The 45,733-nt window shown below is 62.0% G+C and carries 47 protein-coding genes and 1 pseudogene; 20 read left to right on the top strand and 28 right to left on the bottom strand.

Annotation, left to right across the window (positions count from 1 at the left end; all coding sequences use genetic code 11):
- Window positions 1-663: 663 nt before the first annotated feature.
- From VLI63_RS17375 to VLI63_RS17360, 4 genes are all read left to right on the top strand, one after another.
- Complete coding sequence (locus VLI63_RS17375; RefSeq protein WP_409158108.1) at window positions 664-1,113, top strand: hypothetical protein; 450 nt, start codon at window positions 664-666, stop codon at window positions 1,111-1,113.
- A 552-nt stretch (window positions 1,114-1,665) separates the two neighbouring features.
- Window positions 1,666-2,247: a recombinase family protein gene (locus VLI63_RS17370; protein ID WP_409158107.1), complete on the top strand. Its 582-nt coding sequence runs from the start codon at window positions 1,666-1,668 to the stop codon at window positions 2,245-2,247.
- A 241-nt stretch (window positions 2,248-2,488) separates the two neighbouring features.
- Entirely contained in the window at window positions 2,489-3,046 is a 558-nt protein-coding gene (locus tag VLI63_RS17365; protein WP_409158106.1) for an RNA polymerase sigma factor, read from the top strand.
- Window positions 3,043-3,813, top strand: coding sequence for a peptidase M56 family protein (locus VLI63_RS17360; protein WP_409158105.1), 771 nt, complete (start codon window positions 3,043-3,045; stop codon window positions 3,811-3,813). Before VLI63_RS17365 ends, VLI63_RS17360 begins: the two co-directional genes overlap by 4 nt.
- Window positions 3,814-4,205: 392 nt before the next feature.
- Here VLI63_RS17360 and VLI63_RS17355 read toward each other — a convergent pair whose 3' ends face one another.
- Entirely contained in the window at window positions 4,206-4,712 is a 507-nt protein-coding gene (locus tag VLI63_RS17355; RefSeq protein WP_409158104.1) for a hypothetical protein, read from the bottom strand.
- Window positions 4,713-4,757: 45 nt separating this feature from the next.
- Window positions 4,758-4,985, bottom strand: a complete 228-nt coding sequence (locus VLI63_RS17350; RefSeq protein WP_354576176.1) for a DUF2283 domain-containing protein — start codon at window positions 4,983-4,985, stop codon at window positions 4,758-4,760.
- Between the two features lie 135 nt (window positions 4,986-5,120).
- On the opposite strand from VLI63_RS17350, the gene VLI63_RS17345 reads away from it, so the two are divergent.
- The 3 genes from VLI63_RS17345 to VLI63_RS17335 all read left to right on the top strand — a co-directional run bounded on the left by VLI63_RS17345 (window position 5,121) and on the right by VLI63_RS17335 (window position 6,909).
- Entirely contained in the window at window positions 5,121-5,366 is a 246-nt protein-coding gene (locus VLI63_RS17345; RefSeq protein WP_409158103.1) for a CopG family transcriptional regulator, read from the top strand.
- Entirely contained in the window at window positions 5,360-5,704 is a 345-nt protein-coding gene (locus tag VLI63_RS17340) for a type II toxin-antitoxin system PemK/MazF family toxin (protein WP_409158102.1), read from the top strand. The genes VLI63_RS17345 and VLI63_RS17340 overlap by 7 nt, the downstream gene beginning before the upstream one ends.
- Window positions 5,705-5,907: 203 nt before the next feature.
- Window positions 5,908-6,909 carry a hypothetical protein gene (locus VLI63_RS17335; protein WP_409158101.1) on the top strand — a complete coding sequence of 334 codons (1,002 nt, stop codon included), beginning with the start codon at window positions 5,908-5,910 and terminating at the stop codon, window positions 6,907-6,909.
- Between the two features lie 158 nt (window positions 6,910-7,067).
- Here the strand turns inward: VLI63_RS17335 and VLI63_RS17330 are convergent, their stop codons facing one another.
- On the bottom strand, window positions 7,068-7,715 hold the full coding sequence (locus tag VLI63_RS17330; protein ID WP_409158100.1) for a hypothetical protein: 648 nt from the start codon (window positions 7,713-7,715) through the stop codon (window positions 7,068-7,070).
- Window positions 7,716-7,905: 190 nt separating this feature from the next.
- On the opposite strand from VLI63_RS17330, the gene VLI63_RS17325 reads away from it, so the two are divergent.
- Window positions 7,906-8,460 (top strand): phosphoribosyltransferase family protein, encoded by a 555-nt coding sequence (locus VLI63_RS17325; RefSeq protein ID WP_409158099.1) that lies wholly within the window; start codon window positions 7,906-7,908, stop codon window positions 8,458-8,460.
- A 359-nt stretch (window positions 8,461-8,819) separates the two neighbouring features.
- On the opposite strand, the gene VLI63_RS17320 is transcribed toward VLI63_RS17325, so the two are convergent.
- From VLI63_RS17320 to VLI63_RS17310, 3 genes are all read right to left on the bottom strand, one after another.
- Window positions 8,820-9,590: a MerR family transcriptional regulator gene (locus VLI63_RS17320; protein ID WP_409158098.1), complete on the bottom strand. Its 771-nt coding sequence runs from the start codon at window positions 9,588-9,590 to the stop codon at window positions 8,820-8,822.
- A gap of 197 nt (window positions 9,591-9,787) precedes the next feature.
- Window positions 9,788-10,738, bottom strand: a complete 951-nt coding sequence (locus VLI63_RS17315) for an SDR family oxidoreductase (RefSeq protein WP_409158097.1) — start codon at window positions 10,736-10,738, stop codon at window positions 9,788-9,790.
- Between the two features lie 488 nt (window positions 10,739-11,226).
- On the bottom strand, window positions 11,227-11,535 hold the full coding sequence (locus VLI63_RS17310) for a hypothetical protein (RefSeq protein ID WP_409158096.1): 309 nt from the start codon (window positions 11,533-11,535) through the stop codon (window positions 11,227-11,229).
- A 90-nt stretch (window positions 11,536-11,625) separates the two neighbouring features.
- Between VLI63_RS17310 and VLI63_RS17305 the strand changes: the two genes are divergently transcribed.
- Window positions 11,626-12,276, top strand: coding sequence for a TetR/AcrR family transcriptional regulator (locus VLI63_RS17305; protein ID WP_409158095.1), 651 nt, complete (start codon window positions 11,626-11,628; stop codon window positions 12,274-12,276).
- Window positions 12,277-13,029: 753 nt separating this feature from the next.
- On the opposite strand, the gene VLI63_RS17300 is transcribed toward VLI63_RS17305, so the two are convergent.
- A complete protein-coding gene (locus tag VLI63_RS17300) occupies window positions 13,030-13,443 on the bottom strand; it encodes a DUF1003 domain-containing protein (RefSeq protein WP_409158094.1) in 414 nt (137 codons plus the stop codon).
- A 223-nt stretch (window positions 13,444-13,666) separates the two neighbouring features.
- On the opposite strand from VLI63_RS17300, the gene VLI63_RS17295 reads away from it, so the two are divergent.
- Window positions 13,667-13,957 (top strand): antibiotic biosynthesis monooxygenase family protein, encoded by a 291-nt coding sequence (locus tag VLI63_RS17295; protein WP_409158093.1) that lies wholly within the window; start codon window positions 13,667-13,669, stop codon window positions 13,955-13,957.
- Window positions 13,958-14,894: 937 nt separating this feature from the next.
- Here VLI63_RS17295 and VLI63_RS17290 read toward each other — a convergent pair.
- Both VLI63_RS17290 and VLI63_RS17285 read right to left on the bottom strand, forming a co-directional pair.
- On the bottom strand, window positions 14,895-15,146 hold the full coding sequence (locus VLI63_RS17290; protein ID WP_409158092.1) for a hypothetical protein: 252 nt from the start codon (window positions 15,144-15,146) through the stop codon (window positions 14,895-14,897).
- Window positions 15,147-15,200: 54 nt separating this feature from the next.
- Window positions 15,201-15,713, bottom strand: coding sequence for a flavodoxin family protein (locus VLI63_RS17285; RefSeq protein WP_409158091.1), 513 nt, complete (start codon window positions 15,711-15,713; stop codon window positions 15,201-15,203).
- Window positions 15,714-16,017: 304 nt separating this feature from the next.
- Here VLI63_RS17285 and VLI63_RS17280 point away from each other — a divergent pair, with 304 nt between their 5' ends.
- Window positions 16,018-17,976 (top strand): DUF6544 family protein, encoded by a 1,959-nt coding sequence (locus VLI63_RS17280; protein WP_409158090.1) that lies wholly within the window; start codon window positions 16,018-16,020, stop codon window positions 17,974-17,976.
- 86 nt (window positions 17,977-18,062) lie between these two features.
- Here VLI63_RS17280 and VLI63_RS17275 read toward each other — a convergent pair.
- The 9 genes and pseudogenes from VLI63_RS17275 to VLI63_RS17235 form a co-directional block, all read right to left on the bottom strand.
- Window positions 18,063-18,296 (bottom strand): annotated as a pseudogene (locus VLI63_RS17275) (IS3 family transposase); the annotation flags it as partial.
- Window positions 18,297-18,312: 16 nt separating this feature from the next.
- Entirely contained in the window at window positions 18,313-18,855 is a 543-nt protein-coding gene (locus tag VLI63_RS17270) for a transposase (protein ID WP_409158089.1), read from the bottom strand.
- A gap of 392 nt (window positions 18,856-19,247) precedes the next feature.
- Complete coding sequence (locus tag VLI63_RS17265; protein ID WP_409158088.1) at window positions 19,248-19,715, bottom strand: nitroreductase family deazaflavin-dependent oxidoreductase; 468 nt, start codon at window positions 19,713-19,715, stop codon at window positions 19,248-19,250.
- Complete coding sequence (locus tag VLI63_RS17260) at window positions 19,712-20,779, bottom strand: nitroreductase/quinone reductase family protein (protein ID WP_409158087.1); 1,068 nt, start codon at window positions 20,777-20,779, stop codon at window positions 19,712-19,714. The genes VLI63_RS17265 and VLI63_RS17260 overlap by 4 nt, the downstream gene beginning before the upstream one ends.
- Window positions 20,776-21,186: a hypothetical protein gene (locus VLI63_RS17255; protein ID WP_409158086.1), complete on the bottom strand. Its 411-nt coding sequence runs from the start codon at window positions 21,184-21,186 to the stop codon at window positions 20,776-20,778. Before VLI63_RS17255 ends, VLI63_RS17260 begins: the two co-directional genes overlap by 4 nt.
- Window positions 21,183-22,334 (bottom strand): Acg family FMN-binding oxidoreductase, encoded by a 1,152-nt coding sequence (locus VLI63_RS17250; RefSeq protein WP_409158085.1) that lies wholly within the window; start codon window positions 22,332-22,334, stop codon window positions 21,183-21,185. The genes VLI63_RS17255 and VLI63_RS17250 overlap by 4 nt, the downstream gene beginning before the upstream one ends.
- Window positions 22,335-22,396: 62 nt before the next feature.
- Complete coding sequence (locus tag VLI63_RS17245) at window positions 22,397-22,783, bottom strand: DUF805 domain-containing protein (RefSeq protein ID WP_409158084.1); 387 nt, start codon at window positions 22,781-22,783, stop codon at window positions 22,397-22,399.
- A 527-nt stretch (window positions 22,784-23,310) separates the two neighbouring features.
- On the bottom strand, window positions 23,311-23,604 hold the full coding sequence (locus VLI63_RS17240; protein ID WP_409158083.1) for a DUF2316 family protein: 294 nt from the start codon (window positions 23,602-23,604) through the stop codon (window positions 23,311-23,313).
- 56 nt (window positions 23,605-23,660) lie between these two features.
- On the bottom strand, window positions 23,661-25,400 hold the full coding sequence (locus VLI63_RS17235) for a CocE/NonD family hydrolase (RefSeq protein ID WP_409158082.1): 1,740 nt from the start codon (window positions 25,398-25,400) through the stop codon (window positions 23,661-23,663).
- 120 nt (window positions 25,401-25,520) lie between these two features.
- Between VLI63_RS17235 and VLI63_RS17230 the strand changes: the two genes are divergently transcribed.
- Entirely contained in the window at window positions 25,521-26,123 is a 603-nt protein-coding gene (locus tag VLI63_RS17230) for a TetR family transcriptional regulator (protein WP_409158081.1), read from the top strand.
- A 5-nt stretch (window positions 26,124-26,128) separates the two neighbouring features.
- On the opposite strand, the gene VLI63_RS17225 is transcribed toward VLI63_RS17230, so the two are convergent.
- From VLI63_RS17225 to VLI63_RS17215, 3 genes are read right to left on the bottom strand one after another with little or no spacing between them, the layout of a single operon-like run.
- Complete coding sequence (locus VLI63_RS17225; RefSeq protein ID WP_409158080.1) at window positions 26,129-27,367, bottom strand: acyl-CoA dehydrogenase family protein; 1,239 nt, start codon at window positions 27,365-27,367, stop codon at window positions 26,129-26,131.
- A 17-nt stretch (window positions 27,368-27,384) separates the two neighbouring features.
- Entirely contained in the window at window positions 27,385-29,688 is a 2,304-nt protein-coding gene (locus VLI63_RS17220) for a CocE/NonD family hydrolase (protein ID WP_409158109.1), read from the bottom strand.
- A complete protein-coding gene (locus VLI63_RS17215; RefSeq protein ID WP_409158079.1) occupies window positions 29,688-30,749 on the bottom strand; it encodes a zinc-binding alcohol dehydrogenase family protein in 1,062 nt (353 codons plus the stop codon). Before VLI63_RS17215 ends, VLI63_RS17220 begins: the two co-directional genes overlap by 1 nt.
- 113 nt (window positions 30,750-30,862) lie before the next feature.
- Here VLI63_RS17215 and VLI63_RS17210 point away from each other — a divergent pair, with 113 nt between their 5' ends.
- A complete protein-coding gene (locus tag VLI63_RS17210) occupies window positions 30,863-32,020 on the top strand; it encodes a DUF3500 domain-containing protein (RefSeq protein WP_409158078.1) in 1,158 nt (385 codons plus the stop codon).
- Between the two features lie 38 nt (window positions 32,021-32,058).
- A complete protein-coding gene (locus VLI63_RS17205; RefSeq protein WP_409158077.1) occupies window positions 32,059-32,757 on the top strand; it encodes a FadR/GntR family transcriptional regulator in 699 nt (232 codons plus the stop codon).
- Between the two features lie 3 nt (window positions 32,758-32,760).
- Here the strand turns inward: VLI63_RS17205 and VLI63_RS17200 are convergent, their stop codons facing one another.
- Genes VLI63_RS17200 through VLI63_RS17185 form a run of 4 tightly spaced genes read right to left on the bottom strand, consistent with a single transcriptional unit; the run spans window position 32,761 to window position 36,003 of the window.
- The gene (locus VLI63_RS17200) at window positions 32,761-33,597 is read right to left on the bottom strand and encodes a fumarylacetoacetate hydrolase family protein (RefSeq protein ID WP_409158076.1); all 837 of its coding nucleotides are present in this window, start codon (window positions 33,595-33,597) and stop codon (window positions 32,761-32,763) included.
- 17 nt (window positions 33,598-33,614) lie between these two features.
- A complete protein-coding gene (locus VLI63_RS17195; protein ID WP_409158075.1) occupies window positions 33,615-33,956 on the bottom strand; it encodes a cupin domain-containing protein in 342 nt (113 codons plus the stop codon).
- Window positions 33,953-35,488 (bottom strand): bifunctional 3-(3-hydroxy-phenyl)propionate/3-hydroxycinnamic acid hydroxylase, encoded by a 1,536-nt coding sequence (locus VLI63_RS17190; protein ID WP_409158074.1) that lies wholly within the window; start codon window positions 35,486-35,488, stop codon window positions 33,953-33,955. The genes VLI63_RS17195 and VLI63_RS17190 overlap by 4 nt, the downstream gene beginning before the upstream one ends.
- On the bottom strand, window positions 35,485-36,003 hold the full coding sequence (locus VLI63_RS17185) for a nuclear transport factor 2 family protein (protein ID WP_409158073.1): 519 nt from the start codon (window positions 36,001-36,003) through the stop codon (window positions 35,485-35,487). Before VLI63_RS17185 ends, VLI63_RS17190 begins: the two co-directional genes overlap by 4 nt.
- A gap of 88 nt (window positions 36,004-36,091) precedes the next feature.
- Here VLI63_RS17185 and VLI63_RS17180 point away from each other — a divergent pair, with 88 nt between their 5' ends.
- From VLI63_RS17180 to VLI63_RS17170, 3 genes are read left to right on the top strand one after another with little or no spacing between them, the layout of a single operon-like run.
- A complete protein-coding gene (locus VLI63_RS17180; RefSeq protein ID WP_409158072.1) occupies window positions 36,092-37,240 on the top strand; it encodes a flavin reductase family protein in 1,149 nt (382 codons plus the stop codon).
- A complete protein-coding gene (locus VLI63_RS17175; RefSeq protein ID WP_409158071.1) occupies window positions 37,237-38,430 on the top strand; it encodes a CaiB/BaiF CoA transferase family protein in 1,194 nt (397 codons plus the stop codon). The genes VLI63_RS17180 and VLI63_RS17175 overlap by 4 nt, the downstream gene beginning before the upstream one ends.
- A complete protein-coding gene (locus VLI63_RS17170) occupies window positions 38,427-39,218 on the top strand; it encodes an enoyl-CoA hydratase/isomerase family protein (protein ID WP_409158070.1) in 792 nt (263 codons plus the stop codon). Before VLI63_RS17175 ends, VLI63_RS17170 begins: the two co-directional genes overlap by 4 nt.
- Window positions 39,219-39,503: 285 nt before the next feature.
- Here the strand turns inward: VLI63_RS17170 and VLI63_RS17165 are convergent, their stop codons facing one another.
- Window positions 39,504-40,031 (bottom strand): RDD family protein, encoded by a 528-nt coding sequence (locus VLI63_RS17165; RefSeq protein WP_354576619.1) that lies wholly within the window; start codon window positions 40,029-40,031, stop codon window positions 39,504-39,506.
- Between the two features lie 253 nt (window positions 40,032-40,284).
- Here VLI63_RS17165 and VLI63_RS17160 point away from each other — a divergent pair, with 253 nt between their 5' ends.
- Together VLI63_RS17160 and VLI63_RS17155 are read left to right on the top strand one after the other, a co-directional pair.
- Window positions 40,285-40,635, top strand: coding sequence for a hypothetical protein (locus tag VLI63_RS17160; RefSeq protein WP_409158069.1), 351 nt, complete (start codon window positions 40,285-40,287; stop codon window positions 40,633-40,635).
- Window positions 40,636-40,860: 225 nt separating this feature from the next.
- A complete protein-coding gene (locus VLI63_RS17155) occupies window positions 40,861-41,046 on the top strand; it encodes a hypothetical protein (protein WP_409158068.1) in 186 nt (61 codons plus the stop codon).
- A 47-nt stretch (window positions 41,047-41,093) separates the two neighbouring features.
- Here the strand turns inward: VLI63_RS17155 and VLI63_RS17150 are convergent, their stop codons facing one another.
- The gene (locus tag VLI63_RS17150; protein ID WP_409158067.1) at window positions 41,094-41,441 is read right to left on the bottom strand and encodes a hypothetical protein; all 348 of its coding nucleotides are present in this window, start codon (window positions 41,439-41,441) and stop codon (window positions 41,094-41,096) included.
- A 580-nt stretch (window positions 41,442-42,021) separates the two neighbouring features.
- On the bottom strand, window positions 42,022-42,573 hold the full coding sequence (locus VLI63_RS17145; RefSeq protein WP_409158066.1) for a hypothetical protein: 552 nt from the start codon (window positions 42,571-42,573) through the stop codon (window positions 42,022-42,024).
- A gap of 349 nt (window positions 42,574-42,922) precedes the next feature.
- Here VLI63_RS17145 and VLI63_RS17140 point away from each other — a divergent pair, with 349 nt between their 5' ends.
- Window positions 42,923-45,403: an RHS repeat domain-containing protein gene (locus tag VLI63_RS17140; RefSeq protein ID WP_409158065.1), complete on the top strand. Its 2,481-nt coding sequence runs from the start codon at window positions 42,923-42,925 to the stop codon at window positions 45,401-45,403.
- Window positions 45,404-45,733: the final 330 nt, after the last annotated feature.

Below are 45,733 nucleotides of genomic sequence, written 5' to 3'. Positions count from 1 at the left end.
CACTCCGAGCTCGATTACCGGACCCCGATCGAAGCCGAAACCGAGTATTACGCTGAAACCGAATCACTCTTGAAAGCGACCGCTTCCCAAGAGAACACCTAGGAACGAAACCCAGGGCTATTCACCTGGCATTTATTTCTGCGGCGGTAAAGCAGTAGGAAAGGGCGTCGCGCTAGCTTGCGGTTCACGGTCTCTCACAACTCGGCAAAAACAGAGGAACTTGCGAGCGTCATTCGGCACAGCCGCTGCAGTGGCGGGCGCCTCCCTAGCTGTGTGGACAGTGCTCAAATCAGACAGGTTTTCTGCCCAGGAGTTGGCAAGCGTCGCCTCCGATTACGGAGGGCAAGTTCTCGCTCTATTGCTGGCAGCAAAGGGGCTCGTATTCTTCATCGGACGAATACTCCTAAGTTTTGCGGACGTATTCCCACTCTTTATCGCCGGATCAACCATCAACAACTGGCGCCCTACTCCGTGCCCGAGGCAGTCCTGTTTTGCATGAACTATGAACTATGAACTATGAGTTTCAACGCTTCCAACTAAATTTGGAGACCAGCAAGTCACGTTTTGAGAAAGGGAGCGCCCGGGTGGTATCTACTGTGGAAGTCGGACTAGGGACTTCAAATGGGGCGAACGTTCACGATTCGCAGCTGATCGGATTGGATAATGGCTGAGCCGAGTAGGACAACTGGGAAGTCGACTCAGCCTCGGGTGGAGGCCCGGCTGGTTGCTCAATGGGCGCCTGTCATCGGCTCGAAATACTCTCAAGCCCTCGCTGAGGGAAAAGATGCGGAGAGCCTGAGGTTCCTTCTAACACTCCCATTCGCACTTGCGGGGGTACTTGAGATAAAGAGCAATATTGCGATCTCATATCTAATACTCGCGATGGGATTTATTCTTCTCGGGGTCCTCGAGTATTTTGCAGCAAAGCGATTGCGGAAGGTTGGCAAAGCGATCGTCATTGACCTGAAGCGCCTTGGCTTGAATCCTTCATCGGTTCCAAAATTGAAGCGGATCCCGACATTTGAACGGTGGATGGTGCGTGAAGGACTGACTTTCAGTTCAGTGCAAGCAGCATGCATGTTAGAGGACGATCCAAATAGGATTTCGAAATGATCATGGTGGTTCTGACCTGAAGCGACCCTCAAGCGCGGCGCGCCAAGCCGAAAACGACGTCAAATCCAGGGTCCCCATTACGCCAGCACGGTGGGGCACGTCACAGAGTCAATCAAACCGACAGCAGTCCCGTGTCGATACCGATCACGCTGACTTCATCTGACCTAAAAGGTGCCGCGCGTCAACAGGACGGCACCGTAATTTTTGCAGTTTCGTACGGGTGCAAGCAATGAGCGCACCCCGCCGGCCTCACACTGAGACTTCTTGTTGCCGAGGTGGGAGCTGCTGCACTGACAGGTGGCAGTCTCTGGACAGGCATCCGGGGCGACTGACGTTTTCATGACGGCCTCGAACTCGACCAGCGCAACCTATGATGGCCAGCGATCTCAGCTCGCTCTGACGTCCGCAAGCCGGACGGTTATCGGACGGGAATTTATGTCCTCCAGGAGCAGCCAATTGTCGGGTCCTGCAGCTTAGGAAGGGTGCCCGGGTGGGGGCCGCTTGCGGGATTGTTCTTGACCCCTCGACCGGGCGAAGTGCACCGTTCGAACCATGAATGAATTTCTGATCGGATACGCACGCGTGTCCACAAACGAGCAAGATCTCACCGCCCAACAAAACGCCCTGGAAGCTCTCGGCGTCAGACCGAACCTGATCTACACCGACCATGGTCTCACCGGCACCAACCGAGCACGCCCCGGCCTCCGAGAAGCCCTCGCCGCCTGCCGAAACGGCGACACCCTTGTCGTTGCCAAACTCGACCGACTGGCTCGTTCGCTTCGGGATGCGAAAGACATCATCGACGAACTCACCCTCAAGGGCGTCAAGCTCAGCATCGGAGGATCCGTCCACGATCCGACCGACCCGGTCGGACGACTGCTGTTCAACGTCCTCGCGATGGTGGCCGAATTCGAATCCGACCTCATCCGCGCCCGAACACGCGAAGGGATGCAAGTGGCAAAAGCGAAAGGCCACCTCCGCGGCAAGCAACCGAAGCTATCGACAGCTCAGCAACGCCATCTGATGGAAGTGCACCGGGCGGGCACCCATTCCACAAGCGAGCTTGCTGAACTGTTCAACGTCGCCCGCTCCACCGTCTACCGCACCGTCCAACGACAGTCGGTCGACCGCTGAAACATACCGGCCGGCTCCCGTTGCCGAGCCAAACAACTCAGCAACGGGACAACCGACACCAGGGGGCCATAGCAGCCTTTTCAAACGTCGAGCCATGTCACAAGGGAAGATCCGCCATGCGCGAATGTGTGGTCTTCAGGGTGGCGCTTATTTGACGGAACCGGGCTGGTGTCGATGAAATCTCAGCCCGCTGTAACGTTTGCACCAGTGCCGGACATTACAGAGTATGGGGACACGCATCGTGAACGAGGTCGAGCTATGGACGCGCGCCCGCGCCAACGACGGACGCGCGTTCGCATCCCTCTTTGATCAACATCGTGATCGTGTCTTCCGCCACTGCTTGCGCCTGGTGGAGAACCCGCAAGACGCGGAGGAGGTCACCGCGACATCCTTTCTCGAACTCTGGCGGCGGCGTACCAGCATCATCCTGGTCAACGATTCCGTTCTTCCCTGGCTGTTGGTGACGGCGAGCAATGTCGCACGCAATGTCAGTCGAGGCACTCGGCGGTATCGCGCGCTACTTGACGCTTTTCCCAGAACCACTGATTCGCGTGACTACGCCCAACGCGCAATGGCTTACGTAGAGGACCGGGATGTTGATGACACTTTGATTCTGGAGCTTAGGTCACTAGGGCAGAGGGATGCCGCTTTGATTGTGCTGGTCTCCCTTGAGGGCTACACGATCACCGATGCGGCTCAACTACTCGGCCTCTCACCCGGTGCGGCTCGTACACGCTTGCACCGGGCAAAGAACAAACTTCGAGAACAATTTCCCCAAATCGTGAAGGAGCTGCCATGAACGAGGTTGAGTTTGATCCGTTGTTCTCCTCGGCGCTGCGCGGAGAATTAGAATCCCGGGCGTCAGGGGTGAATTACCGTCCACCGTTTTGGCGCACCCACATCCGCCTCGGCGCCGGCATCTTCGTCGGTGCCACGGTTCTTATCGGTGGTGGTGCTTTCGCCTCGGGAATCCTGCCGATCCCCGGCGGAACTCAAGCCACTGACCTTGCCACCACCGTTATCGAAACCCATACCGGGACGGCCACCGTCGAGCTCGGACGCGCGCCGAATGGTGCAACCAACATCTTCGTATCCCTGACCTGCCTCACCGCGGGCACGTTCACCTTTGCCGACGGAGCCAGCATGGGATGCGGTGCTGATGAAGCGGCGGGACTGAAGGGCATCGCCACTTACAGCCTCCTCATCAAACCCGGACAGCATTCCACGAAGATATCTACCGAGCCCGGTAACCGGTGGCGAATTGAAGCGACCTGGGTCAGCGAACGGGTCACTGAATGGGCCGTGAACAAGAACGGAGACACCTACGGTGCAATGAACGAGCACGGTCAACCCGATCTCATCTCAGTGGTCGCAACTAACAACGAGCCCGGGTACGTTTACGCGGGAGAACTCGCCGAAGCAGACGGCAGTGCTCAAGCGACAAAGTTCAAATCACCCGAGGAAGCACTCGCGTGGCAGAAACAGCGTGAAGGCAAGACGTTCACCGTGCCGGTCTACAAGAGTGACGGCAAAACCAAAGTAGGTGAGTTCGTCATCAACGGGTGAGACCTGATGCTCGCGAATGCGAATGCGAGTGTCGAGAATCGACGTAGACCGCCGCGGAATCGACTTCTGTCAAAATCTCTGTCTTGGGCGAAGCGGCCCGTAAGTGGAACGTCAAGTGGCGCTGTGACCGTAGAGTTGAAGGCCATCTCAGCGATTTACCGAGTCACTCGCTTCCCGGGACTTGCTGGTGAGAAATTCGTTTCGCTTGATTTGAGAGCCGCAATCCATCGTCACCGAATTTGGCCAGAGCAGATGTTGGCGACGCGTGAAGCGCAAGAACTTGCTCGATCTGTTTTGCGTACCGCCCACCTTCGTATCATTCCGATCCGTGGAGACCGATCTTTACGAATAGGCGGTGAGTCAGCCCACTCGACGGCGAATTGGGAAGCGCGTCAGCGGAAGGCCTCCCTGGAGGTCAGCCCACGTGGCCTGAGTTCGACAAACGCATCTAGCCAGGGCTCAATACCCGCGCTGGCCCGGAGCGCTCGCTCCAATCGCGCGGGTCCGACGATCTTTCGGTTGGGCAGTCGGGCAACCTCATCCTTGTTTGCTCGCCGTCGCTGAGAGCCCGAGTAATTCACCACATCGAAATGGTCGGCCGACGCCACCGCCTCTTTAAACGCGGGAAGCGGTAGATCGTCACGAACGGGAATCCAGTCCACCACCTTCCAATGGCCTGCGTGGATCTTGGCGTCCAAGGATAAGGCGAGGAATTCTACGGGACCGGCCAAGGCCTCGATAAGCCGGTTTGGCAAGTCGGCGGCGGACAGTAAGGGTCCGAAGACAGCGAAAAAGTAGGCGTCCTTCCCGTAGGTCGCGACGACTTGGCCGACGCCGAACCGACCATCTCCTGTCGGGATCGTGAAAACGTCACCGATGCTAGGGCGCTTTATCACCACGGGTCCGCTCCTGCTCCGAGGTATCTGGGACAAGTTCGTGTCGGCTCAACCTTGTTGCCGTGCCTGTTTGAGAACTTCGGGTCTCAGGTTTCGGCGAGCAGTGAGGAACTCCAGCCCGATCAAGTGACCATCATCATCGAAGTCCAGGACTATATCTTCACGCACGTTGGTATCAAGGAGGGTTTCGGATCGTACGGCCCGACTCCATCGACTCTCCTTTGTGAGGAAGGAGATATACGCCGAATCGTTATTAGCGTCAAAGGTGAAATCCATTCGCGAAGGCTACCAATGGGTCGCACTAGAGGTACATACGGATCACACCAACCCGCGTTCCCCTCACATCAGAGCTGTGTCCGGATGCGGAACCTTCAACGCACTCATTCGGTCATACCCGGTTATACTTTGACTATGAAGACCGCGATTTCGCTTCCAGATGACATATTCGAACGGGCCTCACGCCGCGCTAATGACCTCGGCATGAGTCGTTCAGAGTTCTTTGCCCGCGCGGCAGGAAGCTATCTGGATGAGCTGGATGCCACCTCCGTCACGAAACAGATCGACGCAGCACTCGCCGGGATCGGTGACGACGAATCCAACGACTGGGCCGTCGAAGCCGGGCGCCGCGTACTGGCACACGGTACAGACGAGTGGTGATCGAGCGAGGCGGGGTTTACTGGGCAGACCTTGGCCAACCTGTTGGTAGCCGACCGGCGAACCGAAGGCCCGTCCTGGTCATCCAGTCCGACTCGTACAACGAGTCTCGACTGTCCACGGTCTTGGTTGCGGTGGTGACGTCGAATACTGCATTGGCGACCATGCCTGGAAACGTATTCTTACCAACTGCCGTCACGGGCCTGCCTCGCGATTCTGTGGTGAACGTCACGGCTCTGGTCACGCTTAACAAGTCCGACCTGAGCGAGCAAGTTGGACAGGTCCCCAGCCGACTTCTCGACGACGTCGACCGCGGATTGCGCCGAGTTCTCAGCCTGTAAGACAATCACAAGGGGAACCGGCTACGCGCTATTTCGCAGCTCGACCCGAATGCTGAGTGTTTGGTTGACGTGCTCGATGCGGGGTCCTCCCGTGTGGGCGTGGGCCCACGCGTGACTGGTTGGGAAAACCCAGGCATGCTATCCATGCGCCCGGTGTTCGTGTGAAGATGAGCTCCCATCATCGGCTACCCGAAAGCCCGCACATGCGCATCTTGGCGTTCGTTTCATCTATCATCGTCGCGACCGCCCTCTTGATGGGAGGGGTCGTTCTTCTGGTGGTGAATACGAGCCAGAAGAACTCTTTGTGGATCCTAGCCGCGGTCCTGGCGATGAGCATCTTCATCTATGGCCCGATAATACTGGGGTCGTTTCGGGCTTATTGGGATGTCACCAGTTCGACCGACTCCGCACGGTACTACCGCCGCTTACTCCTCATAGTCCTCGGCTTGGAAGTGCTCGCAGCTATCATCATCGTTGCTTTCGCAGTGCTTACGTCGACTGGCCCTCTCATCCCCGTTGTGTTCATCGGCGTCGGAATTGTCCTCACTGTCGCGGCTCTGCTCATCGGGCCCGCGTTCTACCGATATGACCTCGCACACCCCGCCGCGACCTCCGACTGGGTAGCCATCGAAAAGGCTCAGATCAGAAAAAGGATCCTGGCAATAGCGATCACATTCATCGGCGTCCTTGTTCTAGCGATGGTCGCCCTAACAACCCTGAACGCGTTGACCCCACATACACTGAACGTTCTCCAAACACTTCTCTTTGCTCTTTCCTTCGCCTGCATCTTCGCCGGCGGTGTTTCCGTGTTCTCAACAATCGGTTGGAACCGTCGACTTCGTGATGTGACAGACCGAGATCCATCACGCCTCCGCCGGGTTGCTCGCGTTGTCATCAAACGAAAACCCCTCGACCTTGACGAGAAGGATCTGGTAGCTGCGGCGAGATTCGCGGCAGTGATCTCGGTCACCATGTCATTCCAACTCGCCTATATTGTGCTTCTCTACGTCGGGATCCTTCTACAGCAGATCAACGCACTGGCAACCGGGAAAGCGGGCGATTTCATCGTCGTGATTGTGACCCTCCTACTCGCGACGCTCGCCATTCTTTTACCCCTCCAGACCGTCCGCATCCAACGAGCCCGACGATATGCTCGCGACCACCTCGCTGACCTCGACCGACAACTCGATGGACCAGCAGGCTGACGACCGTACATCGAATGTCCGCAAGCCGGACGATCAACGGGCGGTATTTCTCGGCGGCGCGAGAGGACGCTCAAGACCTCTTTTCGTCAGGATCGGCCGCCCGTAAGCGGAAGGGTCAGCGTCACAGATGAGGACGCTAAACCCTCATTGGTCCTGGATCAGATCGCTTTGGGATTTCCGCCCCCGAAAAACAATGCGTTTGATCCGATTCCAATGTCTTGTTGCACCATGGCCGTTACCTCAAGCCCGACCGCGCGGGCCTCCAAGTGCGCGAGCCCGCCGATCTCTTCCGGCATCGTCGCGTGAAGCATTTGGCTCCGCCATTCCGAAAGCTTCTTGGCCGTCGATGGACGCAGGTGTACTTGTTCAGCAGTAACACGAGACTTCGCCCGAGGAGCCCAGTCGAACAAATCAGTTCCTGTCTCAACCGTTCGGACCAGGATTCGCGGATTCCAGCCGCGTGGCATCGGGTGTCGACCACCGGTACCGAAGAAATTGTCACCCGTGCCAGCGGCACACCAGATCTCGGTGTTCGAGCCCAGCTCTCGCTGCACACGAGACGAGAGAAGAAAGGCATCAATTCGATGCTGAAGTTCTACCTCGTCGTTCGGAAACTCGAACCCGGTAGCACTGATCATCTCGAAGACTAGGTTCCAGTTCTTCAGATCATTTCGAAGGCCCGGGGACAGGAGCTGAACAACTTCGCTGTTGTCGTCATCCGTTCTCCCCAGTCGTTGCCAGAGGACACGGTCGCCTACTGTGTACTCGGCCATAAGAAGATATGCGCGAGGGTTCCAACTCATCATCACAACCTAGCGGTGGCCGAGATATCTGGGCCCAGCTCGCCGGGCACAATTGTGACGGGGCTGACAGTTCGCAACCGGGAGGTTCAACGCGAGAGGTCGAGAGTCCATTGACCAAGTCGCCGAGAGCTCCAGAATCATGTCACGAAGGAACCTCCGACGGAGTCTATGAGGGTCTGGCTATGGTTACTGAATGAAGAGCGATGAGTTCATCCAACGACTTGTCGGTGAATTCCGCTGGGTCAGCGACGAGGGAACGCGTTCCTCTGGTGCAGATAGAACTCGGTGGGCACACAATCCGTTGATCTTGGCCCAAATCGGTAGCAAGCTGGCCGGACTATTCGAATTAGAAACCCCGACCGTTGTCGTCGGACCACAGAGCAGTGGTTATCTGTACGGTGCTCTGGCAGCGGCGAGCGTTGGTGCAGGATTCGTGGGCGCAGAGAAAGAGCGCGGGATGCTCGCTGACTCTGACCCCTGGCTTACTGCCGTAACGCCTCTCGACTACCAAGGTCGAAACATGAAACTGAGCTTTCGGAATGTGCTCCTGTCACCGTCTGACCGTGTGCTTCTCGTCGACGATTGGGCCGATACTGGCGGTCAGTTGCTCGCCCTGAAATCGTTAGTCGAACAGGCCGGCGCGACGCTTATCGGGTCCGCAGTAATCGTTGATGCACTTTCTGAACATTCCGTTCGTCGAACCCTCAATCTTCGCGGTCTGCTCAACCTTCGAGCACTCAGAGACTAGCCACGACCCGTAAGCCGGACCATCACCGGGGGGCATTTCCCGCCCTCGCGAGAGCCCGCCCTGGAACACTTTTCGCCCGGATCGGCGGCCCGTAAGGGGAACCTCTAGTGCGGCACTTTCGGAGATCACAGTCCCTTCGCCGGGTCTACCGCAATTTAAACCAGTGCCTCGGGTCACGATCGGGGCAAAGTTTTAGGGGCGTCATTTGACGGTTCGAAGAACCGTTGACTCGAGCGCCGCCGCGCGACGCTGGCGACCGATTTTAACGGCGAAGTAGGTCGCTATTCCGACGATGAATACCTGGAAATCGCCTTCGTCACAGTCCTGCGAAGTCCGAGACTACCCACGGTGTGGTTCGTTTAGAGATTCCGCTCGGCGTAGATGGCCATCGAATCACGCACGAAGGTCGCTCCCTTTTTCCCACCATAGTTTTTCGCCAGGCGCTCGTCAGTGACGTAAGTAGCGCCTATCCATGTGAAGTATTCCTTCGTCGGGTTTCCGTCCAGCGTCCGCGGTGTGCCGGGGATACTTCCCAGCCAGTCGTAGTGCCGCTGAGCCAGTTCCTGGGCCTCGTTGGAGTCGACCGGGACGGCGCTTTTGCAGGCGGCGGTCCAGTCGGCGCCGAGTTCAGCTGCCGCGATGACGAAGTCATCTTTCTGATCTTGCGACAGGGACTCGTACCAGGCGTCGCTTTGCGCATAGGCGTCCGCTCCCCACAGCTGCTCAACCTCCTCCTTGTAGGTGGTGTGATCGAAGCCGTCGAACATTTTCTCTGCCATTGGGGTATTTCCTCTTTCCAGTTCCTTGATGGTGCGCTCGATGCTGACCTTCTGCCGGCCGAGTCGCTCTTGTTCTTGAGACAGCCACTCCAGGTGCGAACGCAGCGCCGCGATATCGTCGCGTTGTCCGGCCAGCACGTCGCCGATGGCGGCGAGCCCGAGGCCGAGTTCACGCAACAGCAGTACTCGTTGTAGTCGCACCAACGCTTCGGCGTCGTAGTAGCGGTACCCGTTGTCGCCGATCCGGCGCGGCGCAACCAGCCCAATCGCGTCGTAGTGGCGCAGCGTTCGACGTGTGGTTCCTGCGAGGCGAGCGATTTCCTGGATACTCCAGTCGCTTCCAGTGCTCATGCTGTCTCCTTCGAGATAGACGGTAAGGGGTGACGTTACGTCCACGTCAAGTCGACATGAGAAAAGTACGCAGAATTTTCTCGTTCACTTTTTCGCATAACTGTTCACGCCGATCCGAGTAATCAAAGGGGATTCAGTGACCGTGAGGCAAATCCAGCTACCATCTGGCAGGGGCAGGGGCCCGCCCTGTCCGAGGGTTACCGTGTCGGTTGCGTGGGGAAGGCCGCGTTCGTAAGTTGCTCAGAGACCCTCCATAGTCGCGCGGAATCCGCCTCGTTGAGTGCCCGTCGCGGCGGAGCCGTCACTTTCGGGGCTCCAGTAAACCCGAGGAATCCGTCGGGGCCATAATACGAACCTGGCAGTGCATCCGGACTGGTGGCTCCGAACAGCGCAGGCAGAACGCCCTGAGGGACCTGTTGCCACATCCACTTCCAGCCTCGTGTTGAGTCGACCAGGCGAGTGCTGGATGTATCCCCGTCTTGCCGCGGACCGGTGATCTGCAGATTGGTGGCGACAATCCCGGGGCGGGCGGCAGTGCTCAGGATTCCCCACCTGTTCGCATCGCTCTGGCGCTGAAGTTCGCGGGCGAACATCAGCATCGCGAGTTTCGACTGCGCATACGCCGCAGCCGGCGAATATCGTCGGGCTCCCTGAAGGTCGTCCCACAGCAGCTGGCCCCGGCGCGCCAGTCCGCTCGAATACGAGACCACACGCGGTGCGCCTGAAGCCCTCAGCAGCGGCAACACGCCCGCGGTAAGCGCGAAGTGCCCAAGATAGTTACTGGCGAACTGGACTTCGAATCCATCCGTGGTGAGTTGCCGGGAGGGCGTATGCATGATTCCCGCATTGTTGACCAATATGTCGACAGGGCGCCCTTCGGCAATGAGGGCTTCCGACAGCCCCGCAACACTACTCAGCGAGGCGAGATCGAGAGAGCGAATGCTGAGCCTCGCGGAAGGTGTTTCTGCGAGAATCTCAGCGATAGCGTCCTCGCCCTTCGCCCGATTGCGCACCGCGAGAATCACCTCAGCACCAGCCGCAGCGAGACGGCGAGTGAGCCCCAACCCCAAGCCGCTGTTCGCGCCCGTCACGACGGCAAGACGACCAGAGAGGTCGGGAACAGAAATATCGGAAAGTAACTTGGTCACAGGATCTCCTAAACGATCACTCCTACACACAGGACACGAGAGAAGAGTCGGCATCCTCACCGTGTTTCCCTCAAAACCCGAAACTAGAGGCTGACGTAGCGTCCGAGTCAAACCCATATTCAAAAATCCGCGATCACCTCTCTAGACGAGGATCCCTAAGACGCGTGAATAGCTCCGAGTATCCAGAAGCGGATTCGTTGGAGCGCATATCCGTTTCTCATCCCTCCAAATACCCCCCCGTCCTCATCCGCGACGCAGAGCGACCGAACATGAAAATGTCCATCGGGCCTGGGGAAATGTCGAAAGGATGCACCGTAAACGGAACCTCATACGGGAATGATCCAATGGCGGACGAGGACATCGTGGCCGGGCGCCTAACGGTTCCCACGCTCTGACATGCTGGAGGCTTTGCGCGCGGTCCGCTCATCCGCTGAGCAACGCAGACGCCAGCCACGCTGCCCCGAGCACTGCCCATTCGCGCGAATGCATCAGCCGAGCGCGATCCCGCTGGCGAGCGGGCCGGTCGCATCGATGATGTCGAGGTGATTCACCGTGGGCTCGGTTCCGGGGCGAGCACCGCCGAAGGCGGCATCGACCGCGTCATGAATGCGGTTGTCGAACGCGTAAGTACAGGCCTCCTCAGACTCCCACAGGTCGATGTAGCGCAATCCGCCGTCTTCGCGGCGCACGCAGAGGTGCAGAAGTAGCCCCTCGAGCGGGACCGATCCGAGGGTCGACATGACGCGGCGGTAACCGGCCTCGTCAAGTGGAACATCCTGAGTAAATGCGTAAACCATGTCGCTAGCTCCCTGTGTTTGGATTCGGTGATATCGGTGTTTTGATTCATCCGAATTGCGTTCGGATGAATAGGCACTACTGTGAACCCCATGCCCGACAGTGTCAAGAGCCCGCGCACATACAGCTCACCGCTGCGGGCAGGGCATGCGGCGGCAACCCGTCAGCAGATATTGGATGCTGCCTGGCTGCTCTTCACCACACGCGGCTATGCCGCCACCACCGTCACCGACGTGGCGGAGGCAGCAGGGGTCTCTGTTGACACGCTTTACGCCGCCGTGGGTCGCAAAAGCGTGCTGCTACGTGAGGTTGCGGAGTCATCAATCTCGGGCACCCCTTCAGCGGTGTCGGCCGAAGACCGCGAGTACGTCCAGCAATTCCGGGCCGCGACCGACCCGGCAATCGCGCTGCGGATCTATGCCCAGGCGATCGTGGCGATAAGTCCCCGCACCGCTCCGCTCTTCGCCGCGCTACGGGATGCTGCGCGCACCGACCCAGACTGCTCGGCGCTTGCCAACGAGATCTCGTCGAGACGAGCATCCAACATGCTGCTGCTCGCTACAGACCTGCGGAGCAAAGGGGGCGTTCGCACAGAACTCACTGACCAGTTCATCGCCGACTTCATCTGGGCAACAGCCGGTTTCGAGCACTACCTGCAGCTTGAACAGGGCCGCGGCTGGACAGCACAGCAGTTCGGCGACTATTTGGCTGAGATCTGGATTCGCACCCTTCTTGCGCCTTAGCCGAACATGAACGCGCGCGGAGGAGGACGGCCCCGAGAATCGCGGTTCGCGCGTCTTCCCTTCGATCACTCGCCGCTAAACGCCACCGCTCATCAGGACTGAACCTGATCTGAGCCGTGGAGGTGTAGCGCGCCTCGTCGATCAGGTGAGTAGGCGAGCTCAAGCAGCAGACCCAACGAGACTTTTATGGGTGCCCGTAAGGGAACCTGCACGGACGCTGCAACCGCGACCTCGCGATTTTGCCGCGCGTACGATCGGAGTCTCACGAACTGGTCTCGGTCAGAGGATTATGAACAGGTGGGAAAAGGTGACGTGGTGTTCCCGCCTTTACCTCTTCTGTTTCGTTGCGTTGGCTAGGGAAGTTGTTTCTCCGGGCGGTCCCAGACGAGGGTGATTGTGGCACCGTTCGCTAGGGGTTCGATGCGTAATGTCAGGTTGGCGGCGAACAATTCTGAAGTTTCCAGATCGGTCTGAGCGCCCTGCGACTGCGCCACTAAGCTCTCGAGGGCGATGGCGACAGAGCGTCCCCAGTCATGCGGGTGTCGGCTGGATGAAGAACTACGCGCAGTGATCAGGGCCATAGCTCATCGTGAACCGTTATACGCAGCGTGACAAGTCGTTTTAATACGAAATGGGCCAGCTGACGATTTGGGTGACTTGCGGACCTGCCCTGGAGTTCGGTTAACCGTTGCTGTGGATCGAGTCGGGGCCACTCCGGCGGATCTCATTCGCCTCGATATTCCGTATTGCCAGTCAAGTCTGCGGGGTGGCTCCCATAGCCTTCAGCTCGGCAAGGATCTCAAGCTGTCGCCGGTTGATCGTCATGAGTGCCTGAATTTCTTTCTCGGCCCTCAGATTCGTTTCGTAATCATGCTGCGCCATCACACCGGCGATGGCATCCTGCCGTTTCGCGGCGATAAGCAAAATGGCACCCTGCAGCCCGGCCAGCATCGAGAGGAACAGGTTGAGCAAAATGTAGGGGTAAGGATCCCACGCCTTCGATGCCAGAACCAAAGTATTGATAGCAGCCCAGACGATCATGAAGCCGATGAAACCTCCGACGAAGGGCCAACTTCCCATCCCGTTCCGCATCAGGTCGGCGGCCCGTTGGCCTTTGGTTAGCGAGTCCTTGTGCTTCTGGTGCCATGTCTTGTTTTCATCAGTCATGGTTCAAACTAACCGACAACAGCCCCACCGGAAGGATGATCAACGGACGGCCTCTCAACGCGATCTCTGAGACAGTAGTGAAAGTGGTTGTCGACTTCGAAGGGTGCCCGCAAGCCGGACGCTCACCGGTCGGTATTTCCCGCCATCGCGAGAGCCCGCTCTGGAACACTTTTCGCCAGGATCGGCGGCCCGTAAGCGGAACCGCGAATGGGACACTGTTCACGTGATTACCGAACATGCACTGTTGCCCGTGATGCCCGGCAGGGAAGACGAGTTCGAGATCGCTTTTACCGAAGCACGAGCGATCATCACCTCAATGCCTGGGTGCCGGGGACTGTCGCTGTCGCGTTCGATCGAATCGCCAAGCACATACCTGTTGCTCGTCGAGTGGGAGACGTTAGAAGACCACACGATCGGATTCAGGCAATCGGAGCAATACCAGGCGTGGCGTGCTCTGTTGCACCATTTCTATGAGCCATTCCCCTTGGTCGAACACTACCGATCCGTCCCGTAACCGGAACCTCCAGCGATACGGCTGCAGGCCCTAGGCTTGCGGCCGCTAAGTTCAGCAAGGCGTGGCTCGGGACGTATTCCAGACTGACTAGCTCTCATACCGAGTGCCCGCTTCCGTAAAGTGATCGCATGCGCAATCTCAAACCGCTAATGAATCGACTGGCTGCTTCCGCCGTCGGCATTGCGCAGTCAATCGGCATGAGTTTCGGGGGTGGGAATGGAGACCCGACCATCCTGCAGGAGCCAGTCGAATCCTCGGACACCTCGCAACGGAAGCGCAACCGAACTCGAAGGCGCAAGCGCAGATAGTGGAAATCAACGCGACAGGATTTTCGGCGTCTTGACAACCGACGGTACTGCACGTCCGACGCCAATCTCCTGAATTCACGGCACCGACCGCCCGGCAGGGGAACGGCGAACGCGACTCTTCGTGGGCCGCTCAGCCGAATGGCACAGCACCCTTTGAAGATCGAAATTCCTCATGTCTCGGCTAATGTTTGTGCGAAGGTAGCTGCATGAGATCAGGAGCCCGAGTTCACGGTGGCTGGCTCGCCGCCGCCTTAGTCGCCGCATTGCTCAGTGTGCTGATCGTTGTCGGGTTCCAGACAGGTTCGTGCCAAGATTCACGGGATCCCGCCGCGAGCGTCTGTGGGCAAGGTCCTGAGCCCTTCGCTATCCTGCTTGGCCTAGCTGGAGCTGTCTTCGTCATCTTTGCGCTGATCCGCGCATTCCGTCGACAGTGACGGGGCCATCCGCAAGCCGGACGACCACCGGGCGGAATTTGCGAGCGTTCTGGAGACCGCGCTGGAGACCACTTTTGGCCTCAATGGCCGCCCGTAAGTGGAACAATTATCGGGCGCGGGTCTGTCTGACTTCTTGTGTATCTGGCATCGGCTAGTTGAGTCCTAGGCGGTCGCCGTAGGTCATTGCGAGTGTACTCAGGATAGCTTTCCAGCCGGCGATTTCGCCCGCAGCGCCCACGCCAGAGCGAACCTGCCGTACTGGGCGGCGAACGTTTCCGCTTGGGAGCCGCCGACGACCACGCCGAGGATGATGCTGGGCCAGAAGTACGAAGTGAAGCCACATCCTCCGATCCACGCCATCGGGAATCCGAGCCCGCCGCCCAGGGTCAGCCCCGCCGTTCCTCCCAGAGCCGAGACAAGGTTGAACCATGCCACCACGGATAACACGATTCGGATTGTAGGCGACGGGACCGGCCACGTTCTTGTTGCGCTCATGATGCTTCAGAGTGGTGGTGCGGCGGGACCGTTCAGAAGGTTCCTGGCCCAAGTCGCCGCACGCTCGAGTTCCCCGTCCACTAGCGGACCCTGATAGCCCACAACCCGGAACGTCACTGGCTTGCTATCTACGTCGAACCCTCGCGATCGCAACTCGTGCCTTGCCGCCTTCGCGGCGGATCCTGGCATGCGAGGCGAGTCCACTCTCGTATCGAATGTGGCAGCCGGAATCGGCGTCTCGACGGGGGTGAGGTCATCCAGCCACTCACGGATGCCGCGCTGCGGCACGTGTACAGCGGCGTCCTGCTGTTTGGCAGCGTCCCGAGTCGACTTTCTGCTCATCGAGAACGCGTGTGTCGGTCCACCCACGATCACCAGGTCGTAGCCCTCGACCACATTGGGCGCGGAATCCGTGTCGACGAAGTTCACGGTCGCGGTCGACTCCAGTGCCTGACTCACCGTCTCGGCGACTTTCTTCGTATTGCCCCATAGCGATTCGTAAACGATAAGTATTCGCATGATTCCCCCTCGCGGTGATGCTTCCAATCTCATCGCGTCTCTGTGGCCGACAACAGTGCCATTGGTCCTGCGGGGCGAAAGATAAGCCAGATCCGGAAGGCGACTCGCATTGCGTCTCCGGGGTTCCAGACTGGCAGCCGGGTGGGTGGCTGGCTTCATGTCGTGGATTGGGGAGCCGGGTAGGCAGGTTCGATCAGATGTCGACCGCTAGCACCGGGACCTTTGGCTCTGTCGAGCGCGCCCCTGCCACGAGAGCCTGAAGACGAGACGCACCCCGCCTACCGGTGGAAGGAAAATCAAGACCATGTTCCGTATCGCTATCGCTGTGCTGTTTGTGTTGCACGGACTGATCCACTTTTTTGGCTTCGTCAAGGCCTATCGCCTCGCCGATATCCCGCAGCTCGTGCAGCCCATCTCACAACCTGTGGGGCTACTCTGGCTGGCAGCTGGCCTTCTGTGCTGGGTCGCCGCCGGGGCGTTGTTCTTCGCACCGCGTTGGTGGTGGGTCGTCGGCGCTGGCGCGGTGGTGGTCTCGCAGGCCGTCATCTTCTCGTCGTGGGGGGATGCCAGCATGGGAACAGTCGCAAACGTAGTGCTGCTCGGTGCTGCCGCATACGGCTTCGCCTCACGTGGACCGTTAAGCCTTCGTTCCGAGTTCGAACACAATCTGAAACGCGCTAGGCCAGCGGTTTCTTCGGCCGCCGGCAAGCTGATCGTCGAGAGCGACCTGGCTTCCGTGCCTGATCCGGTGCGGCGGTACATCCGTCGATCCGGCGCGGTCGGCCAGCCGCCGGTGACCGACTTCCGTGCTACTTTGACCGGTCGGATGCGAAGCGCCCCCGACAGCGCCTGGATGACGTTCACTGCGGACCAGCTGGACCTCGTAGACACCCCACAACGCTTCTTCATGATGAACGCGAGGATGAAGGGCCTCCCGGTGGACGTTCTGCATGCGTTCGACGACGATGGCGCGACGATGCGGGTGCGGTTGCTGTCGATGCGTTCTATCGTCGACGCGAAGGGTGCGGAACTCACCCAGGCCGAAACTGTGACCCTGTTCAACGACCTGTGCTGCCTGGCACCCGGGGCCCTGCTCTCACCCAACATCAGCTGGGAGCCGATCGACGATCACAGAGCCACAGCGCACTTCACCCTCGGCGCCAACACGATCACGGCCCAGTTGCGCTTCGACGACCTCGGGGATTTGATCGACTTCGTCGCCGACGGGCGTGGAGCCATTTCCGCGGACGGCCATACCGTTACACCCGAGCGGTGGTCGACTCCGCTGTGCGATTATGCGCAGGTCGGACCAGCGAGAGTGGCGACCAGGGCCGACGTGAAGTGGCACCCTGATGCCGGCGCGTGGACATACGGCGAGTTCCAACTCACTTCGCTGGCGTACAACGTCGCCAACCGTGCTCAAGTAGGCGAACCTGAGACGAATGGTTTCCCCCGCGATCACATAGTCGCGCCGCACCGCGGCATTCGAGCATGGATCGCGAATCACCGGCTGGTTTCGTTCTTCATCCTCGCTTACGCAATTTCGTGGACTCTGTGGGGCATCGCTGCCCTCGGCGCGGGCCAGGTAGTTTTTATTCTGGGTGGGCTCGGCCCCCTCGCATCCGCGCTGATCGTCACGCGACTCTCCGGACGGTCGGTGCGCGCCTGGATTCACTCACTGCTCGTGTGGCGAGTCCCACTGGGATACTACGCAATTGCGCTGCTCTTACCCGCGGCGATATACGCGGTCGTCAATCTTGTGCTTGTCGCCCTCGGTCAGGCCCTCGATTTCTCACTGCTCGCTGTCGCAGCGCCCGGCTATCTCGGCACGTTCTTCATGGTCGCCACGGTGGGCGGTGGGCTAGAGGAACCGGGTTGGCGTGGCTTTGCTCTCACTGGACTGCAAAAACGCAAGACACCACTCGTCGCCACACTTCTGGTGGGCCTCGCCTGGGGTATTTGGCATATCCCGCTGTATGGGCCCTTGGGATTCGTCGTTCCCCTCATTCTTGCCTTCTTCTATACCTGGCTCTACAACCGCACAGGGAGCATTCTGATTTGCCTGCTCCTCCACGCGAGTTTCACCCCCGCGCAAAACTTCCTGACGATCGCCGTCGATCCCGCCAGTGCAAGACCAGCTGCCAGACCCGTCGGCAACGCTGCCGACTTGGTGGTGCTCGGTGTGTACGTAGCAGCCGCGCTAGCGCTCACCCTCGCCACCCGCGGGCGACTTGGCTACAAGGGCACACCAGCCGACGGCTGACCAGCCGGGAACTCGAACCTGCTCCCATCTGCAGATTGCGGCCCACTGGACGTCAGATCAGCCCTGAATCGGCCTGACTTTCGTTCCTATGGGGAGGCTTGTCCGGCGGGTGCCGGCTGGCCTGATTCTTGGTCAGCGTAGTACGCGTTCTCGACCTCGGTCGGGGTTCGCATGTCGAGCTCTCCGTGGAGTCGCTGGTTGTTCCACCACCACACGTATTCGAGGGTGGCGAGTTCGACCTGCTCGACCGTCCGCCAGGGGCCGCGCTGACGGATCAGCTCCGTCTTGTAGAGATTGTTGACGGCCTCTGCCATCGCATTGATGCTCCTATAGTTGTCAACTCGTTTTGAGGAGCGCGTTTTCGGCGGGGTGGATGAGGTGGAAGACCTCGCGGATGACGTATCTCTTGAGACAGCGGATGATGTCGCGTTTGCTGAGCCCTTCGGCGGTGCGACGGTTGACGTAGTCGATCGTCGGTTGGTGGAATCGCATCCGGACGATCACCGTGCGATAGATCGCGGCGTTCAGTTGCCGGTGACCGCCGTGATTGATCCGGTGCCGCCCCGAGGTCATCCCGGAGGATGCCGGAATGGGGCTGATCCCAGCAAGTTTCGCCAGGGCCGCTTCGGAGCGGATCCGTTCGGGGTTGTCGCCGACGACAATAAGGATTTCCGCTGCGGTATCAGATCCGATGCCGAACGACTCGATGAGCTGCGGGGCGGTCCGGAGAACGAGCTTCTCGATCATCGTCTCCAGTTCGGTTGCCTCCGCGTCGAGAGCGAGCCAGCGGCGGGCAAGGGAACGCAGGGTGTGGCGGATGCTGTCGTCCGGGGTCTCGAGTCGGGCCGGGCGGAGAGAGGCGAGGTGGCGTGCGAGCATGATTTGTGTCCTGCGGGCGGTGTCCTGACGGAGCTGATCTGAGGCGTGAATCAGCATCGTCTTCATCGTGATCATTGCTGATGCCCGGTCTTTCACTGCACCATCGTGGGCTACTTTCAGTTGTCTGATCATCTCAACAGCACCGTCAGCGGTTTTGGGTTCTGCGGTCGCGAAGCCAGCAAGGACGGCCCGGGCAGCGTTCTCTGCGTCGAGTGTGTCCGACTTTCCGACCAGGCGGCGCATGCGCCGGTCGATCGCAGCGATCAGGTCGGCGGGATCACACCCTGCCCGAGTGTCCAGGATGAGGGCGGCGCCGACCTGCATAGGCACGGTCCCTCGATCGGTCGCCAGCGACATGAGGTCGTCGGAGCTGACCCTATCGACGCGTGCCATCAGCGCAGATACCTGATTTCGAATACCGGATAGTCCGCGGCAATCCGCTCGAATTGCGCGACCGGTTCACGGCGGTCGACCGGAACGTGCGCGCGAGCACCAGGGGCTTGGTCCAGGTAGGCCTTAAGAATTGGGGCGCGATCTTCCGCAGCGACCTCAGTGAGAAGTACCGGTCGTCTGCGGCCCGCGTGGACGATGGCGTGCCCTCCGGCGGCTCGGACATTGCGGACCCACCGTGAGCGTTGGCCGAGCATCGACACCAGAAATTCGCGGTGGTCGAAATTGGCAATCACCAGCGGAAGAATAAGAGCCGTAGCGGATGTGGGGTTGACGGTTTCGAGAGTCACAGCCCAGTGCGGACTGAGCCCGAGTGAGAACATCTTCGCGCTGAGATCGTTCAAGAATCGTGCGGTTCGATTGGGCCTTCCGCCGGCATACATCCGCCGTCGGGATTCATCGCCGATCATTCCGCCGCCACGGATTCGACTCCTGGCTGGGTGTGCTCGAAGGTGACGAGAACCAGCGGCGTGCCCTCCGCGACTGGTACGTGCCAGCGTTGACGGTATGCGGCGAGGAGGGTGGGGTATCGAGCCTCTGACGTGTCGAGCACTACCGCGGTAGCGAGTTGCCAGGCCCCGTCAACGAGAACTTCGATGGCGCTGGGACGCCTGAGGTTACGCCACCATTTCTTGCGTTCCGGATGCCCCGGGACCACGATCAGGCCGTCCGAAGTCCTCGCGAATTGGACAGGCAGTTCGAACTGATTTCCCGTGACGTGCCCCCGTATTCGCAAAAGCACCAGGGACTTGGATAGAACAGTACGTGCGGGCGAGGAGAGAAGCAGTGCGACAAGGCGGTTGGCTGTTGATTGACCGTCGAGCGACGGAGCGAGTAGCCCGCTGACCAGTCCCAGGACGGCCCCGGCCACGGCACCGGTTGCGGTTCCCGACATGATGACCAAGGGGTAGTTCCAATCGGGTCCGGGTGTTGTCGCGCCGAGGATGATGATCGTCATCGTCGGCGCCCAGGCGAGGGCGCTTATCCCGATCCAGCGCCACGGATGACTGACCAGTGGTACGAAGCCACCGGCTTGCACCGCCCCGAGGACGGCTCCCATGACGGCCCCCAATGCGGCCGCGCCGACGACGATCAGTACGATCGGCGGAGTCGAGTCGTCGGTGACGGAAGACAGCTGACTTGGTACCGATGCGGCAGCCCATCCCAGCCCGGCAACGAGGACGGTCAGGACAATCCACCGAGGCCGGCTCAGCCTGGGTAGCCATCGCTTCAGCGCAATGGACTGCAGCCCTCCCAGGGCCACCCCCTCGATCAGTCCGCCGCAGACGACGAGAAGCATGCCGAGGATACCGCTCGCGCTGCCAGCGACCCCTACAACGAAGTCCGGAGTGCGCGCGGCGGCGGCCGCTGCGGACATCCCGATTGCTTCGGCCACCGCGCAGACGGCGATCCATCGCCCCAACGGAAAAACACCGGGATGTTTCGCCGGGCTGACCTTCGTCAGGCGGGTCATCGTGACGGGAATCTTCGCGTCGCAGGGCTCAGAACACCCAGTATCACCAGAACGAGCAGCAGTTCTATGATTCCGAGTGCGAGGTACACGGCCTGCAACCAGGAGTACCCGGTGATCGCCAGTTCGACGAAGATCCAGAGGATCATGCCGAAACCCGCGACCGCAGTTGCGACGTGGCCATAACGGTTCTGTCGCTGGGTCGTGATCGCAGCAAACCCCTGGGTGCCGCCGACCAGGACGCCGAGGATCAAACCGGGGACCACATAAGAGGTGAACGGAGTGCCCTGCAGGTACTCGAGCGGAACTCCGGCACCATTAGCAACGACCCCCAAAAACCCGCCCGCCACGGCTGAGATCGTGCCAAAATAAAGCACCACGACAAGGACGGGTCGAGCCCACAGGATCATGGTGCGTGAACCAGGTCTTTCGCATCTCGTCTCATCGAAACCGGATAGTCGACGGTTGCAGTACCCATGCGCACGAGCATCTGGATGGTTTGCCCCTCGGGGGCGTACTCGGAATGGATTGCGGCGTATGGCCCCGCCATCGTGGGGTACTCCTGAAGCACCTGGCTGAGGGGTTGCATCACCAGCCCGAGCGTGCGCGCGTGGAGACAGAACTGGGCATACAGGATGCCTGCCTGGACTTGCTCTGCACGGCTGTTTCCCGGAGTGCTGATCAGCGCATAGGCAGCAGTGTGAGCCACCCCGGCTGCGGTGAGGGCTATGGCGTTCTTCGCACCGGTCGCGTCATCGTTCAACGCGGGATCGATCGTGATCAGCCCCTGGAGGAAGTACTTCATAAACCCGCTGGTTCCTTGACCCTCAACGGCAAATCCGGAGCGCGCAGTGTTCTTAGCCTGCTCAGTGCCGTGGAAGACAGCATCGCTTTCCGAGGTGGCGGCGATGTTCTTAGTTTCGATCAGAGTGCCCTGGATTCCGAACTCGCCGAGGGTCTTCATATCCGACTTGTCACTGAGTATCGACAGGCGTGCAGTCGATGCGTCACCGACTGAGGTCAGCGCACTCGTCTGAGCCGAGGTGAGAGGCGCGTCGGAGTATGGGGAGCGATTGGTGTCAGACAAGAACAACGATGCGTAGTCGTCGGTCTTCGTGGACGGGTCCTTCGCCAAGGTGATGCGCGCAACCGGATGTTCGCTCATCGATGTCTTCAGATTGGTTTCGTCGTAGGTCCCGTTCGGAAAGAGATCAAACGACGCCGAATACCCGAGGTGCTCCGCTGCCACCTGAAGGTAGGCGAGGAAAGTGCCCTGCGAGACCATCGTCTGCCGCGCCAACGGATCGACTGCCGAAGTCAGCCGGGTCGGATCGGTGTAGAGGTAGAGGACATCCGGGTCTGTCGTGTCGAGCTGAACGGTCCACGGCTGCATATTGTGTCCGCTCGGGGCCAGCACAGCGTGAGCCACGACTCTCATTCTCACGTCCTTGAACTGCTGGTAGTAGCCAGCACTCCACGGTTTGAGGTAGGTCGCCGGTACGAAAATACCCCCGACCGTCAAGATCGCACCGAGACCCAAGGCGAGCACCCCGACCACCGACCCGACAGTGATCCACGCGATTCGCCGGCCACGGTGCTTGTTCATGACGACGTCGCTCCTCAGGTGCTCGGGACGGGCGTCGGCGAGACGACCTGCGCCGAACCCGGCACAGGCTGCCGAGTCGGTTCCGCCAGATGGACGATCAGCACGATTACACCCGCGATAGGCAGCAGCAGCCAGAACAGCTCGGCCCAGGTGCGGCCAACATCGCGCAGGCGACGCACCGTCACGGCCAGCGTCGGAACAAGAACCACCAACCCGAATGCGCCAGAAAGACTCGCGCCAAGGTACACGGTCCCCTGATCGGTGAATATATTCAGCGCATTCAACGCAAGATGCGCGATCACACTAAACAAAGAGAACCACCAAAATTCCGGCCTGCCCGCAGCACCAGTAAAGTCGGCATACTTGCGAAGAACCGCGCGGACGGCCTGAAGCATGTTCATGGGGGGCTTCCTTCTCGAGGGGATGACGATCTTCCCAGAGTGCGTCCGGTCGGCCCACGTTCCCAGTGCCAAAGGTCCCGAGCAACCTGCTCAACAACTGAGTCGAGTGAATTAGGCCGAGTTCAGGCCCGAGTGGTGTCCTTGCCCGGCGGTTACCATCTGTGTCGACTCGAGATAGGTCGAATATTTCGGGCCGTTCTCACTCGGGCAGCGTCCGTTGGATCCGCCGCGATAATATTTGACATTCATCCACCGCAGGTGATTCAAGGCGTGTGGCACAAAGACATCGGTGAGCACGTCCGTGCTGAGTCCCAGTACTGCGAAAACGATACGAGCACGAGATGCCCCGCGCGGTGCGGGACAAGATACGCGTCTACAAGTAGTACCGCCCGTTAGCGCCATCCGTTGGACAATCGCCGGATACCCCCAGCCCGCCCGGGGCCGAACTTTCTGGCGGTGCCCGTAAGCCGGACGGTCAGCGGGCGCAATATGAAGGGGCTCGCAAAGGCGCGTTCTCGGTCAAACGCTTATCGAGCGGGGTGCCCGCAGGGAAACCACCGCTGCGCGGACGATCGCATCTGCGGCGTCAGCGACGTGTAAGGCGCCGGAGTGCGGCCTCGTCTAGTGATGATCTTATCGAGGTAATCCCGCAGCGCCCAAACGCGCGCTGGCGGGGCACCATCGACGGCGAAGGTTTGCGTCAGCTCTCCGTCCGTTACTCCGAGTGCCGCCAGCAGTTCTTCCTGGGTCGCTTCGGAAATGACGAGGTTGGCGCGCAGCTCGGCACTCGTTGCTTCACGCTGTGCGCGACTTAGTGACATATTTCCCTTTAGGCAGAGTTCTCGACGGCTCTATCGGGGAGCCGCCGAGACAACCCCTATTCGGATCTGATCGGTAGCTGCAGGTACGACGCCCGCTCGCCACCGGTATGAATCACATGCTGGCCGGCATTCGCGCCGACGTACTCGCGAATGCCGGGCATGAGGGTTCCGAGGAGGTTCGCCGAGCTGATGATGAAGCGCAGCTGCTCCCCCGGGTGGAACGCGAGGCCGACCGGCATCAGGTCGATCTCGATGTCGACGACCTCATCGGGCGTGAGCTTCTCAACCCGGTCGAAGGTGTGCGCCGGGATGTCATCCGTCGCCAGCGCACCGTCGAGGTGACGCGCCGAGACCCGAAGCCGCCCATCGGACCCCTTGTACCGAAGGATCGTGGCGCCGTGGTCCGTGAGGTCGTGCGCCATCGGGCTCTGGTTCGGCACGGTGAACGCCTGCAGCGGGGTTCCGAACTTGTCGAGTTTCTGGATGAGTACGAACAAGTCCATGTCATCGGCATCCTTGGCCTCGACCCACAGGTGCGCCTTCGGGTAGCCGACAATCACGGTCTCCTTCTCGAAACGCGTGATGAATGACACGGCGTTCGGGTTCAGTGCGACCGAGTACGCGGCGGATGCCTCCGCGGCGGGGACCTCGGTGCTCAGGCTGCGCCGGGCACCGTCGAGGTAGAACTTAGTGGAAGAGACGCCGGCGGGCGGGAACGACTCGGCGGGCACTGCCACAGCATCGCCGCCCTCGAGGTCGAGCACCGAGTAGCGCACCCGAGGGGTTTGCTCCCAGCCGTTCTCGATTCCTTTGAGGAAGTGGTCGAAGAACCGGCGCAGGTCTTCGACGTTCTCCGGGTCGTAGTAGTCGGGCCATTCCTGACCGTTGTGGATGCGCAGCCACTTGTCCTCGGAGGCGATGCGGCGCCAGCCCCGGAACGTACCCGCGGTGTGCAGCGTGTTGGAGTAGCTCGCCACCACGTACGCGGGCACGGTGATCTTGTCGAACTCGGGGATCTTGTTCGCCCACAACTCGTTGACCAGCGGGTACTTGTCGACCTCCGCCAGGATGTCCTCCTTCTGGCCCTTGCCGAAGAAGCTGCCGTCCTGGAGCTGCTGGGCGAAGCCGGTGTCGGGCATTCCGCCGCGCAGCACCAGGTCACGGTAGACGTCGCTGATGCCCTCCCACGGGTTGATGGCGACCAGATGCGGCGGCTGCTCCGCGGCGGTGAACCACTGGGTCGCCGCGAGGTACGAGGTGCCGCTCATGCCGACCTTACCGTCGCACCACTCTTGCTCGGCCAGCCACTCGACGATGTCGTAGCAGTCTCGGCCGTCCTGCCGATCCCACAGCACGCTGTCGCCCTCGGAGTCGACCACGCCTCGGATATCGGGGTTGCAAATCGCGTAGCCCCGCGCGACCCAATAGGCCGGGTCGGGTGCTTCGAACTTCTCGAGCCCCGACACGATGCTGTTGGGCAGGCCCACGAGCCCGAAGACGCCCATGACGCTGATCGACGTTCCCTGGCCCTTGCCATAGGGGCTGTACGCCACAACCACGGGGACCTTCTCCGTGCCCGCGGGGCGGAATACGTCCACGTAGACGGTCACGCCATCACGCAGCGTCACGGCGACATCCTTCTCAAACACCACGTCAACGGGCAAGGGCATGAACTGCGGCGCAACCTGGTAGCCGGCCTCGAGCGTGCGCGTGCCCGGCTCGAACGGAGTCAGCAGCCCCGTTCGCATCGGAGGGAGCGGCTGGGATGCCGTGTAGATCTTCAGGTCTTCGCTCATGGTGAGCTCCTTCTCTTTTCCGTGGCTCCATCGCCGAAAGGTGGAACGCAGCGAGCGTACGCTCTCTGCGCGCAAAACTCAACGCTTGTTGATATATTTGGTGCTCGGTAGAATTTCCTCATGACGGATGCGAGCACGCCCAAGCGGCAGGGACGTCGACCCGGCTCCAACCAAACACGTCAGCTCGTACTCGATGCGGCACGGGCGCGATTCGCCGAAGATGGCTACGCGGGCACCACGATCCGAGCGATCGCTGCCGACGCCGGGGTCGATTCGTCCCTCGTCATGCAGTACTTCGGGTCGAAGGAAGACTTGTTCGGCGCCGTCATGTCGATCACCCCGCACGCCCTGTCGCGTTTCGCCGAAGCCTTCGACGGCCCCGAGGACGGCCTCGGCGAACGGGTGGCACGCGCGTTCCTGGAGATCTGGGAGGGCGACCCCGCGGATTCGGAGCCGTTGCTCGCCATGCTGCGCGCGGCGATGAGCAACGAGCAGGCGACCGTCCAGCTCCGCGACTTCCTCCAGGCGCGCATCACCGAGCTGCCCGGCCATGGCGCGAAGGAGGCCGCACTTCGCATCGGGCTCGCGTCGTCGATGCTCGTCGGCCTCACCGTCGGGCGCCGCATCGTTCGCGTGCCGGCTCTCGCCGACGCGAGCACCGAGTCGCTCATCCATGTTCTGGCACCTGCGCTCCAGTCGATCCTCGTTGATCCGGAAGGCTGATCGGGCTACTTGGCCGGGGCCGGTGCGAACCGGTCCAGCGTCGTGATGCCGCCGACCAAGTGCGGCTGAACACCCGCCATCAGCCGTCCGTAGTTCTCGGAGAGCGCCTCGAGGTTCAGCGCACCGTGCAGTGTGACGATGCGGGCATCCCGCCACGACCGCTGGATCGGTTCGAAGTCCATGATCGCCGTCGAGCCCGAGTTGCGCTGGATGAGCTCGATCGCCTCGGCGCACCACTTCGCCGCGTAGGCGGTCTCCATGAGCACGCGCGCGCTGAAGTGCTGCATGTACTCGCCGTCCGCAGGAGTGCCCGTGGCGGCGAGCTGCCCGAGACGATCGGTCTCCTCGGCGTTGGCGCGCGTCATGAGCACGGCCGACTGGATCTTGGAGTGCACCTCGGCGAGCATGAGGTGTGTGAGGGGCGCCTCGAGCTGGTTCTTGTAGGTGGTGCCACGGATCGGCCTGCCCGCCGACCGCTCGAGGAATCGCTCGAGCGCGCCCTGGGCGATGCCGATCGACATTCCGGCCATGGTGCTGAACGCCCAGCCGAGAGTCGGAGCCTTCCACAGCGAACCCGACAGACCACTGTCGATGGAAGCCCGGGCGATCTGCCCGAAATCGACGCCGCGATAGTCGGGAACGAATAGCTCGCCGCCCGCGAGGGTTGCCGAGACACTCCCGGTCGCGCGCATTCCGGCGACGTGCCAGTCGTCGAGGAATCGCAGCTCGTCGCGCGGTACCTGAAGAGCGACGAGGAAGGGCCCGTCCGGACCCTCGGCGATGCATCCGAGGTTCGTGAATGGCGACCACAGGGAGTCGCTCGCGAAGGTCCAGGGGCCCCCCGAGACGATCCAGCCGCCGTCGACCTCCTTCGCGCGGCCGCGGGATGCCGGGAAGTGGCTCGAGCCCGCGACGCGCGGGCCGACCCAGGCCGGGCCGTAGACCTCCTCTATGACCTGCGGGCCCATCCCCGCCGGAATCCAGTTCGTGGAGGCCCCCGCCCACACCGTCCATCCGGCGGAGCCGTCCCACTTCGACACTTCGGAGACGACGTCGAGCTGCTCGCGAACGCTCAGTTCGAGCCCGCCGAACTCGGCGGGGCTGCCGATGTCGAAGGCTCCCGTCGCGTGCAAGTTTGCGATCGTCTCATCCGAGTGTCGTCCCGCACGCTCTGCGTCGACCGCGCGTTCGCGAAGGGTTGGGCCAAGGGCGCGGACGTTGTCGAGAACTGTGGTGACGGTCATGGTCATCTCCTGGTTGGTCATCGCGCGGGCACCAAGGGCAACTGGATGTAGCTGGGGTGCTCGGGTCCGGTGAACACCGTGTTGGTGGCACCGCCGTGGTAGCTCTCGTCGTAGGCGCGGGAGGGAAGCCCGGCCGGCGAGTAGGGCTGGATGTCGACGCGTAGTCGCGAACGCTTGCGGATCGCGGCGCTGCTGGGGTTGATACCCACCTCGACCTCAACGACCTGGCCGTCGGTCAAGGGCTGGTAGTCGGACTCGAGGTGGGTGTGCACGGGCCAGTACTCGGTCGAGCGGCCTGCGTCGATCGTGCGATGCGAGACCTTGAGCAGTCCGTGGCCGGCGGGGTGGATGTTGGCGGGGTCGATGGGCGGCACGAGCGACTCGTACCGGATCTCGCGGTTGTTCTCGTCGATCACACGGATCGATACGTAGACGTCCATGTCGGCGCTCGTCGACGCGACGAAGAGGCCCGCCTTCATGTAGCCCGCGAGCACCATGTCCTCCTCCAGCGGCTCAGTGATGAAAGTCACGCCGGTCGACCACCGCGGGGTGCCGCCGACGAAGCCGGTGGGTGCGGGAATCGGATGCCCCTTGTCGAGTTCAGCGGAGTAGCTCGCCGACGACTCCGTCGTCGGCACGGTGTCGGTGACCCGCAGGAAGTCATCGCGGCGGCCATCGCCCGGCCAGGCGGACGGCGTCGCATCCAGGTACCAGCGGCGGTACTCGGTGCGGGCGAGCGGCCACTCCTGCTCCTCGAGCACGTAGTGGCCGCCGTTTCCGGTGCGCACCTGCACGCGCACGGGAGCGCCGTCCATGATCCCGTTGTAGTCGCCCTTGAGCCAATGGTCGAAGAACTGCACGTGCTCGTCGATCGTCGAGTTCTTGTAGCTGTGCGGAAACCACGCGTCAACGAAGTCGAACCGCTTCGAGGCGACGCCGGTCGAGCGCAGGAATGTCTCACTGCTGCCGAGCTGGTGGATCACGACGCCGGTCTGCGGCCCGACGATCCAGACCGGAGCTGTAGCCTTCTCGAGCTCGGGGCGCACGAAAATCGAGCCTTGATTGCCGTACGCCTCGGGCTCGTTGAACGGGGTGGCGAGCATCCGTGCCATCCAGTCGGTCTCGCGACGCTCGCCGATGTAGTTGTGACCCGCCATCGCCGCTCGCCACCACATCCAGAAGCCCTCGCCGAAGAGGCCGCCTCCGTAGATCGCCTCGTTGTAGAGGTCGGCATCGGTGCCGAGCGCGATCATCGCCTTGAGGTGCGGCGGCTGCAGAGCCGCGACCGTGTGCTGCGTGAGCGCGAGGTACGACATCCCCCACAGGCCGACGTTGCCGTTCGACCAGGGCTGCGTCCCGGCCCACTCGATCGCGTCGTAGTAGTCCTCGGCCTGCTGCACGCTGAACGGATGCTGCAGCCCCGGGCTGTTGCCGACACCGCGCGCATCGACGCGGATGCAGATGTAGCCCTTGCGCACCCAGACGGACGACTCGACGCTCTCGTGGTTCTCGTACTGGAGTCCGTCGGGGTTGCCCGTGAAGTAACGGTCTTCGACCTCTTCCTTGTGCGCGGCTTCGGCGGCGCTGCCGATGACGCCGTGGTCGAAGGCCTTGCCGTAGAAGCCCTGGTTCATGATGACCGGGTACTGACCGTCATCCGCCGGCCGGAAGATGTCGGCGCACACGTACGAGCCGTCGCGCAGCGGGATGCGTACGTCGGTCAGCTTGATGATGCCGCGGATGTTGCGGCGCAGCTCGTTACGCGCGGCCGCGCCGTTTCGAAGCTTGCGCGGGGTGTTGTCGGTGAATACGCCAGGGGTCGAGTTGAGCTTCTCGAGGAGTCCAGTCACCACCGGATCGCTCGCGAACGTGATCGCCTGGTTGGTGGAAAAGGCGACCATGGCCTCCGCGCCCGACTCTGCGGCCACGGTGTCGCCGATGTCTTGGGCGTCGGTCGCCGCCTGGTTGAAGTTGAGGACCATCGGGCCGATCGCCTCGTGCACCGCGGGTGCGATCGTGATGCCGCCCTCGGGATCGCCCGACTCGTCGAGCGTCTGCACGAAGCGAGCGAGGTTGGTGACGATGGGGTCGCTGAGCCGGTCGATCTTGCCGTCGGAGCGGTTCACGAGTTGGGCCAGGTTGATGCGCGGCGCGCCGGGAACGGCACCAAGCACGATGCCACCGGCCAGGAACGCGATGGCCTCCCCCGCGCGGTACTGGAATTCGCCGCGCTCGTTGGTGATGCCCGACAGCGTCGGGGTCTCGTACTTCAGGCCGGAGATCGGTCCGGCGAAAACACCGGTGGAGACATCCATTGTCATCACACGCTCACTCTCTGTTGAATTTGCTGCCGGGCCTCGTCGCCGGGCAGGATCACGCACTTGGCGTGGGGGGAAGAGGCTTGGTCATTCCACGCGGCGGGCAGCTCGCGGAGCGGGTAGGTGTTCACGTCGACAGCAATGTTGTCGCGCGCGCTGGCGGTCCACAGCCAGCTCAGGGCTGCTGCCTTCTCGCTCAGGGGCGTGTGCAGTCCGGCGAATCCGGACAGGGAGATCTGCTTTCCGCGCAGGAGGCCCGCGGGAACGCGCGCAGTAGAACCGGCGAGGTTGCCGATGTTCACAACGCGCGCGCGCATGCCGCACACCTGGAGCGCGGCTTCGAGTGGCACCCCGTAGAGGCCGTCGAGCACTACATCGACAGGGCCACTCACCGCGGCGATGCGCTGTGCGAGCTCGGCGGCGGACTCGTCGGGGCGCAGATCGACGACGGCGTCAGCGACGGTTCGGTCGAGGGCAGCGCGGTCCCGGGCAACTCCAATGACCTTCGAGGCGCCGTGCTGTTTCGCGATCTGGATCGCAAGCTGCCCAACGGCCCCGGTGGCACCGAGCACGAGGACGACCTCGCCCGCCGTGAGGGCAGCGCGCTCGACGAGCGGCACGTACGCGGCAACGCCGGAGTTGCCGATGGCGGCGGCCGACACGGCGTCGACGTCTTCTGGCAGCGCGATGACATCGCCGTCGGGCACGATCACGTAAGTGGCAAGGGCGCCGGGCAGTGACGGCGACGCGTGGCATTCGGCGTACACCCGGATGCCCGCCGCGAAGGTATCGGATTCAAGCACAGTTCCAACGCACTCGCTGCCGGGAACATAGGGCTCTTCGTGCCGCGCGGAGTGGAAATTGCCCGAGGCGATGAGCAGGTCCAGCGGGTTCACCGGGGCGGCGATGACCTCGAGCAGCGTGAAGCCAGGGGCTCGGCGCGGGAGAGTGACTGAACCGATGTGGGGGGTCTCACCGGGGGCGTCGACGATTCCCGCAGCGACCACGAGGGCGTCGGACTCGACGCTCTCGGTGCCCCGCCATTGGGGATCGGTCCCGCTCACGGGCGCTCCTTTACCATTGATATGGTTAGTGTGGTTTTGAGTATGGGCTTGTGCAATGATCGCTGTCAAGAGAAATATAAACAAGCGTGTAGTTCTGTTCCCAAGGAGATTCAATGCCGAATACCCATGACACTGCGCCCCTCGGCCACGAGGACCCGGAGACCATCCAAAAACTGCTGGTCGGACTTATCGGCCTGCTCGACACCTTCACGGCGGAGCAGCGCGCCGCAGCGCTCTACGACTTCGACGACCCCCGGCGCCTCGATTGGGACATCATCCCCAAGCCCGACCGCATCGGCGTCTCGATGCACAACCTCGATCGCTACCAGAAGGTCGTGCTCCTCGACCTGGTGCGCCTGACCGTCTCGCACGAGGTATTCACCAAGGTTCTGGCGATCATGCAACTCGAGCACGTGCTGCGGGAGAAGGAGATTCCGTTCCTTGGAGTCGCCGCTCCCTTGTGGCGTACGTCCGACTCCTACTTCCTCAGCATCTTCGGCCGGCCGGGGTTCGAAGACACCTGGTCGATGCGCTTTCTGGGCCACCACGTCTGTCTCAACGTCACGGTCGTCGGCCAGCGCTGGATCTCGACAACCCCCAGCGCGCTCGGCCAGCAGCCCGCTGTCGACATCGGCGTTCTCAACCCCCTCGCCGATGACGAAGGCCTCGGCTTCGACCTGCTCGGCTCGCTGACTGACGAGCAGCGAGCGATGGCCGTCATCCACGACGTCGCGCCGGCCGACTTCGTCTCCCGCCAGGTGCCTCTCATCGGCTCCGTCGAATATCCCGACCACTACGACCTCGGCATGCCGCAGTACCAGATCACCACCGATGACCGACGAGCGCTCGGCCTCACCCGAGCGACTCCCTCGGGCATCGCCGGCGCCGATCTCGATGAGACGCAGCTCCACACGCTGCAGCTGATCCTCGACACCTACCTCGCGCGCTTCCCCGCTGCCCTCGCGGCCGCCTACCGCGCGCAGCTCGACGCCGACGGGCCGTCGAGGATCCACTTCGCCTGGGCCGGCGGATCGAAGCGCGGCACGGCGCACTACTACCGCGTGCAGACGCCGGAGCTGCTCATCGAGATGGTCAACGCGGTAGACAGCGGCAACCACATCCATTCGGTCATCCGCGACTTCGAGAACGACTTCGCCCACCGGGCAGTCGCGGCGCGCGCCTCGGAGGTCGAGGAGCACGGCACGCACCTCTCGAGCCGCACTGTGTCGAGCGAAGTGACGGGGCTGACGGAGAACACTTGGAACGGCTAATCGCCACAACCATTACGGTCTTTCTATAGTCTGGGCGCATGAGCTCATACGTGACGCAGACGCGCGCCCAGCTGCTCGCGAGTGAGATAGAACAGCAGATCCTGAACCGGGAGATCCAGCCCGGTGACCTCATCGGCACTATCGACGCACTCAAGGCGCGCACCGGAATGGCGCGTGCGACTGTGGGTGAGGCGGTGCGCATCCTCACCGATCGCGGCCTCGCCGAGATCCGTCCCGGTCGGAGCGGCGGGCTCTACGCCACCGCTGCAGGCCCCATGGTGCGCATCCGCCACACGCTGCTGGCGGTGACCGACTCCGCGTCGTCGGTGGTCGAGGCCGTCGCCGTTCGCGAGGCCCTCGAAGTACTCGTCGACGTCGATGCGGGCCTGCACCGCACTCAAGCCGACATCGCCGACATCAAGAAGCTCCTCGCCAAGCTCAAGGCCGCGGCCGGTAAAGGGCGTACCGAGTTCCTCCTCGCCAACTGGGATCTCCACGAGAGGATCGCCGAGATCTCGCCGAACCAGACCGGATCAGCGCTCTACCTCTCGATGATGCGCTTCGTGCGCGAGCACGCCGTCGCCGCGACCACAGACGAGGATCCGGCGGCGGCCAAGGCGTGGCTCGACCTTCGACTCAAGACTCATGAGGAGTTGGCAGCCGCCATCATCAAGGGCGACATCCCCCGCGTGAAAGTCGCCATCGACAGCCACGCAGGCCTGCTCACTACCGACTGAGAACTACCGACTAACCGCTGCGAGTCGGTGCGAGTTGTCGACTATGCGATTCGTCAGGATGCCCAGCCCCTCGACCTCGACCTCTACGACGTCGCCCGGCTGCAGCAGCCACGGTGGCGTGCGCGCGTAGCCGACGCCGGACGGCGTGCCGGTAGCGAGTAGATCGCCGGGGTTGATGGTGAACGTCCTCGAGATGTGCGCGAGGGTTTCGCCCACGCCGTAGATCATTTGCGCGGTGCTCCCGTGCTGCACGACCTCGCCGTTGACGCGGGTCTCGACGGTCAGCCCCTCTGCAAGGGAGCCCACCTCGGCGGCGGGAACCATCGGCCCCAGCGGGCCGGAGCGATCGCCGTTCTTGCCGATAATCCACTGCGACGTGCGCTTCTGCGCGCGACGCGAGGTGATGTCGTTGAACGTCGAGTAGCCGATGACTGCTGCGAGGGCCTCCTCGGGCGTCGCGTCGACGAGGGTCGATCCGACCCAGGCGACGACCTCGCCCTCCCAATCCAGGCCGTCCTCGTCGGAGGGCACCGGCACCTCCGCACCATCCGTCGTGAGCGACGCGGGCCAGCGCGCGAACAGGGTAGGGAACTCGGGCAGCGCCTCGTCCTTGAACGACCCCTCGCTCACGTGGTCGCGGTAGTTCAGCCCTACGCACAGCACACGCGCGCCCGCAGGGACGGGCGGCACGAGGTCCTCCGGCGTGACCGACAGGGTGCGGCCGGTCGCCTCGAGCGTGCCGGATGCCCGCCAGAACGTCTCGACATCGCCGAAGACCGACACCTCCAAGCCGTCGTCGCTCAACGCGCCAACGAGTACCGGACCGTCAGCCTGTCGCACCCCTACGATCCGCACGGCTACGCCTTCGCCCGGATGACGAGCATCGTGGCTGGCAGGTGCGTGCGGTTCTCGACGGTGCGCATAGTGCCCACGGTGTAGTGCACCGAGTCGTTCGGGCCCAGAACGGCGATCTCGCCCTCGCTCTCCATCGTCAGCTCACCGGAGAGCACGACGTACACGGTCTCGGCATCCTGCGGTGCAAGCTCTGCGGCGCCACCGGGCAGGTAGTGGGATAGCGCGACGGTGAAGTCGGTGGTCGGCGTGGATGCTCCGCCCTGCAAACGCACCGGGCCGACTCCGGTGTGCCCGACGGGAGCGAACGGCTCGGCGTCGTCGATCTTCGTGACTCGCATTGTCATAGCAGTGCACCTTCTCTTGTGTGGGAGTTCGTCAGGGCGGCCCGCAAGTCGGCGAGCAGCCGCGGCACGTCGGCGGGCTCGCCGGTGCCGTAGATGTAGAAGTCGGGGCGCGCCAGGACTGCGGAGCATTCATTGCTCTCGAACCAGCGGCGGTAGTCGCCGTCGACGTCGATCGAGGCGATGTCGGTAGATGTCCCTCCAATCGACAGGAACCAGTCGCGCAGGTCAGCGGGCGTTGATGCCAATGGGTCGCAGTTGCCGATGAGCTGCCAGGTGCCGCCGACGAGATCGTCGAACAGCCCTACGAAGTCGCCCACAGCGACACGGGCTTGAATCGACAGGGTGCCGGCCCGGTCATCATCCGAAGTGATCGAGGGCGTGCCGAGTCGGGGATGCGGCGGCTCGACCGTCGCGCGCTCGGACTCAAGCTCGGCGCGCATCCGTGCATCTCGCTCGCCCGCGCGGTCGGGATCGAGCTCGCAGATGACCTTGCCGAGCTCTACTGCCTCGTCGATGATCTCGCGCACGTGCATGCCGCGCTCGGAGCCGTAGGTGTCGAGGATCGACTCGTTCGCCAGCTCGTCGGCGACCATCGAGAGGCGCCAGGTCAGGGCGCGTGCATCGCGCAGGCCTGCGCAGAGACCCTGGCCAAGGAACGGTGGCATGAGGTGTGCGGCGTCGCCGGCGAGGAAGACACGCCCCTTGCGCCACTGCGTCGTCCAGCGGCCGCGGAAGGTGTAAACGGCATGTCTTTCGAGTTCGGTGTTGGCGGGAGTGATGCCCCACGGTTGCATGAGTCGCCATGCGGTGTCGGCCCGACCTAGCTCTTCCGCCGTGACATCCGCGCGTCGCATGAATTCGAATCGGCGGCGGCCCGGGCCGCTGCGAACTGCGGTGGCCGGTTGCTCCGGGTCGCAGTACTGGGTAACGAATGCGTCCCAGTCGCGGTCGACTATCGGCTTGTAGTCGACGACGAGCCAGTCGGCCTCGAATCCGGAGTCGACGCTCTCGATGCCGAGTGACTCGCGGATCACGCTGTTCGCGCCGTCTGATGCGATGAGCCAGCTCGCTCGCAGCCGCTCCCCCTCGGCCATGGTGAGCGTCACGCTCGAGTCGTCTTGCTCGACCGAGACCCCCGCGATCCCTCGCCGTATCGTCACTGTCGGGATCGCCTGGGCCATCCGCTCGAGCGCCTCTTCGAGGTCGGGCTGGTAGAAGCCGTTGGTGTTTGCCCAGCCGGATTCGCCCGGTCGGTTCCAGTTGATCGCCCGAAGCAGGGCGCCATCACCGTTTCTGATCTGGTATCCGCCGCGCTCACCGCGAGAGGGCTCGAACAGATCGGAGTGCTGATCCATGACGCCCGCGGCCTGCAGGATGCGCAGCGCCTCGTGGTCGATCGTGCACGCGCGCGGCATTGGGTATCTCGCGGGCCAGCGTTCAACGACGGTCACCCGCCGCCCTTCCCGACCGAGCAGGATGGCGGTGAGCAGGCCCACCGGTCCGGCCCCGACGATCAGGAAGTCGTCATTCACCGCTGGATGGCCCTCACGTAGGCGAGCTTGCCCGCCTCGGCGAACTCGTGCAGCTTGTTGAGGTTCATGTCCGGGTTCTGGTCACCGTTGGGCTCGGGCACGAGGGGGTTACCGCTCCAGCCCTGCAGCATGCAGATGCGGCTCGAGATGCGCCATCCGTCAGCGGTGCGCACGAGCTCGTCGTCGTACCATCCGGTGCCGTTCCAGGTCGAACCGCCCTCGGCGGCGTGGCGGATGAGCAGCCAGTTGCCGTAGCTGAACGCGTACGCCCGGTCGCGGTCGACTCGGATGAGGTGGCCCATCATCGTGTGCTGGTGGCTGTCGAGCGTGGCGTGGAACGACTCGAAGCCCTTCTTGAACGTCTCGATGTCGTTCCAGCCGGTTCCCGCGGGGCCGAACTCGGCGTGCACGTCGGGCGTGAATACGTGGTCGAAGAGATCCCACTGCCGCGCATCCAATGCGAAGGCGTAGAGGTTCATGACCTCGAGAATGTCGGTCTTGTCGTTGTCGCTCATGCGTATGTTCCTCATCGAACAGTGGGTGGATGCTTGGATACTACTATAACCATTGATACTGTTACTTGGTCGAGCCAAAGGAGGCTGCATGTCGACGGACATTGATCCCGGACTATTCCGCGAGGCACTCGGGCACTACCCGACCGGAGTCGCGGTAGTTACCGCCGTGCTCGACGACGGCACCCCCGCGGGGATGGTCGTGGGCACCTTCTCGTCGGTCTCCCTCGACCCGCCGCTGGTCGCCTTCTTCCCGATGAAGGGCTCGAGCAGCTTCGCGATCCTGCGCACGGCCAAGAACTTTTGCATCAACGTGCTGGCCTCCGACCAGGAGCCGCTGTGCCGCAAACTCGCCACGGGCGGGAGCGCGAAGTTCGACGGCGTCGGATGGCGCCCCGCTCCCATGGGCTCCCCGATCCTCGATGGAGCCGTGACGTGGATCGAGTGCACGTTCGAGGAGACCCGCGAGGCGGGCGACCACTACATCGTCCTCGGCCGGGTGCAAGAGTTCGCCCTGGAGCGCTCGACCCTACCCCTGCTGTTCTTCCAGGGCGGCTACGGCCGCTTCTCCCCCGGGTCGTTCGTCGCGGCCGGGCCCGACCCCGAGCTGATCCAGGCTGCACAGTTCGCGCAGACCATCCGCTCCGAGGTCGAGCGGCTCAGCACAGAGTTCGGCGTCAACTGCAGCGTTCTCGCTCGTGTCCGTTGGGATGCCGTGCAGGTTCTCGCCGCCAACAACAGCCCGCACGCCGAGCCGTTCCCGCTCGGACACCGGCAGCCGCTCGTGCCGCCGTTCGGCGCCATCTTCCTTGCCGACGCGGGTGAGAGCGATGTCGACGAGTGGATGCGGCGAGCTCCCGACAACACCCCGGAGCGCCGCGCGCTCAACCAGGCCGTGCTCGATAAGGTCAAGGAGCGCGGCTACTCCCTCCTGACAGTGAGGCCCGAGGTCATGCAGCAGCACGACGCACTCTTGGCCGCATTCGAGGAATCAGAGCGACTGCCCCGCCACGAACGTGCCGTGCGTCAGGCCACGTCCGATCTCACGGAGCACTTCACTCCCGACCTCGAGCCCGGCCAGCTCTACGACATCGCCACTCTCGTGGTGCTGCTTCCCGCGATGCCGGGCCTCCCGCCCATGGCACTCCGGATGACCGGCCTGCCGCAGGATGCACCGGCCGACGAGGTCGAGTCGTGGATCGGCGCACTCAAGAGTGTCGCTGCGACGGTCAGCGCATGATCAAGCCGCTCGAAGGGATCACCGTCGTCGACCTGAGTCGCGCGATCGCCGGTCCGTATTGCACAGCACTCCTCGCCGACCTCGGTGCCACGATCATCAAGGTCGAGAGTCTCAAGGGCGGCGACTCGGCCCGGCAGTGGCCGCCCTTCGAGGGCGAGCACAGCCTCTACTTTGAGTCGCTGAACCGAAACAAGCGGTCGATCTGCATCGACTTCTACTCGGAGGAGGGCCGCGAGATCCTCGACCGGCTGATCGGCGGCGCCGACGTGCTGGTCGAGAACTTCAAGCTCGGAACTCTCGACAAACTCGGCCTCACCGCCGAGCGCCTTGCCGATCTCAACCCCGAACTCGTGGTCGGTTCCGTGACCGGCTTCGGACAAGTGGGCCCGCTGCGCAACGACCCGGGCCTCGACCAGGTGATCCAGGGGATGTCCGGCCTCATGTCGGTGACCGGTCGCCCCGGCGATACCTTCCGCGTCGGGGTATCGATCGCCGACATCTCGACCGGGATGATCTGCGCTCTCGGTATCGTCTCCGCGCTGCTCGGTCGCTCGCGGGGCCACGACGTCAGTCGCGTCTCCACATCCCTGCTCGAGACCGCGTTGAACCTCTCGGTGTTCCAGGGCCAGCGCGCGCTGAGCCTCGGGGATGCGCCGGAGCCGCAGGGCAATAACCATCCGACAATCACGCCCTACGGCACGTTCGTCACCGCCACCGAGCCCATCAATATCGCCGTCGGCAACGAGAAGCAGTGGATCGCGTTTTGCGACCTGCTGGGCATCCCCGACACCGCGCGCGACGCGCGCTTCGTCACCGGTGCGCTACGCACCGCCAACCGAGACCAATTGATCCCGCTCCTCGACGCCGTGCTCTCCACCCGGCCGGCATCCGAATGGGTCGAGTTCATCACCGGCGCCGACATCCCGTGCGGACCGATCTACGACTACAACCAAGCCTTCGCAACCGAGCAGGTCGCGGCGCTCGGCATGGTGCAGCGGGTGCAGCGCCGCGACGGCTCAGCCCTTCCCCTGCTGCGCGGCCCTCTCAGCATGAACGGCGAGCCCAGCGCGGTCTCATCCGCCCCGCCCCTCCTCGGCGAGCACACCAGTGAAGTGCTCGGCGAACTCGGATACTCTCCCGACGACATCGCCCGGCTCGAAGCCGCGGGTCGCCTCAGGAGGATCGGATGACGGGCCGCATCATCGTGCGGATCGACGGTGCCGTGGCATCTGTCGAACTCGACAACCCCGCTCAGCGCAACGCGATCAGCAAGGCGATGTGCGTCGAGCTGGTGGAACTGATGCCGCTCCTCGACGCGGATCCGGCTGTAACTGTCGTCACCCTGTGTGGGACTGGCGACACATTCAGCGCCGGCGCGCAACTGAGCGACCTCTCCTCGATCCTCATGGACGAGCAGGACGGCGAGCGAGTGGACCACCTCAGTCGAGCCGATGATGCGATCACGTCCATGAGCAAAACCACCATCGCGATGGTCGACGGCGCCTGTATGGGCGGCGGCTGGCAGCTCGCGTCAGCCTGCGACTTCATCATCGCCAGCGCACGCTCGACCTTCGCGATCACCCCGGCCAAGCTTGGGATTATCTACCCGCGTCCGGGCATCGAGCGCCTGGTGCGCGAGGTCGGTCCTGCCGCGGCCAAGCTCATCCTCTTCACCGGTCAGACGTTCTCTGCAGCCGAGGCCCGCTCGTTCGGACTCGTGGCACTGACGATCGCCAATGATACGTTCGCGGAAGAGTGCGCGCGACTGGTCGAGACGATTCGGTCTCGCTCCCGGTTCTCCCTCCACCATCTGAAACGACTCGTTGACCAGACCGCGAGCAGCAGCCCCGACCTCGACTCAACTTGGACCGAAGCTTGGGCGGCAATGGGCAACAACCCCGACATGGCGACCGGCGTCGACGCCTTCCTCGCGCGCGAGAGGCCTTCCTTCACCTGGTGCCCGTCAGCGGCTCAGTGACCAGAGCTACCTGTGCCGCCGATCCTGCCAGGATGCGGCGGCACAGGTGCACGAAGACCCAGCAGGGACTCGAATTCGAAGAGGTTTGCTGCACCGATTAGTGACAGCAACCGCTGAATCACGTGATGGAGCTAAAGACTGTTGCATACCCGATGGGTGGTGATTTCAGGTGCTGCGTGAAACACCCTGAGTTCTGTGGGGTGTTGCAGATGCACTGAGGTTACGAGACACCGAAGGGCCCCATTTGAGCCGCGAGAAGTCAGCGGTGGCCCGCAAGTGGAACGTCTACCGGTCGTTCGGAGCCGCAACGACGATCGATCGGCACAATCGGTCATAAGGGGTTCTGCCGGTGCCGATGAACAACGAGACCACGTACACGATGGGAAGAATATACGCGGTCACAGTCAAGGCCCACACCGAAATCGGGACAACTCCAATGCCGCTTGACGTGACGATTTCATAAACGGCGGCATGACCTATCGTCCAAGGAAGCGCAATCTTCAGGGTGTTGCGGGCGATCGCCTGCTGAAAACTCACACGTGCACCGGTACGTGCACTGACAACCTTCAGACGCCGGGTCCGTTTACCCAAAGATCCTTCCTTCGCACCCGACTCAAGTCTCGCCAGCACGAGAGTCACGGGTACGACCAGCACCACTGCCGCCACCAGGTTCAACCCCAGAAGAGGCATCGTCCCGATGATGCCCATCAGGTACAGCGGAATCCCGACTGCCGCCACGATGGCGACCCACACGAGAATTGCCAACCAATCGACAACCCACGCAAGGAGACGATTCCACGGATGCCGCACCATGCCTGCGACCCTACCGAAAAGGAAGGCATAACTGCCCGTAATCGGAACCATCAGCGCTACTCGATTGGGCTCTGGGTCAGTCAGTTCCCTGTCAGACGTCTACGCGACCTCGTGCACCCCTTGGCTCGTCTCTAGATGGCTAGCCCGAACGTTAGATTGTCGCGGCAATAGACAGCGGATGCCGGCATCAACAAGTTGAAGTCCAAAACGAATCGATCGCGAGTCAGGGACTACTCCGTGTCACCATTGCGGAATGACAGACATGGGCGAAGTCGAGGCTGCGCCAGGCATCGTGCTGCAAATACTCAGCGTCAGAGAGGGCTGGACTGCTACCAGCGTTGCCTCTCACGACACCGGGTTGGAAGTCAGGATGAGCATCGTCGGAGATGAGCGCAGATTCGCACTGGTCCTCCCTCGCCCTGCTGTTGGTGAGGACCAACCGTGGCTCTACATGCATCCGCAGGATCTTGAAGACTGGGCCGCAATGCTGGGTACGTGGATAGACGAGGAAGTTCTCACCGGAGCCGCCCAGTGGGCGAAGCTCACCGTCGAGGGCAAATTGCACTATTTCCATCCAGCACCATGGGGCTTCCGCAAGGCGTGAATTGCAGTCGGCGTGATCGACTTGTACTGACCCCGAGGTTGCTCTTCAATGCGATTGGACGACCCCGTCCGTAAGCCGGACGAGCAGCGGGCCGGATCTTACGGTGCTCCTGTGAGTCTGATTTGGAGGCGGTTTTCGACTTCGAAGGGTGCCTGCAGGGGGACCTCCTGGGTCGCAGGTCTCGTCAGCTCGGCATCAAGGGTTTAGCTTCCGTACAGTGAGCAAATGGATAAGACAACTAGGAAAGTCCTTGTTGTCATCGCGGCACTTTTCGGACTTTTCTTTCTCGTTGCCGGGATCATCGTCCTCCTTGAGGGCCGGAGCGTATTACTGGGGTTCATCTACTTCCCGTTGGGCCTCTTGTGGCTCATCGCTGCGGTACTCATTTATCGTCGTGCACCCAAACTCTGAACGAAACTTGAATCCGTAAGCGGAACCTTTACCGGAAATCCCGAAGTTCATATCCGTTGAGTCTCAATGAGCAACAGCGCGAGTTCGTGACGGTGCCCATTCTCCTCAACAAGGTTCATCGTCGGCTCCTTGGCCTCAAGACCCCCTGCGAACACGACCGCAAGTTCACGGTTTAGTGGTCCGCCACCTCCGATTGCGAGCATCCACTCGAATGTTGACTTTCCGACCTCAAGGCTGGGGCGCCCGAACTTACGTAGGGCTCCCTGATCGGGGAAGACAAGATGCAATACCGAGAAGTCTTCGTAAGTCTCGAATACCGTTGCCAGTACTGCACAGTCATTGGACTCGAAAACTTTCCCGATCGTGAATAGCGTCGGAAAGTCTGCATTGTTCATAGCGATTTGCAGTCTAGGCGCAAGGCGTGCTGCGCCACCGGCAGGCCGCATTTCGCCGTGCTCCCGAAGACCGATGTGAAAGTTCTCCTCAAGCCCCTCGAGGGGGTGTCCGTAGTACGGACCATCTGCGGAGCGAATTGTCTGAGCACCGCGTTCACCCCTATTTGGCCGAAGGCCTGTGCGTCTTTCATACGCGCAAGTTCACTTCGTGCAGAGTAAGGGGTCAGCTCACGAAACGGAATAAATGACACGATAAGCCGCTTCTATGGGCATCGTTGGCTTAGGTGGGGCCTCGTTGTCCGACTGAGTGCCTAATCGTGGGGGTTCGTATGCGAGAAGTCCCAGACATCGAAGCGTTGACACCCACCATTGTCTAGAGAAATTCTTCTCGAATTTTCAGGCTTTCAGAAGTCCAAGAATTTGGGTGCTTTATCTTCGCGCGCGCGAGTAACGCCGAACACAACAAACATCAAGGGTAGACAGAGCATTGCAGTTCCCGGGGAGACGACATATGTTGTGGTCATTGTCCTTCTTCGGATCTGCGATTTTCTCACAAGATTCGACTGTCCGAACCTCGACATCAGCGTCCCTTGCGGCTGTTCCGGTCGGCAGCGTTGATCTTGTCGGTGTTATCGGTGTCGTCGGATGTGGAGTCTGTGGTGGCCGTTTCAAACCTTTCCTCTCGCACGCGCGGGCTTTTAGCTACCTCGGTTTCGGCGGTCCTGGCGGTGGGTCTGGTGGGCGCGATCCCGTTGTCGGCGTCAGCGTCTCCGCTGCCAGCACCAACGGTGGTCGGGATGACGGGGGCGCGACCCTCGGCCACGCATCTGTCATTTCCGATCAGCGACCAGGTGTCAGCAGCAGTGGATGTCGGGACCGGGAATCTTGAGGTGTCGACGAAGGCGATGACGTTGCCGGGAGTGAGCTCCGTTGTCCCGTTGACGGCCGTGTTCAACTCGATGTCCCAGGTAGCGGGCAGCACCTCAATTCCGGCGGCGAATAAGTGGATTGCCAGCGCCGGCGGTGCGGGCACCGTGACCCGGAATTCGACTTCCGGGGCGATCGTGTTGGTGACTGCGGACGGGGGCACCTGGTCGTTCACCCCGGTGACCGGCTCTACGGTAGCGTTCACGTCTCCGGCCGGTTTCCAGGCAACGCTTGCCGCGCAGCTGACCGGCGGGACGGTGACCGGGTACACCCTCACCTATTGGGTGTCGCAGAGTGTTGAAACATTCGATGCGAACGGGTTGGGTAAAGCGATCACCGATCGGAACGGCAACGTGACTACGTTCGGGTTTGATCCGTACGGTAATCCAACGAGCGTTGTTTCCTCGGCCGGTCCGATCGCCGCGCGCACGGCGACGATTGCTTACAACGCCAGCACCCTGACAGAGACGGTGACGCAGACGAATGGGGCGTTGACCCGGACGGTGAAGTACATCAAAAATTCGGCATCTAATTTGACGTCCATCGTTGATGCGATGGGCAACAGCACTGCCTTCACCTACACGTCCGGCAATTTGACGCGGATTGTTTCCGTCACCGGTGCGGAAACAGATTTTGCTTACGACGGTTCCGGTCGAATCACGCAGGTAGACCAGCACAACAGCACTGCCGGGTCTCCGGGTACGTCAACGACCCGTCTCACGTACCCATCGGCCGGCCAAACGTTGGTTGCCGGGCCGAACACGTCTACCGGCACTGCGGTCGCATCCGGCCCGCATCTCACCTACACGATCGGCGCCGGCATTCTGGTGTCCAAGGTGACCGATCAGATCGGTCGGGAACGCTCGGCGACGTACACTCCCACCAATTTGGCCCCGGCGACATCGACCCGCGGCAACACTGACACGAGCCCGCCTCCGGGGTCCACCCCGACCGGCACTTCCGCGAACACGTTCGGTGCGAACGCCGGACAGTCATTGACCGCGGCCGCCGCCCCGGGCGGTGCCACCCGAACGGCCGCATACGCAAACACCGGCAGTACCGCCTACCTCCCCTCCTCGACCAGCAGCGACTCCGGAGACCAGACGGTGTATCACTATTCCGGGTCCGGGAATGTGGACTCAACCACTAACTCGACTCTCGCCGCAACTGCAGCATTGACCTACAACTCGAACGGGACAGTGGCGACAGCGACCGCGCCGAACAATGCGGCGGTCGGAGCAACCCCGGCGAACCCGACCACGTACGGGTATGACGGCAACTTCCAACTGAATTCAGTCACCCCACCGACCGGAACCACCCTCGGGGTGAAGGCGCTCACCTATGACGGGTTCGGACGACTGTCGACCATTACTGATGGCCGCGGTAACACCACCACCTACAGTTACGACAAGATCGACCGACCGTTGAGCACCGCATTTTCCAGCGGACTTGCCACGGTGACGAACACGTACAACCCTGCCGGGCAGCAACTGACCAGCATCTCCGCAACCGGGACGATCACGAACAGCTACGACCAACTCGGTCGACTGCTGACGACGGCGAACACCGCCGGTGGTGGCACTGAAACGTACACCTACGACAAAGCATCGAACCTGACCACCACCACTGATGGGTTCGGAACAATCACCAACAGCTACGACGCCTCCGGTGTGCTGCTCGATATGAAATATCCGCACAACAGCTCGTTCCAGCACTTGGTATTCAAAACCGATGACCAAGGACGACGCACCGACCAATACCTGCAGTCCGACTCGACCGGCACCAACTGGCAGGGACATGTCCACACCACCTACGACACGTCCGGGCGGATCTCCGCCTTGAGCGCAGCGACCGGGCCGGCGCCGACGACGGTCACCCCGGTGCTGGATATGAGCTACTGCTACAACACGGCAACTCCCGCCCCCACCTGCGCAACCGGGACTTCGACGGATCGATCGAAACTGCAGTGGCAAAAAGACAACCTCACCGGCCAAGTCACCACGTTCAGCTATGACAGCGGCGGACGCCTGCTGACGGTGACCCAGTCCGGCGGGGCGTCGAACAACACCTACACGTACACCTACGACGCGGACGGGAACCGGAAAACTGCAGTCGTCACCGGCTCAAACCCCGCCACCCAATCCCTGACCTTCAACCCGGCGAACCAGATCACCAACACCGGATACGCCTACGACGGTGCCGGGAATTTGATCGCCACCCCGACGGCCTCGTACACCTACAACGCTGCGGAGCAGATGACCCAGGCGGTCACCGGTGGTGTGACCAGCACGTACACGTACGCGGGGGCGTCCCAATCGCAGGTCCTCTCCGAGACGAAGAGCGGATCTTCGTCGATCGCGACGAAGCTTGTGTACGGACGTACGGATGCGAATGGGCAACCCGAAATCGAGCAATACAGCATCAACGGGAACAAGGCCTACGTGTTCGATGACCCCACCACCGGGCAACCACTTGGGATCGTGACCTCCAGCGACCAAGCGTGCATGCTCGTCTTTGATGGAACCGTCAACCCGGTCGGACTGCTCAGCAACAGTGCCACTGTGTCGTTCACCTACAAATACGACCCGTGGGGGGTGCAAACCCTCACCAGCGGAGTGGGGTCCGGAAACCCCGTGACACAAAACCCGTACGCATTCCACAGCGGGATCAAAGACCCCGGATCCGGACTGGTCAAATTCGGCCTCCGCTGGTACAACCCCACCACCGGAACCTGGACCCAACAAGACACGTTGGACGCGCCGCTGGACCCTGCCAACGCCAACCGGTACGCCTACGCAGGAGACGACCCCATCAACAACCTCGACCCGAGCGGAAGACTTAGTGCCTGCGGAGCTTTTGGCGCGGTCCTCGGAATATTTGGCGGAGTAGCAGCCATCGTAGGCGCTATTGCGTTAACGATCGTCACAGAGGGTACCGCTGCCGCGCTCATCTTCGGCGCGATCGAGGCTGCGGGCCTGTCCACCGCCCCAGCGGCAATACTGACCTCAATACTTGCTCTATCGGATCGGTGCTGACGCTGATGGGCTGGCTCTTGGGAGTCATCATATCGGCTGCATTTGTTGCCGCAGGTTCTGCGATGATGCTGGTACTGAGATTCGCAAACCATCGGCCAGCTCGCGATAGGCGGGTTCGTTTCACCGCTCTAATAACGGTGATCGCAGGCCTAGCTCTTATCGCAAGTGCAATAGCGGTGTTCTTGGCAGCATGATTCGTTATGGGCCCCCACGACGGTCACCCCGGTGCTGGATATGAGCTACTGCTACAACACGGCAAGTCCCGCGCCGACCTGCGCAACGGGGACTTCGACGGATCGGTCGAAGTTGCAGTGGCAGAAAGACAACCTC

This window comes from Lacisediminihabitans sp. H27-G8 (genome assembly GCF_046156175.1).
GTDB lineage: Bacteria > Actinomycetota > Actinomycetes > Actinomycetales > Microbacteriaceae > Lacisediminihabitans.
Note: the sequence above shows the minus strand (reverse complement) of the source record. Positions and strands in the feature narration are given on the sequence as shown.

Coding starts and splice junctions, on each gene's coding strand:
- VLI63_RS17375 (WP_409158108.1), top strand. CDS start 664: ATGGCTGAGCCGAGTAGGACAACTGGGAAGTCGACTCAGCCTCGGGTG.
- VLI63_RS17370 (WP_409158107.1), top strand. CDS start 1,666: ATGAATGAATTTCTGATCGGATACGCACGCGTGTCCACAAACGAGCAA.
- VLI63_RS17360 (WP_409158105.1), top strand. CDS start 3,043: ATGAACGAGGTTGAGTTTGATCCGTTGTTCTCCTCGGCGCTGCGCGGA.
- VLI63_RS17350 (WP_354576176.1), bottom strand. CDS start 4,985: ATGGATTTCACCTTTGACGCTAATAACGATTCGGCGTATATCTCCTTC.
- VLI63_RS17345 (WP_409158103.1), top strand. CDS start 5,121: ATGAAGACCGCGATTTCGCTTCCAGATGACATATTCGAACGGGCCTCA.
- VLI63_RS17335 (WP_409158101.1), top strand. CDS start 5,908: ATGCGCATCTTGGCGTTCGTTTCATCTATCATCGTCGCGACCGCCCTC.
- VLI63_RS17330 (WP_409158100.1), bottom strand. CDS start 7,715: ATGATGAGTTGGAACCCTCGCGCATATCTTCTTATGGCCGAGTACACA.
- VLI63_RS17325 (WP_409158099.1), top strand. CDS start 7,906: ATGAAGAGCGATGAGTTCATCCAACGACTTGTCGGTGAATTCCGCTGG.
- VLI63_RS17320 (WP_409158098.1), bottom strand. CDS start 9,590: ATGAGCACTGGAAGCGACTGGAGTATCCAGGAAATCGCTCGCCTCGCA.
- VLI63_RS17310 (WP_409158096.1), bottom strand. CDS start 11,535: ATGGTTTACGCATTTACTCAGGATGTTCCACTTGACGAGGCCGGTTAC.
- VLI63_RS17305 (WP_409158095.1), top strand. CDS start 11,626: ATGCCCGACAGTGTCAAGAGCCCGCGCACATACAGCTCACCGCTGCGG.
- VLI63_RS17300 (WP_409158094.1), bottom strand. CDS start 13,443: ATGACTGATGAAAACAAGACATGGCACCAGAAGCACAAGGACTCGCTA.
- VLI63_RS17285 (WP_409158091.1), bottom strand. CDS start 15,713: ATGCGAATACTTATCGTTTACGAATCGCTATGGGGCAATACGAAGAAA.
- VLI63_RS17280 (WP_409158090.1), top strand. CDS start 16,018: ATGTTCCGTATCGCTATCGCTGTGCTGTTTGTGTTGCACGGACTGATC.
- VLI63_RS17270 (WP_409158089.1), bottom strand. CDS start 18,855: ATGCTCGCACGCCACCTCGCCTCTCTCCGCCCGGCCCGACTCGAGACC.
- VLI63_RS17265 (WP_409158088.1), bottom strand. CDS start 19,715: ATGATCGGCGATGAATCCCGACGGCGGATGTATGCCGGCGGAAGGCCC.
- VLI63_RS17260 (WP_409158087.1), bottom strand. CDS start 20,779: ATGACCCGCCTGACGAAGGTCAGCCCGGCGAAACATCCCGGTGTTTTT.
- VLI63_RS17255 (WP_409158086.1), bottom strand. CDS start 21,186: ATGATCCTGTGGGCTCGACCCGTCCTTGTCGTGGTGCTTTATTTTGGC.
- VLI63_RS17245 (WP_409158084.1), bottom strand. CDS start 22,783: ATGAACATGCTTCAGGCCGTCCGCGCGGTTCTTCGCAAGTATGCCGAC.
- VLI63_RS17240 (WP_409158083.1), bottom strand. CDS start 23,604: ATGTCACTAAGTCGCGCACAGCGTGAAGCAACGAGTGCCGAGCTGCGC.
- VLI63_RS17235 (WP_409158082.1), bottom strand. CDS start 25,400: ATGAGCGAAGACCTGAAGATCTACACGGCATCCCAGCCGCTCCCTCCG.
- VLI63_RS17230 (WP_409158081.1), top strand. CDS start 25,521: ATGACGGATGCGAGCACGCCCAAGCGGCAGGGACGTCGACCCGGCTCC.
- VLI63_RS17225 (WP_409158080.1), bottom strand. CDS start 27,367: ATGACCGTCACCACAGTTCTCGACAACGTCCGCGCCCTTGGCCCAACC.
- VLI63_RS17220 (WP_409158109.1), bottom strand. CDS start 29,688: ATGACAATGGATGTCTCCACCGGTGTTTTCGCCGGACCGATCTCCGGC.
- VLI63_RS17210 (WP_409158078.1), top strand. CDS start 30,863: ATGCCGAATACCCATGACACTGCGCCCCTCGGCCACGAGGACCCGGAG.
- VLI63_RS17205 (WP_409158077.1), top strand. CDS start 32,059: ATGAGCTCATACGTGACGCAGACGCGCGCCCAGCTGCTCGCGAGTGAG.
- VLI63_RS17195 (WP_409158075.1), bottom strand. CDS start 33,956: ATGACAATGCGAGTCACGAAGATCGACGACGCCGAGCCGTTCGCTCCC.
- VLI63_RS17185 (WP_409158073.1), bottom strand. CDS start 36,003: ATGAGCGACAACGACAAGACCGACATTCTCGAGGTCATGAACCTCTAC.
- VLI63_RS17180 (WP_409158072.1), top strand. CDS start 36,092: ATGTCGACGGACATTGATCCCGGACTATTCCGCGAGGCACTCGGGCAC.
- VLI63_RS17175 (WP_409158071.1), top strand. CDS start 37,237: ATGATCAAGCCGCTCGAAGGGATCACCGTCGTCGACCTGAGTCGCGCG.
- VLI63_RS17170 (WP_409158070.1), top strand. CDS start 38,427: ATGACGGGCCGCATCATCGTGCGGATCGACGGTGCCGTGGCATCTGTC.
- VLI63_RS17165 (WP_354576619.1), bottom strand. CDS start 40,031: ATGGTGCGGCATCCGTGGAATCGTCTCCTTGCGTGGGTTGTCGATTGG.
- VLI63_RS17160 (WP_409158069.1), top strand. CDS start 40,285: ATGACAGACATGGGCGAAGTCGAGGCTGCGCCAGGCATCGTGCTGCAA.
- VLI63_RS17155 (WP_409158068.1), top strand. CDS start 40,861: ATGGATAAGACAACTAGGAAAGTCCTTGTTGTCATCGCGGCACTTTTC.
- VLI63_RS17150 (WP_409158067.1), bottom strand. CDS start 41,441: ATGAACAATGCAGACTTTCCGACGCTATTCACGATCGGGAAAGTTTTC.
- VLI63_RS17140 (WP_409158065.1), top strand. CDS start 42,923: ATGGGCAACAGCACTGCCTTCACCTACACGTCCGGCAATTTGACGCGG.